Annotated in this window: 47 protein-coding genes and 1 tRNA gene (2 of these 48 cut by a window edge); 32 read left to right on the top strand and 16 right to left on the bottom strand. The window is 68.9% G+C overall.

The window, feature by feature from the left end; genetic code table 11:
* From rpiB to LK533_RS12440, 5 genes are all read left to right on the top strand, one after another.
* Positions 1-442, top strand: partial view of a ribose 5-phosphate isomerase B gene (rpiB, locus tag LK533_RS12460; RefSeq protein ID WP_229363324.1) — the 3' portion only. 5 nt of this gene lie to the left of the window's left edge; only the last 442 of its 447 coding nucleotides appear in the window; the start codon falls outside the window, past its left edge; it ends in the stop codon at positions 440-442.
* A gap of 252 nt (positions 443-694) precedes the next feature.
* Positions 695-2,002 (top strand): serine hydroxymethyltransferase, encoded by a 1,308-nt coding sequence (glyA, locus tag LK533_RS12455; RefSeq protein WP_229363323.1) that lies wholly within the window; start codon positions 695-697, stop codon positions 2,000-2,002.
* A 2-nt stretch (positions 2,003-2,004) separates the two neighbouring features.
* Positions 2,005-2,172: a hypothetical protein gene (locus LK533_RS12450; RefSeq protein ID WP_229363321.1), complete on the top strand. Its 168-nt coding sequence runs from the start codon at positions 2,005-2,007 to the stop codon at positions 2,170-2,172.
* Positions 2,173-2,634, top strand: a complete 462-nt coding sequence (gene nrdR / locus LK533_RS12445; RefSeq protein ID WP_229363320.1) for a transcriptional regulator NrdR — start codon at positions 2,173-2,175, stop codon at positions 2,632-2,634.
* Positions 2,635-2,728: 94 nt separating this feature from the next.
* On the top strand, positions 2,729-3,808 hold the full coding sequence (locus LK533_RS12440; RefSeq protein WP_229363319.1) for a TrmH family RNA methyltransferase: 1,080 nt from the start codon (positions 2,729-2,731) through the stop codon (positions 3,806-3,808).
* A 31-nt stretch (positions 3,809-3,839) separates the two neighbouring features.
* Here the strand turns inward: LK533_RS12440 and LK533_RS12435 are convergent, their stop codons facing one another.
* A complete protein-coding gene (locus LK533_RS12435) occupies positions 3,840-4,139 on the bottom strand; it encodes a chorismate mutase (RefSeq protein WP_229363318.1) in 300 nt (99 codons plus the stop codon).
* Positions 4,140-4,357: 218 nt separating this feature from the next.
* Between LK533_RS12435 and rpsD the strand changes: the two genes are divergently transcribed.
* Complete coding sequence (rpsD, locus tag LK533_RS12430) at positions 4,358-4,972, top strand: 30S ribosomal protein S4 (RefSeq protein WP_229363317.1); 615 nt, start codon at positions 4,358-4,360, stop codon at positions 4,970-4,972.
* 75 nt (positions 4,973-5,047) lie between these two features.
* On the opposite strand, the gene LK533_RS12425 is transcribed toward rpsD, so the two are convergent.
* Positions 5,048-7,051, bottom strand: coding sequence for an alpha/beta hydrolase family protein (locus tag LK533_RS12425; protein ID WP_229363316.1), 2,004 nt, complete (start codon positions 7,049-7,051; stop codon positions 5,048-5,050).
* A 154-nt stretch (positions 7,052-7,205) separates the two neighbouring features.
* Between LK533_RS12425 and LK533_RS12420 the strand changes: the two genes are divergently transcribed.
* Positions 7,206-8,180 carry an agmatine deiminase family protein gene (locus LK533_RS12420; RefSeq protein WP_229363315.1) on the top strand — a complete coding sequence of 325 codons (975 nt, stop codon included), beginning with the start codon at positions 7,206-7,208 and terminating at the stop codon, positions 8,178-8,180.
* Positions 8,181-8,260: 80 nt separating this feature from the next.
* The gene (gene aguB, locus LK533_RS12415) at positions 8,261-9,109 is read left to right on the top strand and encodes an N-carbamoylputrescine amidase (RefSeq protein ID WP_229363313.1); all 849 of its coding nucleotides are present in this window, start codon (positions 8,261-8,263) and stop codon (positions 9,107-9,109) included.
* A 4-nt stretch (positions 9,110-9,113) separates the two neighbouring features.
* On the opposite strand, the gene LK533_RS12410 is transcribed toward aguB, so the two are convergent.
* On the bottom strand, positions 9,114-9,773 hold the full coding sequence (locus tag LK533_RS12410; protein WP_229363311.1) for a uracil-DNA glycosylase: 660 nt from the start codon (positions 9,771-9,773) through the stop codon (positions 9,114-9,116).
* 23 nt (positions 9,774-9,796) lie between these two features.
* On the opposite strand from LK533_RS12410, the gene folK reads away from it, so the two are divergent.
* The 4 genes from folK to msrA all read left to right on the top strand — a co-directional run bounded on the left by folK (position 9,797) and on the right by msrA (position 11,928).
* Complete coding sequence (folK, locus tag LK533_RS12405; RefSeq protein WP_229363310.1) at positions 9,797-10,291, top strand: 2-amino-4-hydroxy-6-hydroxymethyldihydropteridine diphosphokinase; 495 nt, start codon at positions 9,797-9,799, stop codon at positions 10,289-10,291.
* An 84-nt stretch (positions 10,292-10,375) separates the two neighbouring features.
* Positions 10,376-10,451, top strand: a tRNA-Lys gene (locus LK533_RS12400).
* A gap of 65 nt (positions 10,452-10,516) precedes the next feature.
* Positions 10,517-11,239 (top strand): phosphatase PAP2 family protein, encoded by a 723-nt coding sequence (locus tag LK533_RS12395; protein ID WP_229363308.1) that lies wholly within the window; start codon positions 10,517-10,519, stop codon positions 11,237-11,239.
* Between the two features lie 140 nt (positions 11,240-11,379).
* Complete coding sequence (gene msrA / locus LK533_RS12390; protein ID WP_229363306.1) at positions 11,380-11,928, top strand: peptide-methionine (S)-S-oxide reductase MsrA; 549 nt, start codon at positions 11,380-11,382, stop codon at positions 11,926-11,928.
* A 165-nt stretch (positions 11,929-12,093) separates the two neighbouring features.
* On the opposite strand, the gene LK533_RS12385 is transcribed toward msrA, so the two are convergent.
* The 4 genes from LK533_RS12385 to LK533_RS12370 form a co-directional block, all read right to left on the bottom strand.
* Positions 12,094-13,044, bottom strand: coding sequence for an L-threonylcarbamoyladenylate synthase (locus tag LK533_RS12385; protein ID WP_420705856.1), 951 nt, complete (start codon positions 13,042-13,044; stop codon positions 12,094-12,096).
* Between the two features lie 54 nt (positions 13,045-13,098).
* Positions 13,099-13,323 carry a hypothetical protein gene (locus LK533_RS12380; RefSeq protein ID WP_229363304.1) on the bottom strand — a complete coding sequence of 75 codons (225 nt, stop codon included), beginning with the start codon at positions 13,321-13,323 and terminating at the stop codon, positions 13,099-13,101.
* A gap of 63 nt (positions 13,324-13,386) precedes the next feature.
* Positions 13,387-13,737 carry a GntR family transcriptional regulator gene (locus LK533_RS12375; protein WP_229363301.1) on the bottom strand — a complete coding sequence of 117 codons (351 nt, stop codon included), beginning with the start codon at positions 13,735-13,737 and terminating at the stop codon, positions 13,387-13,389.
* Between the two features lie 63 nt (positions 13,738-13,800).
* Positions 13,801-14,382 carry a nitroreductase family protein gene (locus LK533_RS12370; protein WP_229363299.1) on the bottom strand — a complete coding sequence of 194 codons (582 nt, stop codon included), beginning with the start codon at positions 14,380-14,382 and terminating at the stop codon, positions 13,801-13,803.
* A 110-nt stretch (positions 14,383-14,492) separates the two neighbouring features.
* On the opposite strand from LK533_RS12370, the gene LK533_RS12365 reads away from it, so the two are divergent.
* From LK533_RS12365 to LK533_RS12345, 5 genes are all read left to right on the top strand, one after another.
* Positions 14,493-16,139 (top strand): peptide MFS transporter, encoded by a 1,647-nt coding sequence (locus LK533_RS12365; RefSeq protein WP_229363298.1) that lies wholly within the window; start codon positions 14,493-14,495, stop codon positions 16,137-16,139.
* 113 nt (positions 16,140-16,252) lie between these two features.
* Entirely contained in the window at positions 16,253-17,773 is a 1,521-nt protein-coding gene (locus LK533_RS12360; protein WP_229363297.1) for an efflux transporter outer membrane subunit, read from the top strand.
* A complete protein-coding gene (locus LK533_RS12355) occupies positions 17,773-19,164 on the top strand; it encodes an efflux RND transporter periplasmic adaptor subunit (RefSeq protein WP_229363296.1) in 1,392 nt (463 codons plus the stop codon). The genes LK533_RS12360 and LK533_RS12355 overlap by 1 nt, the downstream gene beginning before the upstream one ends.
* Complete coding sequence (locus LK533_RS12350; RefSeq protein WP_229363295.1) at positions 19,154-19,879, top strand: ABC transporter ATP-binding protein; 726 nt, start codon at positions 19,154-19,156, stop codon at positions 19,877-19,879. Before LK533_RS12355 ends, LK533_RS12350 begins: the two co-directional genes overlap by 11 nt.
* Positions 19,879-21,087: an ABC transporter permease gene (locus tag LK533_RS12345; RefSeq protein WP_229363294.1), complete on the top strand. Its 1,209-nt coding sequence runs from the start codon at positions 19,879-19,881 to the stop codon at positions 21,085-21,087. Before LK533_RS12350 ends, LK533_RS12345 begins: the two co-directional genes overlap by 1 nt.
* Here LK533_RS12345 and LK533_RS12340 read toward each other — a convergent pair.
* From LK533_RS12340 to glpX, 8 genes are all read right to left on the bottom strand, one after another.
* Positions 21,056-21,682 carry a nucleotidyltransferase family protein gene (locus tag LK533_RS12340; protein WP_229363293.1) on the bottom strand — a complete coding sequence of 209 codons (627 nt, stop codon included), beginning with the start codon at positions 21,680-21,682 and terminating at the stop codon, positions 21,056-21,058. The genes LK533_RS12345 and LK533_RS12340 overlap by 32 nt on opposite strands.
* Entirely contained in the window at positions 21,669-22,592 is a 924-nt protein-coding gene (locus tag LK533_RS12335) for an XdhC family protein (protein ID WP_229363291.1), read from the bottom strand. Before LK533_RS12335 ends, LK533_RS12340 begins: the two co-directional genes overlap by 14 nt.
* Before the next feature lie 45 nt (positions 22,593-22,637).
* The gene (locus tag LK533_RS12330) at positions 22,638-24,860 is read right to left on the bottom strand and encodes a xanthine dehydrogenase family protein molybdopterin-binding subunit (RefSeq protein WP_229363290.1); all 2,223 of its coding nucleotides are present in this window, start codon (positions 24,858-24,860) and stop codon (positions 22,638-22,640) included.
* On the bottom strand, positions 24,857-25,834 hold the full coding sequence (locus LK533_RS12325; protein ID WP_229363289.1) for an FAD binding domain-containing protein: 978 nt from the start codon (positions 25,832-25,834) through the stop codon (positions 24,857-24,859). Before LK533_RS12325 ends, LK533_RS12330 begins: the two co-directional genes overlap by 4 nt.
* A complete protein-coding gene (locus tag LK533_RS12320) occupies positions 25,831-26,346 on the bottom strand; it encodes a 2Fe-2S iron-sulfur cluster-binding protein (protein ID WP_229363288.1) in 516 nt (171 codons plus the stop codon). Before LK533_RS12320 ends, LK533_RS12325 begins: the two co-directional genes overlap by 4 nt.
* A 73-nt stretch (positions 26,347-26,419) precedes the next feature.
* Positions 26,420-28,288 carry a CocE/NonD family hydrolase gene (locus LK533_RS12315; RefSeq protein WP_229363287.1) on the bottom strand — a complete coding sequence of 623 codons (1,869 nt, stop codon included), beginning with the start codon at positions 28,286-28,288 and terminating at the stop codon, positions 26,420-26,422.
* 46 nt (positions 28,289-28,334) lie between these two features.
* Positions 28,335-29,078 carry a CPBP family intramembrane glutamic endopeptidase gene (locus tag LK533_RS12310; protein ID WP_229363286.1) on the bottom strand — a complete coding sequence of 248 codons (744 nt, stop codon included), beginning with the start codon at positions 29,076-29,078 and terminating at the stop codon, positions 28,335-28,337.
* On the bottom strand, positions 29,075-30,040 hold the full coding sequence (glpX, locus tag LK533_RS12305) for a class II fructose-bisphosphatase (protein ID WP_229363285.1): 966 nt from the start codon (positions 30,038-30,040) through the stop codon (positions 29,075-29,077). The genes LK533_RS12310 and glpX overlap by 4 nt, the downstream gene beginning before the upstream one ends.
* Between glpX and LK533_RS12300 the strand changes: the two genes are divergently transcribed.
* From LK533_RS12300 to glgA, 14 genes are all read left to right on the top strand, one after another.
* Positions 30,039-30,530, top strand: a complete 492-nt coding sequence (locus tag LK533_RS12300) for a hypothetical protein (RefSeq protein WP_229363284.1) — start codon at positions 30,039-30,041, stop codon at positions 30,528-30,530. The two genes, glpX and LK533_RS12300, sit on opposite strands and share 2 nt — an antisense overlap.
* A 57-nt stretch (positions 30,531-30,587) precedes the next feature.
* Positions 30,588-30,899, top strand: coding sequence for a DUF6496 domain-containing protein (locus LK533_RS12295; protein ID WP_229363282.1), 312 nt, complete (start codon positions 30,588-30,590; stop codon positions 30,897-30,899).
* 73 nt (positions 30,900-30,972) lie between these two features.
* The gene (locus LK533_RS12290) at positions 30,973-31,830 is read left to right on the top strand and encodes an SDR family oxidoreductase (RefSeq protein ID WP_229363280.1); all 858 of its coding nucleotides are present in this window, start codon (positions 30,973-30,975) and stop codon (positions 31,828-31,830) included.
* Between the two features lie 66 nt (positions 31,831-31,896).
* Positions 31,897-32,214 (top strand): DUF2934 domain-containing protein, encoded by a 318-nt coding sequence (locus LK533_RS12285; protein WP_229363279.1) that lies wholly within the window; start codon positions 31,897-31,899, stop codon positions 32,212-32,214.
* Positions 32,215-32,362: 148 nt separating this feature from the next.
* Positions 32,363-35,464, top strand: a complete 3,102-nt coding sequence (locus tag LK533_RS12280; protein ID WP_229363278.1) for an alpha-1,4-glucan--maltose-1-phosphate maltosyltransferase — start codon at positions 32,363-32,365, stop codon at positions 35,462-35,464.
* Complete coding sequence (gene treS / locus LK533_RS12275) at positions 35,461-38,691, top strand: maltose alpha-D-glucosyltransferase (RefSeq protein WP_229363277.1); 3,231 nt, start codon at positions 35,461-35,463, stop codon at positions 38,689-38,691. Before LK533_RS12280 ends, treS begins: the two co-directional genes overlap by 4 nt.
* Entirely contained in the window at positions 38,688-40,874 is a 2,187-nt protein-coding gene (gene glgB / locus LK533_RS12270; protein ID WP_229363275.1) for a 1,4-alpha-glucan branching protein GlgB, read from the top strand. The genes treS and glgB overlap by 4 nt, the downstream gene beginning before the upstream one ends.
* On the top strand, positions 40,871-43,015 hold the full coding sequence (gene glgX, locus LK533_RS12265; RefSeq protein ID WP_229363272.1) for a glycogen debranching protein GlgX: 2,145 nt from the start codon (positions 40,871-40,873) through the stop codon (positions 43,013-43,015). Before glgB ends, glgX begins: the two co-directional genes overlap by 4 nt.
* On the top strand, positions 43,012-44,724 hold the full coding sequence (gene treZ, locus LK533_RS12260) for a malto-oligosyltrehalose trehalohydrolase (protein WP_229363270.1): 1,713 nt from the start codon (positions 43,012-43,014) through the stop codon (positions 44,722-44,724). Before glgX ends, treZ begins: the two co-directional genes overlap by 4 nt.
* Positions 44,721-46,727: a 4-alpha-glucanotransferase gene (malQ, locus tag LK533_RS12255; protein ID WP_229363269.1), complete on the top strand. Its 2,007-nt coding sequence runs from the start codon at positions 44,721-44,723 to the stop codon at positions 46,725-46,727. Before treZ ends, malQ begins: the two co-directional genes overlap by 4 nt.
* On the top strand, positions 46,724-49,183 hold the full coding sequence (gene treY, locus LK533_RS12250) for a malto-oligosyltrehalose synthase (protein ID WP_229363268.1): 2,460 nt from the start codon (positions 46,724-46,726) through the stop codon (positions 49,181-49,183). Before malQ ends, treY begins: the two co-directional genes overlap by 4 nt.
* A 58-nt stretch (positions 49,184-49,241) precedes the next feature.
* Positions 49,242-51,641 carry a glycogen/starch/alpha-glucan phosphorylase gene (locus LK533_RS12245; protein WP_229363267.1) on the top strand — a complete coding sequence of 800 codons (2,400 nt, stop codon included), beginning with the start codon at positions 49,242-49,244 and terminating at the stop codon, positions 51,639-51,641.
* Between the two features lie 77 nt (positions 51,642-51,718).
* Complete coding sequence (glgC, locus tag LK533_RS12240) at positions 51,719-52,975, top strand: glucose-1-phosphate adenylyltransferase (RefSeq protein ID WP_229363419.1); 1,257 nt, start codon at positions 51,719-51,721, stop codon at positions 52,973-52,975.
* Complete coding sequence (gene glgA / locus LK533_RS12235; protein ID WP_229363266.1) at positions 52,972-54,408, top strand: glycogen synthase GlgA; 1,437 nt, start codon at positions 52,972-52,974, stop codon at positions 54,406-54,408. The genes glgC and glgA overlap by 4 nt, the downstream gene beginning before the upstream one ends.
* A gap of 25 nt (positions 54,409-54,433) precedes the next feature.
* Here glgA and LK533_RS12230 read toward each other — a convergent pair whose 3' ends face one another.
* Positions 54,434-54,877, bottom strand: a complete 444-nt coding sequence (locus LK533_RS12230; RefSeq protein ID WP_229363418.1) for an Lrp/AsnC ligand binding domain-containing protein — start codon at positions 54,875-54,877, stop codon at positions 54,434-54,436.
* A 146-nt stretch (positions 54,878-55,023) separates the two neighbouring features.
* On the opposite strand from LK533_RS12230, the gene putA reads away from it, so the two are divergent.
* Positions 55,024-57,671: the 5' portion of a bifunctional proline dehydrogenase/L-glutamate gamma-semialdehyde dehydrogenase PutA gene (gene putA / locus LK533_RS12225; protein ID WP_229363265.1), read on the top strand. The gene runs 454 nt beyond the window's last position; only the first 2,648 of its 3,102 coding nucleotides appear in the window; the start codon lies at positions 55,024-55,026; its stop codon lies beyond the right edge, outside the window.

Here is a 57,671-nt window from a genome sequence, read left to right as displayed (position 1 = left end):
CCATCGCATCGCCCTTGCTTCCGATCACGCCGCCGTGTCGCTGAAGGCAGCGCTCGTCGCCTGGCTGCGCGAAGCCGGGCACGAGGTGGTCGACCTGGGGCCGGAGGGCGAGGCGAGCGTCGACTATCCCGACTATGGCTATGCGCTCGCGCGGGCAGTGAGCACGGGCGAGGCAGAGTTCGGGGTCGCACTGTGCGGATCGGGCATCGGCATCTCGATCGCGGTCAACCGCCACGCCCGCTGCCGCTGCGCGCTGGTCAACGAGCCGCTGTCGGCACGGCTCGCCCGCGAGCACAATGACGCCAATGTCCTGGCGATGGGCGCACGGCTGGTCGGCATCGAAATGGCCAAGGCCTGCATCGAGGCGTTCCTCGCCACGCCCTTTGGTGGCGAGCGCCACCAGCGGCGGGTGGACAAGCTGAGCCAGCCGACGCTGGACTGAGGCCTTCCGGGCACCTCCCCACGCCGCTCCTCAACCCCGTTTGTCTCGAGTAGGGATCGAGCTTGTCGAGAGCCCGTATCGAGAGAGCCGCCCACCTCTCGGCACGCCGTCTCGACAAGCTCGACGGCTTCTCGAGGCAAACGGACATGCACGGACGAAGCAACATACGGCCCCAACAACGGGTAGCGTTCGCGCGCACGGCGTCCTAAAGGCTCGCGCGACCGGCCAGCCCGAGCCCCAGGAGGCGCATTCATGAGCAGCAATCCGCAGACCCATCAGGTCCAGCCCGACGGTTTCTTCACCCGCACCCTGGCCGATGCAGACCCGGCCATCTTCGCCGGCGTCGCGCATGAGCTCGAGCGCGAGCAGACCCAGATCGAACTGATCGCCAGCGAGAACATCGTCTCCAAGGCGGTGCTCGAGGCGCAGGGCTCGGTGTTCACGAACAAGTACGCCGAGGGCTATCCGGGCAAGCGCTATTACCAGGGCTGCGCCCCGTCCGACGAGGTCGAGACGCTGGCGATCGATCGCGCCAAGCAGATCTTCGGCTGCGGCTTTGCCAATGTGCAGCCGCATTCGGGCGCGCAGGCCAATGGCGCGGTGATGCTGGCGCTGACCAAGCCCGGCGACACCATCCTGGGCATGAGCCTGGATGCCGGCGGCCACCTGACCCACGGCGCCAAGGCGGCGATGTCGGGCAAGTGGTTCAACGCCGTGCAATATGGCGTGCGCCGCGAAGACCATCTGATCGACTATGACCAGGTCGAGCAGCTGGCCAAGGAGCACAAGCCGACGCTGATCATCGCCGGTGGCTCCGCCTATCCGCGTCACATCGACTTCGCCCGCTTCCGCGCGATCGCGGACGAGGTCGGCGCCAAGTTCATGGTCGACATGGCGCATTTCGCCGGCATCGTTGCCGCAGGACTCCACCCGACCCCGTTCGGCCATGCCCATGTCGTCACCACCACCACCCACAAGACGCTGCGCGGGCCGCGTGGCGGCATGGTGCTGACCAACGACGAGGCCATTGCCAAGAAGATCAACTCGGCGGTGTTCCCGGGTCTTCAGGGCGGGCCGCTGATGCACGTGATCGCCGCCAAGGCGGTCGCCTTTGGCGAGGCGCTGCAGCCGGAGTTCAAGAGCTACATCGCTGCGGTGGTGGAGAACGCCAAGGTGCTCGCCGCGACCCTCAAGGAGCGCGGCAGCGACATCGTGTCGGGCGGCACCGACACGCATCTGGCACTGATCGACCTCTCCCCGCTGGGCGTCACCGGCCGCGACGCGGACGAGGCGCTGGAGCGTTCGGGCATCACCTGCAACAAGAACGGTATCCCCTTCGACCCGCTGCCCCCGGTCAAGACCAGCGGCATTCGCGTCGGTTCGCCGGCGGGTACCACCCGCGGCTTCGGCACGGCCGAGTTCCGCGAGGTCGGCAACATGGTCGCCGACGTGCTCGACGGCCTCGCCGCCAAGGGTGAAGCCGGCGATGCGCAGGTCGAGGCCGGGGTCCGCGAGCGGGTTCGTGCGTTGTGCGCACGGTTCCCGATCTACGGAGGCTGATCATGACCGACTATCCGAACGACATGCCCAAGAAGTCGCTGGGCAAGAGCATGGCGAAGTGGGCCGCATTGGGCGCCGTGGTCGCCATTCCGCTGCCTTTCGTCGGCTCGGTCCTCGGTGCCGCTGCGGGTGCGGGCTATGCCTATTACAAGGGCAAGAAGCAGGCCTGAATGCGCTGCCCCTTCTGCGGACATGATGCGAGCCAGGTAAAGGACAGCCGCCCCACCGACGATGGGGCGGCGATCCGCCGCCGCCGCCAGTGCGAGGCCTGCGCCGCGCGCTTCACCACGTTCGAGCGCATCCAGCTGCGCGAGCTGTGGGTGCTGAAGAGCGAGAGCCGCCGCGAGCCGTTCGATCGCGAAAAGCTGCTCCGCTCGGTCGCGATCGCGACCCGCAAGCGCCCGGTCGAACAGGCCCAGATCGAGCGTCTGGTGTCGGGCATCCAGCGCCAGCTGGAGACCACCGGCGACACGGAAATCCCCGCCCAGCGCATCGGCGAGATGATCATGGAGGCGCTCAAGGGCCTCGATTCAGTCGCGTACATCCGGTTCGCGAGCGTCTACAAGGACTTCCGCGAGGCGCGCGACTTTGAGGAATTTGCGGGGAACGTGGCCGAGGTGGGGCGGGAGTAACACTCCTCAACCGCTGGCCCGCCACTTATACCTCCGTTCGTCCTGAGTAGCGGCTGAGCCTGTCGAAGCCGCGTATCGAAGGACGGAGACGCCGATGTCCTTCCAAGCCTACCTCCTGCGCTGCGCCGACGGCAGCTATTATGCTGGCCATACCGATGACCTAGACCGCCGGATGGCCCAGCATCAGTCCGGCACCCTTCGCGGCTACACTGCCGAACGCCGACCCGTGACGCTGGTCTGGAGTGAAACCTTCGACAGCCGGGAAGAAGCCGTCGCCGCGGAAATCCGGTTGAAAGGCTGGTCGCGAGCGAAGAAGGAGGCGTTGATCGCGGGCGATTGGGACCGCGTGCAGGCGTCGGCGCGCAAGTCCTTCGATACGGGGCTTCGACAAGCTCAGCCCCTACTCAGGACGAACGGAACCATGAACGAAGCACCTGACCCTTCCTCCTTACCAACACTGTCCCCACCCCCCGTCATCGTGCTGGTGCGTCCACAACTGGGCGAGAACATCGGCAAGGCCGCGCGCGCGATGCTCAATTTCGGGCTGGTGGAGATGCGCCTCGTCTCCCCGCGCGACGGCTGGCCCAACCCGCAGGCGGGCCCCGCGGCCAGCGGCGCCGACGTCGTGCTGGAAAAGGCCCAGGTGTTCGAAACCGTTGCGGACGCGGTCGCCGACTGCACCCACGTCTTTGCGACCACGGTGCGCAAGCGGGGCGTCACCAAGCCCGTCGTCACGCCGGAGGAAGCCGCCCGCGCCATCCGCAGCGATGCCGGCCGCGCCGCGATCCTGTTCGGGCCGGAGCGCTCCGGGCTGGAGACCGACGACGTGGCACTGGCGCGCACCATCGTGACCGTCCCGATCAACCCGGAGTTCGGTTCACTCAACTTGGCGCAAGCGGTGATCCTGGTTGCGTACGAATGGTCCAAGGGCGCCGACCTCGCGAGCCCGCCGGAAACCGAACTCGATCCGCCAGCGCCGCAGGAGGAACTGGAGGGCATGATCACCCAGTTGGACGGCATGCTGGAGGAGGGCGGCTATTTCTTCCCGCCGGATCGCGTGCCGACTACGCGACGGATGCTGCGCACGCTGCTCACCAAGCCGGGTTGGAACGCGCAGGAAGTGCGCACGGTGCGGGGGATCCTCTCGACGCTGGCGCGACCGCGTCAGCGGTAGGCGCTCCCATCCGTCGTCACGCTGGAGGGCGTTACCGCCGGTCGAACGCCGCCAGCTCGTACGCGATCGACGCTTCGACCAGTTGCTCCCACAGTTCGCCGACGACGTCCTCCGGCACGCCGAGCCGCGCCGCCTCGGCGCGCGCGTTGGCGATGACCTGGGCCTTGCGCGCCTCGTCGCGGACGTGGCCGCGCTCCGGCTTGATGCGGGCGGCGGCGTCCATATAGGCGAAGCGGCGGGCGAGCAGCGCCAGCAACTCGCGGTCGAGCTGGTCTACGCCGGCGCGGACTTCGCGCATGGTGGTGCAGTCGGGACCGGAAAGGATCGTCATGCAGCGCGCCTAGGCGAGCGGCCCCCGATCTGTCCATACGGCCTGTCCAGCTTGACTCCGGCACTCGCTTGGCGCTAGGCGCGCGCCTTCGCAATCGGCTCCGCACCCCGGTGAAGCGGCAGCCCTGCCGGTCGTTCTTCGATCCCAGCAGCGCGAAAGACCGGGAATCGCGATCGCTTCCGAGCGATCACCGTTGTTGCAGTTGCAAGGAATACCAAATGTCGAAGCGCCATAGCGCCAAGTACAAGCTCGACCGTCGTCTCGGCGAGAACATCTGGGGCCGTCCGAAGAGCCCGGTCAACAAGCGCGAGTACGGCCCCGGCCAGCACGGTCAGCGCCGCAAGGGCAAGATGTCGGACTTCGGCATCCAGCTGCGCGCCAAGCAGAAGCTCAAGGGCTACTACGGCGACGTCACCGAGAAGCAGTTCAAGCGCACCTATGAAGAAGCGTCGCGCATGAAGGGCGACACCGGTCAGAACCTGATCGGCCTGCTCGAGCAGCGCCTGGACATGATCGTCTATCGCGCGAAGTTCACGCCGACGATCTGGGCCGCCCGCCAGCTGGTGAGCCATGGCCACATCCGCGTGAACGGCGTGAAGTGCAACATCGCGTCGCGTCGCGTCCGTCCGGGCGACGAAATCACGCTGGGCAGCAAGGCGCAGGAAATGGCGCTGGTGCTTGAGGCGCAGAGCCTCGCCGAGCGCGACATCCCCGACTATGTCGCGCCCGACGGTGCGGCCAAGGTCACCTTCACCCGCGTGCCGAGCCTCGACGAGGTGCCGTATCCGGTGAAGATGGAACCGAACCTGGTCGTCGAGTTCTACTCGCGCTGATCGGATCCGGACCGCGGCACCCGCCGCGGCCCACCGGCGACACGAAGAGGGCGGCCCCTGCGGGCCGCCCTTTTTCTATGGCGCGATCTTCAGGCTGGTGCGCAGGAAGGCGTCGGTCTGCGCGAGCATGCGCGTACGCGCATCGCTGTCGTCGAGGTAATGGTCGAGGCCCTTGAACTCGACAAAGTCGACCTTGCCGCCGGCATCGCGCAACCGGTCGGCCATGAGCCGCGATTCGGCGACGCCGACGTTGCGATCCAGGTCGCCGTGGAACAGCAGCACGGGCGCCTGGATGCGTGCCGCGTTCTGCGCGGGGGATCCCTCGCGGACATGCGCTCCATGGCCGATGAACTGATCCACCAGCAGGAAGTTGGTGAATTGGCGCGACTCCTCGCGCAGCCGGTCGAGGTCCGTCACCGGCGCTATCGCGACAATCGCCTTGAACAGCGCCGGGTCGAGAACCGCCGATTGGAGCGCGGCATAGCCGCCATAGGACCACCCCAGCACGGCAAGCTTGTCCGGTTTGGCAACGCCCTGCTGCACCAGCCAGCGACCACCATCGTTGACGTCGCCGACTGCGGTCCGCCACGACTGGAAGCCGTTCTTCTGGAACCAGGCGTCGCCATAGCCGGCCGATCCGCGGAAGTTCGGCTGGAGCACCGCAAAGCCGCGCGCGGCAAGAAATTGCGACAGCCAGTCGAAACCCCATTCGTCGCGCGCACCCGGCCCGCCGTGGGGAAGCACGATCGCACCCACGGTCTTGGCGGCACCGCCGGCGGGCATCGTCAGATAGGCCGGGATCTGCGTCCCGTCGGCAGCCGGATAGGTGATCGCCTTGACCGGTGCGAGCGTGGCAGCGGCCAGTTGCGGGCGCGCCGGCAGGATCTGCTCCAGCGCCCGGCTTTGCTTGTCATAGACATAGTACATGCCGGGATCGACATCGCCGCTTGCCAAGAGCAGCAACTGCTTCTCGTCGGCGCTTGCATCCAGGAAGGTCACCAGCGGCTGCCCCGGCAGCGCCCGTTGCAACGCGCCCTGCAGCGCCTTGATCTCCGGATCGAAGAACACCGCCTGGCGGCGATCGGTGGCGAAGCTTGCGCCCACCACCCGCGATTGGCGCCCGATCTGGATCAATCCGTCGACGTCCACGTCCGGGCGCGCCAGCACCAGCTCCCGCTTGCCGCTGCCGTCCAGCGCCAGCCGGTACAAGGCGCTGCGGCCATCGTACAGATCAAAGCCGTAGGCGACGTTCAGGTCCGGATCGACCGCATAGGGGTTGAAGCCGGCGCGGCTGCTGACGTTGAACGTGCCGAGCGGCTGCCAACCGCGGCTTTCCGGCAGCCGGTAGGAATAGTTGACCTGATCGCCGTTGTAGCCGGACGCTCGCGCCGACTGGATGCCCATGATGCGCACGGTACCGTGCCCGTCGCTCACATAGTCGACGACATTCCCGCGCGGCTGCTCCACCTGCCGGCGCGCAAGCGTGGTGGTGTTCACCTGTTCGACGCCCACGCCCTTCGCGCTGCTCGCCAGCATCGTGCCGGTCGTGCTTTCCGGTACGTGGCTGCGCGTCATCAACACCGTGCCGCCCTTGTCGTCGGCCAGCCGGTCGATCAGGCGTCCGCCGTCATAAAGCGTTCCCAGGGCGCGGGTGGATGTGCGCGCGCTCAGCACCTTCATGTCGCCACCATCGCTGTTGAGCGAGATCAGGCGGGTGAACCCGAGCAGGTCGGGTCCGGGCACGACCGAATAGATGCCGCACACGATCCGCTCGTTGGTGGACCAGAAGCAGTGCGTCAGCCGCTCCGGTTCCCCGCTTGACGTCAGGATCTGCTTGGGCTCGCCACCCTTGTCGCGATCTCCGACGAGCAAGCCGACGCCGCGCGCGCCGGCCGGAGCCAGCAAGGCCACCTTGCGACCGTCCGGCGAGATGCTGATCTGCTGCACCTGCTCCCGGGCGCCAAACGCCGCGGCCAGCCGCGTTGCGTCTGCATCCGTTGCCGGCCCCGGCGCCTGCGCCCAGGCCGACATGCCGGCGCACAGCAGCGATGCGCCGGAAACCCAATGCACGAACTTCATTCGGAAATCCCCCTCTTCCCCACATCAGGATGTCGACGCTTCCGCGGCTTGGCAAGCGGCGTGCGCGGCGGCGGACGCCTTGCTGCGCAGCAGCCGCCCCGCGGGCAGGCGGCGCCCCTTCCCCACCCGGGACGGCGCCGCTAAGGACGGCGCCATGACTACGCCGCCTCCTGCCGAATGGGCCCGCCACGATGCCGTCTGGATCGGGTTCCCCAGCCATCCCGAACTCTGGCTCGAGGATCTCGAGCCGGCGCGTGCGGAAGTCGTCGCCTTTGCGCGCGCGGTGCACGCCGATGGCGCGGGCGAGCGGGTGCTGCTGGTCGCCGCTGACGAGGAAGCCGCTGCGGCCGCGCGGGCGCTCGCCGGCGACGTCGCCGACGTGGTGGTGGAGCCGTTCGGCGACATCTGGCTGCGCGACACTGCCGCAATCCTGGACGGCGACGGCAAGGCCCACGACTTCGCGTTCAACGGCTGGGGCGGCAAGTACGACCTGCCAGGCGACAACAGCGTCGGCGCCGGGCTTGCCCGCCAGCGCGGGATCGCGGCCGAAACGCACGACTGGATCATCGAGGGCGGCGCCATCGACGGCGACGGCACCGGCCTGGTCGTCACCACCGAGCAGTGCCTGCTGAACCCGAACCGCAATGGCGAGGGCTTTACGCGTGACAAGGCAGAGGCGCTGCTACGGTCCGACCTCGGCTACACGCGCTTCCTGTGGCTGGGCGACGGGCTGCTCAACGACCATACCGACGGCCATGTCGACAATCTCGCCCGCTTCGTAGGCCCGAACCGGCTGGCGATCCCCGAGCCAGCCGAGGATGATCCCAACGCTGAGGTGTACCGCGACGCCGCCAAGCGCGCGGCAGCAGCCGGCGTCGAACTCGTTCGCATCCCCTCTCCCGGCCGGGTGGAGTCCGAGGACGAGGTGATCCCGGCAAGCTACATGAACTTCTACATCGGCAACGCCGCGGTGGTGGTGCCGGTCTATGGCCAGCCGAGCGACGATGCGGCAGTGGCGGCGCTTTCAGCGATCTTCCCGGATCGTAAGGTGGTGGGCCTGCGCGCCGACCATATCCTGACCGGCGGCGGCAGCTTCCACTGCATCAGCCAGCAGATCCCGAGCCGCTGATCGCATTCGGGTGCGGCGGTCGGTCGCCGCGCCCGTATCCGCCTCTGGCAACGCGGGCCAGTTCGACTACATAGCGCGCCATGACCGAAATCACCGTCGCCGCGCTGCAGCTCGCCTTTTCCAACGACATCGATGCGAACATCGCCAACGTCACTCGCCTGGTGCGAGAGGCGCATGCGAAGGGCGCGCACGTGATCCTGCCGCCCGAGCTGTTCGAGGGCGAGTATTTCTGCCGCGTCGAGGACGAGGGCCTGTTCGCCAACGCCAAGCCGGTCGGCGAGCACAAGGCGGTGCTGGCGATGCAGGCGCTCGCCGCCGAGCTGAAGGTCCACATTCCGACCAGCTTTTTCGAGGCGGACGGCCCGCATCACTATAACTCGCTGGCGATGATCGGCCCTGATGGACAGGTCCAGGGCGTCTATCGCAAGAGCCACATCCCCGACGGCCCGGGTTATGAGGAGAAGTTCTACTTCCGCCCCGGCAACACCGGGTTCAAGGTGTGGGACGGCCCGGCCGCCAAGATCGGCGTCGGCGTCTGCTGGGACCAGTGGTATCCCGAAACCGCCCGCGCGATGATGCTGATGGGCGCGGAACTGCTCTTCTATCCGACCGCGATCGGCAGCGAGCCGCACGACACCAGCCTCGACACCGCCCGGCTGTGGCGCCGCGCGATGGTCGGCCATGCAGTGTCGAACGTGGTGCCGGTGATCGCCGCCAACCGCATCGGCACCGAACACGGCCAGCACTTCTACGGTACCAGCTTCATCTGCGACGAGCGCGGCGACATCCTGGCCGAGCTCGATCGCGAGGAAGAGGGGGTGATCGTGGCGACGCTCGACATCGATCGGGTGAAGCGCCACCGCGCCGCGTTCGGCTTCTTCCGCGATCGCCGGCCGGAACTCTACGGCCGGCTGACGCAGGACGTTTGACGCCTCATGCGCCGTCGCGCAGCGCCAGTGCCCGCTCGAACACCGCCTCGAACATTGCGGTCGTGAGCCGGCCGGTGTTCTGGTTGTAGCGCGAGCAGTGATAGCTATCGAGGAGGATGCGTCCGTCGGGCATGCGGTGTTCGGCGAGATGCCCGAACTTGGCCTTGGGCAGCTTGCCCCCCAGCGCCTTGACCGCCGACTGGTGTGCGATCTGGCCGAGCGCCACGAACACGCGCACGCGCGGCAGCGCCGCGATCGGCGCCTCCAGGAACGGGCGGCAGGTGCGGATCTCCTCGGGCGTGGGCTTGTTCTCAGGCGGCAGGCAGCGCACCGCGTTGACCAGCATCACGCCCCGAAGCGCCAGCCCGTCGTCGGGCCGCGCGTCGAACACCCCCTCGGACAGGCCGTATTTGGCGAGCGTGTCGTAAAGCAGCGTCCCTGCGTAATCGCCGGTAAAGGGCCGGCCGGTGCGATTGGCGCCGTGCTTGCCGGGGGCGAGGCCCACGACTGCCAGCCATGCATCGGGATCGCCGAACGCCGGCACCGGCGCGTTCCACCAGTCGGGATATTCGTGGCGCAGGGCATCGCGAAAGCCGACAAGGCGTGGGCAGAGCGGGCAATCATGGGGCGGTTCGGTAGCGCGAAGCGGGCTTTCAGCAGGCATGACGCTGCGGTAGGCGCGCTGGCATGGCAAGGGCAAGCTATGCGATCGCGATCGGCTCCAATCGTCCCGGACGGCACGGCCGACCCGAGCAGGAGGTCGCCGCGGCGCTCGTCGCGCTGGGCGGCGTCGTGGCCGCAGCACCGGTGATGCGCAGCGCGCCGCTGGGCCCTTCGCTGCGCCGCTATGCCAACACGGTCGCGCTGGTCGAAAGCGCCCTCTCTCCGCCCGAGATGCTCGCCCGCTGCAAGGCGATCGAACGCGGTTTCGGCCGTCGTCCCGGACGCCGATGGGGGGCACGCGTGCTCGACCTGGATCTGGTGCTCTGGTCCGAAGGCGCCTGGGCCAGCCCCGGCCTGATCATACCCCACCCGGCGTTCCGCGCGCGCGACTTCGTGCTCGAGCCACTTAGCCAACTGGTGCCGGACTGGCGCGATCCGGTGAGCGGGCGTACGATCCGGCAATTGGCGTACGGCCTGCGGCGGCCGCATGTAGTTGACCGGACCGCTTCGGCTTCGTAGGGCGCGCGGCAGGCATTGTCGCGGCGGTGGCATCATCGTGCGGCGCCCAGTGCGGCATCGGAAAGATCGCCGGTGCAAGGGTATGGGCTCGTAGCTCAGTCGGTAGAGCAACGGACTTTTAATCTGTAGGTCCCGGGTTCGAATCCCGGCGAGCCCACCATCCCCGGCCTTAAGCGCAGCCGCCGCGCGGTTGCCTCGGCCACGATCCGCTGCGACATGCAGGCCATGGCACCCCCTCTCCTGCCCCTTGATCCGGAAGCGCATGCGTCGCGCCGGCGGCCGTGGCCGCTGATCGCGGGCGTGCTCGTCGCGATCGCGCTGCTTGCGCTGTTGTTCCTCGCCTCGGCGATCGCGCGCGGCGACGTGCTCGCGTTCGACCGGACCCTGATCCTGGCGATGCGCGTGCCCGGCCATCCCGCAGTGCCGATCGGGCCGCCCAAGCTGCCGTCGATCGCGCGCGACATCACGGCGCTTGGCAGCGGAACGGTGCTCACGCTGGTGGTGGTGGTCACGACCGCACTGCTGCTGCTGCATCGTATGTGGCGGACGGCGGCCCTGGCCGTTGTGGCGACGCTAAGCGGCAGCACGGCGGTGTCGCTCCTCAAGCAGCTGTTTGCGCGCGCACGCCCCGACCTGGTCGAGCATCTGATGCGCGAAACCTCCAACAGCTTCCCGTCGGGGCACAGCGCCAACAGTGCGATCGTCTATCTGACGGTCGCGACCCTGCTGTTCCCGTTGATCCCGCTGCGGCGCGTACGGCTGTTCGTCACTGCTGCTACCATGGCGATCGTCGGCATGATCGGCGTCAGCCGGGTCTATCTGGGCGTGCACTGGCCAAGCGACGTGCTCGCCGGCTGGATCTTTGGCGCGTTGTGGGCGCTGGGCTGGTGGCAGGCCGAACTGATGCTGTTCCGCAGCGCTCGTCAGCGCGCCGCGGCGGGCGGCTGACCGAACGGTCCGCACCAGGGCATCCGCCGGCAGCGATTGTGTCGCGCGGGGGCGTTCCTATCTTGAGGCGAACGCGGGTTTGCGATCGGAAGCGCTGCTGCTGGTCACCCCGTGCGCCATGTTTGTTCAGGAGATATTTGATGGCTAGCGAAGTCGCGACCCTTGCGGGCGGCTGTTTCTGGTGCACCGAGGCGGTGTTCCGCGACGTGATCGGCGTGGAGTCGGTCGAAAGCGGCTATATCGGCGGCACCGTGCCCAACCCGACGTACAAGCAGGTTTGCGGCGGCGACACCGGCCATGCCGAGGCGATCCGCATCACCTATGACGCCGACCAGATCAGCTACGACCAGATGCTCGACATCTTTTTCGCGACGCATGATCCGACGCAGCTCAACCGCCAGGGCAACGACGTGGGCACGCAATATCGTTCGGCGATCTTCCCGCACGACGCCGACCAGGAGGCGCGCGCACGTGCCGGCATCGAGCGTGCGGGCGAGAGCGGCGGCAAGATCGTCACCACGATCGAGCCGCTGGGCGAATGGTACCCGGCCGAGGGGTATCACCAGGAATATTGGGAGGGCGAAGGCCAGCGGAACCCCTATTGCCTGGCAGTGATCCCGCCGAAGCTGCAGAAGCTGCGCAAGAGCTTCGCGGCGCGATCCAAGGCAGCGGCGCCGACTGCGGCTTGAGCGAGCGGGCGCGGACGACGCCTCAGGCCAATCCCAGCCGTTCGTCCTGAGTAGCCATTGAGCGAAGTCGAAATGGCGTATCGAAGGATCGCCGCAGGTGCTTCGATACGGGTCTTCGACTTCGCTCAGCCCCTACTCAGCACGAACGGTGCCGTGAGAACTCCCCTACACCGCCGCTCGCGCGAGCCGGTCGTTGATCGCCGCGCCCAGGCCGTGGCGGGGTACGGGCGCCACTGCGATCCGGGGCTTCGACGCGGCATCCGCGCGGTGGAGGCAGTCGAATAGCCGCGCCGCTGCCTCCGTGAGGTCGCCGGTCGCCGACAGCGTGTCGTCGCCGCCCGTCGCGCCGAACCCGATCATCCATTCGTCGGGCTCTGCTTCGATCACGTCAAGGCGCACCGGCTTGCCCGGCGCATAGTGGCTGGCGAGCTGCCCCGGCGCTTCGATCCCCTCTCCCGCACCGCCCGGCATCGCGCCGAGGATCGCGGCCACCTGCTCGGCCGCGATGGGGCCAGGCCGCAACAGCCGCACCGTGCCGTCGGTGCAGGCGAGGATCGTCGACTCCAGCCCGCGCTCCGTCGCGCCGTCGTCGATCACGAGCGGGATGCGCGCGCCAAGGCTCGCCACCACATGCGCCGCGCGGGTCGGGCTGATGCCGCCGCTTGCATTGGCCGACGGTGCGGCGAGCGGCTTGCCCGTCGCGGCGAGCAGCGCGTGCATCGCGCGATGCGCGGGCACGCGGAGCGCCACGCTCGACAAGCCGGCGGTGACCAGCGACGCGATCCCCGCTCCCTCGCGCAGCGGCAGCACCAGCGTCAGCGGCCCCGGCCAGAACGCCTCCGCCAAGCGCCGAGCATGTGCGTCGAACCTCGCCAGCGCCTCGGCCGCGGCCTGGTCGGGCAGGTGGACGATCAGCGGGTTGAAGCTTGGCCGCCCCTTGGCAGCGTAGATACCGGCCACTGCGCCGGCATCGGTCGCGTCGGCCGCCAGCCCATAGACGGTCTCGGTGGGTACGGCCACGCACTGTCCGTCCAGGATGGCGCGCGTGGCTTCGGCAATCGCCTCCGGACCGAAAGGCAGGCAGCGCGGCGCTGGCAAAGAAGCGGCAGAGGACACGATGCTGCCGCTATCGCCCGAAATCGGCGCCCACAAGAGCCGATCGCGCCGTCCTCAGGCGGCGAGCAGCGGCGAACGTGGCGACGCCCGGGTCACGCCATTGCCCAGGCTGTGGATGCCGCTGATCGGAAGCGCCGTGTGGCAAAAGGCGCATTCCGCCGACATCCGCCCGACGAACCAGTGGCTCTGGCCGCAACCAGGGCAGTGGTTGGTCTCGGAAAGCCGGTAAGCGACACGATACCCGGTCGCGCCGGGCACGAAACTGCTGACCTGCGGCATGATACTTCCCCTATTTCAACGGGGAAGAACGTCGGTGAACCGTGTCGGGTTCCCGACAAAGCGTCAGGCGTGCTCGAGCAGGTCGCGGAGATCGAGGCCCAGCAACGCGATCTGCGCGCGTACGCGCGGCCAGGTGCCGGCCAGGAACCGGTCCCGTTCGGCCAGCCGCAGCCGCTCGGCAGCACCGGCCAGCACGAACATGCCGACGCCGCGGCGCACCTCGACATAGCCGTCGTCCTGAAACGTCTGATAGGCCTTGGCGACGGTGAGCGGATTGGCACCCTGTTCGGCCGCAAACGCCCGCACCGACGGCAATTGATCGCCGGCTCGATATTCGCCGCGCAGGATCGCCGCAGCCACGATCGCGCGCAGTTTCAGGTACACGGGGCTGTCGTCGTTCTCAGTCGCTGCCATGCTGCCTTAATACAGCAACCGGGCGGTGGGTCCACCCCGGGGGTGATTGGGCGGGCCTGCCCCCTATCCCTGCCAGCGCGTCACCACCGCAGAGAGATCGGGCCGCGGCCGCTCTTCCAGCGGCTTGCCCGGCGTGCCGATGAAGACGAAGCCGACGACCCGCTCCGGATCGGCCCCAAACGCGTCCCGCACGGTGGGGGACATGCTGGGCCAGCCGGTGATCCAGCTCGCGACAAATCCCATCGCATGGGCGGCGTGCAACAGGTTCATGGTCGCCGCCCCGACCGACATCTGCTGCTCCCAAAGCGGGATGTGGCTTTCGGACCGCGGCGCCGACAGCACTACGACCAGGGCGGGCGCCGGCGCGCCGAACGTCGCCATCGCCTCCAGCTCCAGCCGCGCAGCGTCCGGCTTTTCGGCGCGATAGGCGTCCACCAGCATACCGTTGAACGCCGCGCGCCGGCCCTGCGGCACGACCACGAACCGCCACGGCGCAAGCTTGCCATGGTCGGGCGTGCGCGCGGCCAGCGCCAGCATGGCGTCGATCTGGGCGTCGTCAGGGCCGGGCGCGACCATCTCGCGCGGCTTGCCCGAGCGGCGGGTGGCGAGCAGCGAAAGCGGCGTGGTGCGATCGTTGAAGGTCATGGGCCCGGCCTAGCGCCATGCGTCAAGGGCAACAACTGCTTGGCACGCCGCGATTCTCCGCTAGTCTCGCGCGCCATGCACGCCTGGCGCCCGGGATCCGGGGCGCCGCCATGGCTTCAAAGGGGAATCTAGTGGCTGTTATTCCGGCAATCGCCGTTGCCTTTCTGTTGGTGTTGCTGGTCGGCGGCGCGTCCATCGCGCTGAGCAGCAAGCCCGAGTTCGCGGGCCATCCCAAGGGCCTCTACGTCCTGTTCTTCGCCGAGATGTGGGAGCGCTTCTCCTACTACGGGATGCGCGCGCTCCTGGTGTTCTACCTCACCAAGCACTGGCTGTTCAGCGACGGCGAGGCGAACCTGATCTACGGCGCCTACAACAGCCTGGTCTACGTCACGCCGGTGCTCGGCGGCTATCTCGCGGACCGCTATCTGGGCCAGCGCAAGGCGGTGCTGTTCGGCGCCATCCTGCTCACCATCGGCCACATGATGATGGGCTTCGAGGGCGACGGCGGCGGCAACAGCGGCGGCGCGATCAACGTCTTCTGGCTGGCGCTGGCCTTCATCATCGTCGGCACCGGCTTCCTCAAGGCGAACATCTCGGTGATCGTCGGCCAGCTTTACCCGCGCACCGACGCGCGCCGCGACGGCGCCTACACCATCTTCTACATCGGCATTAACACCGGCGCGACGCTGGGCACGATCCTCGCCGGCTGGCTCGGCGAGACCTATGGCTGGAGCTACGGCTTCGGCGCGGCGGGCGTCGGCATGCTGCTGGGCCTGATCGTGTTCGTCGGCTTCAAGCCGCTGCTGCTGGGCAAGGGCGAGAGCCCGAACCCGGCGGCGCTGGCGCGCAAGGTCGGCGGCGTGCGCTTTGAGCATCTGCTCTACGGCCTCGGCATCGCCTCGATCGCGGTCGCCTGGGCGCTGATCCAGTACCGCGACGTGATCGAGGTGCTGCTGGCGGTGAGTGGCGTCGCGCTGCTCGGCTATGTGCTGTTCGAATCGTTCCGCGTCGATCGCGAGGCGCGCCACCGGCTGTGGGTGATCCTGTTCCTGATCGCGCTCAACCCGGTGTTCTGGGGTCTGTTCGAGCAGGCGGGCGGTTCGCTCAACCTCTACACCGACCGCTTCGTCGACCGACAGGGCGTGCCGGCATCGATCTTCCAGTCGATCAACCCGCTCTACATCGTGCTGCTGGGCCCGATCTTCGCCTGGCTGTGGGTGTGGCTGGGCAAGCGGGGCCTGGAGCCGTCGACCCCGGCCAAGTTCGGCCTGGCGCTGCTGCAGGTCGGCTTCGCCTTCCTCGTGTTCGTGTGGGGCGCCAACTCGGTGGGTCCGGCGGTCGCGACACCGGTGTTGTTCGTGTTCCTGGTGTACCTGTTCCAGACCTCCGGCGAGCTCTGCCTGTCGCCGGTCGGCCTGTCGGCGATGAACCGGCTGTCGCCCAAGACGCTGGCCAGCCTGATCATGGGCGCGTGGTTCTACATGACCGCGGTCGGCCAGTTCGTCGCGGGCAAGATCGGCGAGGCGACCGGCGGCGAAGGTGGCGAGATGACCAAGGAGGGGACGCTCGCGGTCTACAACACCATCGGCTGGTGGACGATTGCCATCGGCGTGGTGGTGCTGGCGCTGGCGCCGTTCGTAAAGCGGCTGATGCACCTCGACACGCTGGGCGACGATGTCGACCATGCGCTGGCGGGCGAGGCGGAGATCGGCGAGCCCAAGGCGGCCGGCTTCAATACCAGCAACGAGACGCGCTGATCCGGACCGGGGCGCCGCACGGCGCCCCGGGTTCGCCAGTCAGAACGCGGCCGTTACAGCTTGCGACAAGAAAAGGGTGGACGCAGCCGCGATCCGCGGCTCAAGTCGCCACCATGTCGATCCGGCGTCTTTCGCTCCTCCTCGCCGCCCCTGCCGTTCTTTCCGCCTGTGCGGCCGGGCCGGACTATCGCCCCGCGGCCCCTGCGGAACTGGGCGTGCCCGACCGCTACTCGGTTGCCGCCGACCAGGACCGGCGCGAGGACCTCGGCCGCTGGTGGGAGCGGTTCAACGATCCCCTTCTCGAACAGCTGGTGGCGGAGACCGCGGCCACCAACCTCGACGTCGCGCAGGCGGTGATCCGCATCCGCCAGGCGCGCGAATCGCTGATCCAGTCGCGCGCCAGCCTGTTGCCGACCCTCTCCGGATCGGCGGGCTATTCGCGCAACTTCAACCTGCGTGGCGGCAGTGCGGCGGTGACGCTTCCGGACGGCACGGTCACCAACATCAGCCGCGGTGCGGGCGACAGCTTCTCGCTGGGCGCGGACGCGAGCTACCAGGCCGACATCTTCGGCGGTGTGGGCCGCACGATCGAGGCGACCCGCGCGAGCGAGGAAGCCAGCCGCTTCGACTATGCCAGCGTGCTGATCGCCCAGCAGGCGGAGATCGCCCGCAACTATGTCTCGGCGCGGCTTGCCCAGGCGCAGCTCGCCAACGCGCGCAGTTCGCTGGCGCTCCAGGACGACAATCTGGAAATCGCCGGCTTCCGCGTTCAGGCGGGGCTGGTCTCCTCTCTCGACCAGGAGACGGCACGGGCGCAGCGCGCGCAGACCGCCGCCACCATCCCGACGATCGAGGCGAGCTATAATTCCGCCGTGTCGCGCCTGGCGGTGCTGACCGGCCGCGCGCCGGGGGCGCTCAAGGAGTCGATGGCGGCCACCCGCCCCATCCCCATCGCCGCGACCCCGGTCGGCGTCGGCATTCCCGCGGACACGCTGCGCCAGCGCCCAGACGTGCTGGCGGCCGAGCGCAGCCTGGCGGCGGCGACCGCGCAGATCGGCGTCGCCCGCGCGCAGCTCTACCCGGCGCTGGCGATCAGCGGCAGCATCGACACCAACGCGACCAGCTTCAGCAACCTTGCCGATGTGATCAGCGGCGGGCTGTTCGCCGGCCTCACTCAGGCGATCTTCAACGGCGGCCGGCTGCGCTCGCAGGTCCGATCGCAGGAAGCCGCGGCCGAAGGGGCACTGCTTACCTATCGCTCGACGGTGCTTACCGCGCTGGAGGATGTGGAGAATGCGGTGGTCGCGCTCGATGCGGCCCAGCGCCGTGCCCGCGAGTTCGCGGTGGCGCTGGATGCGTCGCGCAACAGCGCGATCCTGTCGCGCAGCCAGTATCGCGCCGGGCTGACCGACTTCACCACGCTCAACCAGGCCGAAGCCTCGCTGCTGTCTGCCGGCAACGGCCTGGCCCAGGCGCAGGCCGACCAGGCGAGCGCGCTGGTGCAGCTCTTCACGGCACTGGGCGGCGGCTGGGACGCGGCCGGAATCCCCAGCGGCGACACCCGCGCCGCGCCCCGCATCACCGGCAGCTTCCCCGCCGTCGCCCCGACCGACCAGACCCCGCAGGACCGCTGATGGCCGAACCCACCTCCACCGAACTCAACGACTTCCTGGGCGCAAAGCCCGTGCCCCGCTGGCGCAAGCGGCTGAAGTGGGTGGTCGTCGCCGTCGTCCTGCTGCTGCTGATCTTCGCGCTGTCGCGCTGCTTCCGCGGTGCAGATGGCGTGTCCTATGCAACCGAGGCGGTGAACCGCGGTGCACTGACCGTGACGGTGTCGGCGACCGGCAAGCTCGCGCCGACCAACCAGGTCGAGGTCGGCTCCGAACTGTCGGGCCTCGTCACCAAGGTGGTGGCGGACGTCAACGATCGTGTGACCGCTGGCCAGCCGCTCGCGCTGATCGACCCGGAGCGGCTCGACGATGCGATCCAGCAGAGCCAGGCGACGGTCAACGCGCGCCTCGCCGATGTCGCGACCGCCAGGGCGACCCAGCAGGAGGCGCGCGCGCAGCTTTCGCGGCTGGAAGAAGTGAGCCGCCTTTCGGGCGGTCGCGTGCCGGCCAAGACCGAGCTGGAGACGGCGCGCGCCGCCGCGTCGCGCGCGGTCGCTGCCGTCCGCGCGGCCGAGGCGAACGTCGTGTCCGCCCGCGCCCAGCTCAATTCCGACCAGACCCAGCGTACCCGCGCGATCATCCGCTCGCCCGTGAACGGCGTGGTGCTCGCGCGCCAGATCGAGCCGGGGCAGACGGTGGCGTCGTCGTTCAACACCCCGACGCTGTTCGTGATCGCCGAGGACCTGTCGTCGATGAAGCTGGAGGTCGCGATCGACGAAGCGGATGTGGGCCAGGTGAAGGAAGGCCAACGCGCCGACTTCACCGTGGACGCATTCCCCGGCGCCACCTTCCCGGCGCGCATCACCCGCGTTGACCTGGGATCGAACCTGACGACCAGCTCAAGCTCGTCCACGAGCACGACCACCACCAGCACGACCGGCCAGGTAGTCTCCTATGCGGCAACGCTGAGCGTCGAGAACCCGGAGCTGAAGCTGCGTCCCGGCATGACCGCGACTGCCGAGATCGTCACGGTGGAGCGTCCGCAGGTGCTGCTGGTGCCCAACGCGGCGCTGCGCTTCACGCCCGCCGCGGCGGACGCCGGCGCCTCCGGCGGCAGCGGACGCGGCGGCATCACCGGTGCGCTGCTGCCGGGACCGCGTCGGCGTGATGGCGGCGGTGCGGAAAAAAGCGCGACGCCGAGCCGCAGCGGCCAGCAGACGGTCTATATCCTGGGCGGCGACGGCAAGCCGCAGCCGGTGCAGATCGCGACCGGCAACACCAACGGCCAGGTCACCGAAGTCATCGGCGGCGGACTGAAGCCGGGCATGAAGGTCATCACCGGCCAGCTGGCCGCGGGTCAGACCGCGCCGGCAGGCGGTGGGCAGGCGGGCGGCGGAGGCCAGCGTGGCAAGTGACGCCGCCGATCCGCTCATCCGCCTGCGCGGAGTCACCAAGGTCTATGGCGAGGGCGCGACCCAGTTCCAGGCGCTGAAGGGCGTCGACCTCGACATCGCGGCGGGCGACTTCGTGGCGGTCATGGGTCCTTCGGGGTCGGGCAAATCGACGACCATGAACATCCTCGGCTGCCTCGACGTGCCATCGGCCGGGACCTTTCTGTTCCGTGGTCATCATGTCGAGACGCTGGGCCGCGACGAGCGGGCGCTGCTGCGGCGGCGCTACCTGGGCTTCGTGTTCCAAGGATTCAACCTGCTCGCCCGCACCAGCGCGCTGGAGAATGTCGAGCTGCCGCTGCTCTATCGCGGCGATGCCAAGGCCGAGCGGCGGGAGGCGGCAATGGCGGCGCTCGCGAAGGTCGGGCTCGACCAATGGTGGGACCACACCCCCGCAGAACTCTCGGGCGGCCAGCAGCAGCGCGTCGCCATCGCGCGGGCGATCGTCACTCAGCCCGACGTGCTGCTTGCCGACGAGCCGACCGGCAACCTGGATTCGGAGCGGTCGGTGGAGATCATGAAGCTGCTCACCGAACTCAACGCGCAGAGCGGCATCACCGTGCTGATGGTCACCCACGAACCCGACATGGCCGCGTTCGCGCGCACCGTCGTCCACTTCAAGGATGGATTGGTGGAACGCATCGACGAGAACCACCATCAGGGCGAGGTGGTCGACTGATGCTCGGCACCACCATCCTGCTCGCGGTCCGTTCGATCCTGCGGCACAAGCTGCGCTCGTTCCTGACGACGCTGGGCATCATCATCGGGGTCGCCGCGGTGGTCACCATGGTAACGCTGGGCAAGGCGACGACGTCGGCCGTGCAGTCGCAAATCGCGGCGCTCGGCACCAACATCCTGCAAATCCGTCCCGGCCAGGGCTTCGGCCGTGGCGGTGGCGGGCCGCGCCCGTCGGACTTCGAGGAAGCCGATGTCGAGGCGATCCGCGAACAGGTGGCGGGCGTTACCGCAGTCGCGCCCCAGGCCCAGTCGACCGCAACCGCGATCTACAATGGCGCCAACTGGTCGACGACGATCAACGGCACCACGAGCGACTATTTCCAGGTGCAGCCCTGGCCGCTCACCTCCGGCCGCACCTTCCTTCCGGCCGAGGAACAGGCGGGCAAGGCCGTCTGCATCATCGGCAACACGGTGCGGCAGAACCTGTTCCGCGGCGGCGAGGCGATCGGCCGGCGCTTCCGCATCGGCAACGTCTCGTGCGACGTGATCGGGACGCTGTCGACCCGTGGCCAGGCGGGCTTCGGCGGCGACCAGGACGATGTCGTCATCATGCCGATGAAGACTGTACAGCGCCGCTTCACCGGCAGCCGCGACATCCGGCTGATGCTGGTGGGCGTCGATGCAGCCTATGAAAGCAGCACGGTGCAGGCATCGATCAGCAAACTGCTGCGCGAACGCCGCAACATCTCCGGCGGCAAGGAAGACGACTTCAACATCTTCGACACTGCGCAGATTTCCGCGACGCTGACGGGTACGACGACCCTGCTGACCGGGATCGTCACTGCGGTTGCCGCAATCAGCCTGATCGTCGGCGGGATCGGCATCATGAACATCATGCTGGTGTCGGTGACCGAACGCACGCGCGAGATCGGCATCCGCCTGGCGATCGGCGCCGTCGCGCGCGAGGTGCTGATGCAGTTCCTGGTCGAGGCGATCGCGCTGTCGTGTCTGGGCGGCGTAGTGGGGCTGGTGATCGCGCAGCTGGCGGTGCTCGGGCTCGCGCCAGTGATGCAGGTGCCCTATCTGTTCGAGCCGCAGATCAACCTGATCGCCTTTGCGATCGCAGCGCTGATCGGCGTGGTGTTCGGCTATTTCCCGGCGCGGCGGGCAGCAGCGCTCAACCCGATCGACGCGCTGCGGCACGAATAGCCGCAGCGCCTGAGGGCAGGCCGTAACGCGCGCGCAACGCCGCCAAGTCCTCAGGCGTATCGATGTCGATCAATTCGTCCGCCTGGGTGACGACATGGCGCCCCGCCTGCACCAGCGCACGCGCGCCTGAGTCGCCGGCGCAGCGCAGCAGCTCGGGCAGGCGGTTCGCACCGAACAGCGCCGGGGGCGTCGGGTGGACGCCGTTGCTCGACGCCATCACCGCATCCGGCCCCTCGGCCAGGTCGAACAGCCGGTAGATCTGCGTCGCGGTCACCCGCGGCATGTCCGCCAGCGCAACCAGCACGGCCGATGCGCCGCGTGCCTGGGCTGCCGCCACGCCGAGCCGCAGCGAACCGGCCTGCCCTTCCTCGGGCGCAGCATTCTCGATCACGGTGTAGCCGCGCGCCGCAAAGTCGAGCGCTGTCTGGCTAACCACCGCGATGCGGGTCTGGAAAGGCACCGCCTCCAGCGCGGTCACGACGTGATAGGCGAGCGGCTGGTCGAGGAAGCGTTCGGCCAGCTTGTCCGTTTCGCCAAACCGCCGGGAGCGCCCGGCGGCAAGCAGCACCAGCGCCGTATCCTCAGCGCGGAGCATGAAAGGCCTGGACCATCGCCGCCGCGATCGACAGCGCAATCTCCGCCGGGCCGATCGCACCGATCGACAGGCCGACCGGTCCGTCGATCCGCGCCAGCGCGTCGGGCGCGACCCCGGCGGTGGCAAGCCGCTCCAGCCGCGCGGCGTGGCTGCGCTTCGATCCCAGCGCGCCGACATAGGCCGCCGGACTCGCCAGCGCCGCGAGCAGAGCGGGGTCGTCGATCTTGATGTCGTGGCTGAGCGTCACGACCGCAGTGGCGGGGTCCGGCCGCAGTGCCGCAATCGCCTCGTCCGGCCAGCGATCGTCCAGCGTCACGCCGGGAAAGCGCTCCTGGGTGAGGAAGCGCGCGCGCGGGTCGATCACCACGGTCGTGATGCCAAGCGTCGCGGCAAGCGCTGCGAGCGACTGGGCGATCTGCACCGCGCCGACGATCAGCAGCCGGCGGGGCGGGTCATAGCGGTTGCGGAACACTTCCGCCGCGCCGCCTTCCCGCAGGGTGCTGTGCCCGGTTTCCAGATCGGTCTCGACGGTGAGCGCCCGGCCTGCCGCCCGCGCTTCGGCGATGCGGTCGAACAGCTCGGGGTCGAAGCCGGTGGCGGACACCGGCTGCACCATCACCTCGATCTCGCCGCCGCACGGCAGGCCCACTTCCCACGCCGCCGCATCGGCGATGCCGTAGCGCTTGCGCTGGAAGGCGCTGCCGGCAAGCACCTCGGCGGCGGTCGCCAGAATGTCGCTTTCGACGCAGCCGCCGGACACCGAACCCTCGAATCGGCCATCGGCGTGGACGAGCATGTGGCTGCCGCGCGGGCGCGGCGCCGACCCCCAGGTGGAGACCACGGTGGCCAGGGCAAGCGGTTCGCCTGCCCAGGCGCGCGCGGCGGCAAGGACGCTGTCGTTATCGGCCATGCGCGACCGCTCGCAGACCCGCGCGGGGGACGCAACCTCCCGTCGTCATACCGCCGGCAGCCCGGCAAGCAGCTTGTCGAGGGTCAGCGGATAGTCGCGTACCCGAACGCCGGTCGCATTGTAGACGGCGTTGGCGATGGCCGCGCCCGCGCCCGAGATGCCGAGCTCGCCCAGCCCTTTCGAATGAAGCGGGTTCGCGTGCTCGTCGCGCTCGGGCAGGAAATGCACCTCGAGGTGCGGCACGTCGGCATGCACCGGCACATGATATTCGGCGAGGTCGTGGTTGACGACACGGCCGGAGCGCGGGTCGTGGACCAGTTCCTCGGTCAGCGCCGCACCGATGCCGAACACGATGCCGCCGATGCACTGCGACCGCGCAGTCTTTTCATTGAGGATGCGTCCCGCGGTAAAGGTGGAGACGAAGCGCTTCACCCGTACCTCGCCCGTCACGGCATTCACCCGCACTTCGCAGAAATGGGCGCCATAGGATGCCTGGCGGCGCTCCTTCTCCTGCTTGCCCGGCTTGATCGTGCCTTCGGCCGAAATCCCGGCGCCGACCAGCTCGGCAATGGGCCTGCTGTGGTTGTGCGCGATGGCAACGCCGTCCTTGAGGGTGAGTTCGTCCTCGGCACAGTCCATCGCCTTGGCGAGCTTTGCGCGCAGCGCCTCGCACGCGAGATAGACCGAGGAGCCGCTGCTGCTGGCGCCCCAGGAGCCGCCCGATCCTGCGCCCGGCGGCAGATCGGTGTCGCCCAGCCGCACATCGATGCTGTCGGTTGGAAGCCCCAGCAGCTCGCCGGCGATCTGTGCCAGCACGGTATAGGTGCCGGTGCCGATGTCGGTCATGTCGGTCTCAACCGTGGCCCGGCCGTCGGGCCCGATCGACACCCGCGCCTGCGACTCCTGCAGCTGGTTGGAGCGTGCGGACGCCGCCATGCCATGACCGATCAGCCACTCGCCCTCGCGCCGCCGGCCCGGCGTGGGATTGCGGTCGGCCCAGCCGAACGCGGCGGCGCCCTCGTCCAGGCAGCGCGACAGCTGGCGGGTGGAAAAGGGCACATCCTTGAGCGGATCGCGCTCCGGATCGTTCAGCTTGCGCAGCGCCACCGGATCCATGCCCAGCGTCTCGGCAAGCTCGTCCATCGCCCCTTCCAGCGCCAGCATGCCCGCAGCCTCGCCCGGCGCGCGCATCGATCCCGACAGCAGCCAGTTCATCGGCACCAGGTCGTGGGTGATGCGGCGGTTCTCGCCCGCATAGAGGAAGTGGGTCGAGACGCCGGCGGGCTCGAAATACTCCTCGCCGTCGATGTTGCTGCACAACGTCTCGTGCGCGACCGCGGTGATCCGCCCGTCGCGTCCGGCACCCAGGCGGATGCGCTGATGCGTGTTGGAGCGGCGCACCGTGGCGTCGAACACCTGCTGGCGGCTCATCACGGTCTTCACCGGCCGCCCAACCTTGCGCGCGGCAATGGCGGCCGCCACCGCTTCGGCCGAAATCCCGAGCTTGGAGCCGAAGCCCCCGCCGACATAGGCGGAGAGGATGCGGACCTTGGCTGGTTTCAGCCCCAGCGCCTGGGCAAGCTGCTGCTTGTCGCTGGCCGGCATCTGGTACGAGCCATAGATGGTGAGCGCATCGCCGTCCCACACGGCGGTGGAGGCATGCGGTTCCATGGCGGCGCTGTTCTGGCTGGGCGTGGTCCAGACCGCGTCGACCACGACCTCAGCCGTGGCGATCGCCGTATCCACGTCGCCGGTCGCGACATGGGGCTCGGTCGATCCGCCCTTGGGCTTGTGCGCCTGGTCCAGCCGCCCATCGAAGTCGAACAGCCCTTCCTTTTCCTCACAGCTGACGCGCACGCGCGCCGCGGCGTCGCGCGCCTGTTCGAAGGTTTCGGCGACGACGATCGCCACGGCTTGGCCGAAATAATGGATCTCCTCGACGCCCTGCGTCGGTGCCTTTTTGGAGCCGCCCTGCTGCGGGTTGCGGATAAAGGTGTCGAGGTCGACCACCACGTCGATCACGCCCGGCATCGCCAGCGCTTCGGCGGTGTCGATGGCAGTGATCCGCCCGCGCCCGACCTTTGCCTGCACCAGATAGCCATAGGCGAGGTCCGGCAACGCATATTCGGCCGAATAGGTCGCCTTGCCCGCGACCTTGAGCGGACCGTCGACGCGGTTGAGCGGACGCCCGATCAGCCCCTGCGCGCCGGTGTCGAGCAGGCTGACGGGAACGGGCTTGTCCATCTTGAGCACAGGGCTGTCGCTCATTGGGTGAGCTCCTTGAGGGTCGCGATCAGCACGCGGCGCGCGAGCGGGATCTTGAAGTCGTTATGGCCATGGCCCTGGGCATCACGCACCAGCGCGTCCGCGGCCTGCTCGAACAGCGCATCCGACGGCGCCTGGCCGACCAGCAGCTGCTCGACCGCCGGGTCGCGCCACGGCATGTGCGCGAGCCCGCCGAACGCGAGCCGGGCAGCCGTGATGCGCCCGTCCTCGACCGCAATCGCCGCGGCCATCGACACCAGCGCAAAGGCGTAGGAGGCGCGGTCGCGCACCTTGCGATAGAGCTGCCGGCCGGCGGGGGGTGCGGGCAGCTCGACATGGGTGATGAGCTCGCCGGGGCGCAGCACATTCTCCAGATGCGGCGTGTCGCCCGGCAGGCGGTAGAAGTCGCCGATCGGCAGGCGGCGGCGGTCGCCGTCGGGCAACTGAGTCACGATCGTCGCGTCGAGCAGCTGCATCGCCACCGCCATGTCGGACGGGTGCGTCGCGATGCAGTGTTCGGATGCGCCGAGCACTGCATGGATGCGGTTGAACCCGCGCAGCGCCGCGCAGCCGCTGCCGGGCGTGCGCTTGTTGCACGGGTCGCCGGTCTCGTAGAAATAATAGCAGCGGGTCCGCTGGAGCAGGTTGCCGCCGGTCGACGCCTTGTTGCGCAGCTGGGCCGAGGCGCCGGCCAGCAGCGCGCGCGACAGTGCCTCGTAGCGCTGCCGTACCAGCGGATGCGCGGCGAGATCGGCGTTGGGGACCAGGGCGCCGATGCGCAGACCGCCCCCCTCGGTTTCCTCCACCTCGTTCAGGTCAAGGCGGCTGATGTCGACGACCTGCTCGGGCGTCTCCACCTGCAGCTTCATCAGGTCGAGCAGGTTGGTGCCGCCGGCGATGAACTTGGTCGCCTCGGCAGCACCGGCGCGGGCGGCCTCTTCGGGCGTGGTCGCCCGTTCGTAGCGGAAGTGCTTCATTCCGCCGCCTCCGCCAGCTTCTGGCTCTCGGCCGCCTCGCGGATCGCGGCGATGATGTTGGGATAGGCGGAGCAGCGGCAGAGATTGCCGCTCATGCGCTCCTGGATCTCCGCGTCGCTGAACTCGACCGTGTCGAGGTCGGCGGTGACATGGCTCGGCCAGCCCTTGGCCACTTCGTCGAGCATGCCGGTCGCCGAACAGATCTGGCCCGGCGTGCAATAGCCGCACTGATAGCCGTCGTGCTTGACGAAAGCGGCCTGCAGGGGCGCGAGCGCGTCGGGCGTGCCCAGCCCCTCGATCGTCGTGATCTCGTCGTCCTGGTGCATCACCGCCAGGCTCAGGCAGCTGTTGATGCGGCGGCCGTTGACCAGCATCGTGCAGGCGCCGCACTGGCCGTGGTCGCAGCCCTTCTTGCTGCCGGTCAGCCCCAGATGCTCGCGCGCAAGGTCGAGCAGCGAGGTGCGCACGTCGACCTCCGCTTCATAGGTCTGACCGTTGATCCGGAATTGCATGGCGCCTTCTCCCTCGAACGCCTGCAACGCCGGGGTGCGCCGCTATTTCCTCCTGCGAAACACTCGCAAGCGTTTAGGGCATGATCGGCAGCGTCACCTTGCTGCCGGTGCACACCCGCTGCGTCGCCTTCACGAAGTCCGCAGGCGTCGCCTTGTAGATGTTGGGCACGAACTTCTGCGGGTTGCGGTCGATCACCGGGAACCAGCTCGACTGGACCTGCACCATGATGCGGTGGCCGGCCTTGAACACATGGTCATGGTCGCGCAGCGGCACGTTCCAGGCGCGCACCTGGTCGGGAACGAGCGGCTTTGCCGTCTCATAGCTGTCGAGCCAGCGGCCACGGCGCACCTCCATGGCGATCGGCAGGCGATAGCCGTTGAGCGACCGGGCGTAATTGCCCATCTGCGCCGGCGAAGGCACGGGCTCGGCATCGTCGGGATAGACGTCGATCAGCTTGACCACCATGTCGCTGTCGGTGCCCGAGCTGGAGGCCATCAGCGTGGCGGCGACTTCGCCGGTCACCGTCAGGTCGCGTTCGAGCGGCGCGCTGGTCCAGCTGAGCACATCCGGCCGGTTTTCGACAAAGCGCTGGTCCGCCGCTTCCCACCACCGCCATTCGAGCGAGGGATAGGTAGGAGAGATCGGCCGCTGGCGGAACGGCACCGGATTGGCCGGATCGGACACGAAGTCGCGGCACTGGCCCGCGCTGCCCGCATCGGCGAACGACAGGGTTCCGTCCGCGCGCAGGTAGAGCGCCTTCGGCGTGGCGCCGGGGGCCGGCCATTTGGCATAGCTTTTCCATGTCCAGCTGCCCGACTGGAACATCCTTGCCTCCAACGTCGGCTTGGCGCCCTTGCCGTGCAGCCAGTAGCGGAAGAACGGCGCCTCGATGTCGCGGCGGAAATCGGTGCCGCTGGTGCCGGGGATCGGGAAATGCCCCATGTCGCTGGCGGCCTGGCGCCAGCTGCCATGTGCCCAGGGGCCGGCGACGATCATGTTGTTGTTGGCCGGATCATCGGCCTCCATCTTTTCATAGATCTTCCAGCTGCCGAGCGGATCCTCCTGGTCCCAGAAGCCGGCGACATGGAGCGTCGGCACGCTCGACCGCCCAAGCCGGTCGGTCCAGTGCTGGTCCTTCCAGAAGCGGTCGTAATCCGGATGCTCGATCATCTGGGTGAGCCGCGGCACGGTGCCCTTGAAGTAGAGCTTGTCGAGGTTCTCGATCGGCCCGAGCTTCAGGAACCATTCGTAGGTGTCATAGGCGCCATAGTCGAAGCTCTCGCCGCCCTTGTTGTTCTGGAGCGGGTAGAGCCAGTCGGTCGCATAGGAGAGCCGCATCGCGCCGTAGCGATGCAGGTCGTCGTTGATCCACCAGTCGTTCCACGCCGCCTGCGGGCTGACCGCCTTCAACGCCGGGTGCGGGCGGGCGAGCGCGACGGCGGCGGCATAGCCGGGGTAGGAGACGCCCATCATGCCAACCCGGCCGTTGTTGGCGGGCACGTTCTTCACCAGCCAGTCGATCGTGTCGTAGGCGTCGGTCGCCTCGTCCACGCCCTTTGAGCCCTTCGGTTGAAGTGCCATCGACATGGTGAACTGGCCTTCGCTTTCGAAACGGCCGCGCATGTTCTGGTTGACGAGGATGTAGCCGTCCGGCTCCATGAATTCGAGGCTGCGCTCGGGTCCGACGGCGCTTTCAGGCGGCACGCCATAGGGCGAGCGCTGGAGCAGGATCGGCAGCGGCCCCTGCTTGTCGAGCGGACGCCGGATCACCGTCTGAAGCCGGGTGCCGTCGCGCATCGGCACCATCACCTCCTCGTAGCTGTAGCGCGCCTGCGGGGCGGCCGGTGCTCCCTGCGGCACACGGGCCGTCGCCAGCGATGCCGCGCCAGCGCTCGCCAGCAGCAGCGCCAATCCCGTAAGCGCCCGTCCCAACATCCGCATCCTCCCACCCGATCCAGCCGTAGCATCCATGCAGCACCCCCGATGGTCAATGCCGCCACGCGCCGGCAACGGCGGGACGCAGCACCAGGCTGTTGAGGTTAAGCAGCGCATGCGCGAGCATCGCCAGCCACAGGGCGCCGCCATAAAGGTAGAGCGCCGCGAACAGTGCGCCGATCAGCGTCGTCGCGAGCACGCCGGCGAGCCGCTGATAGCCGTGCGCCACCCCGAACAGCAGCGTCGCAACCGCGAAGCCCACAGCCGCGCTCCCCGTCACTTGCGCGGCCAGCAGCGGCAGCACCAGGCGGAAGAAGAGTTCCTCGACCACCCCCGCAGTGATTGCGAGCGCCGCAGCCCAGCCCAGTTCCGCGCGGGTGCGCGGCAGCAGCGCACCGACCCGGCCGATATGCAGATCGCCCCTGCCCCGCCGGCGCCGCCATGCAGCGATGGCGAGGCCCAGCACCGCGCCGCCGCCGAACCCGGCGACCACCGCCGCAGCCAGCAGGCCGATGCTCCTGGGTGCCGCACCCGGTCCCGCGAGCCAGGTGCCGACCGCGGCGGCCAGCGCTGCAAACTCTGCCGGCATTCGCCACAGGAGGTCGAGCCGCGCGAGCAGCGCCAGCGCCGCCAGCGGCAACGCCCCGAACCACAACCATGCGCGCACAATCCAGCGGCGCTGCCGCGCAATGCGCGGCCTGGCGGGGGGCGCCCCGCGCCAGCGCCGCAGCAGCGCCTCCCCCTTCAGGAACCAGGCATAGCCCGCGAGCGTCAGCGCGAGCAGCGCCGCGGTCATGCGTCGATGCGGTGCTCGCCCTTGACCCAGCGCACGGTGCCGGAGCTGGCGCGCATCACCACGCTTTCGGTGGTCATCTTGCCGCGCATCCGCTTGACGCCGGCCAGCAGCGAGCCGTCGGTGACCCCGGTCGCGGCAAAGATGCAGTCGCCGCGCGCCAGCTCGGTCAGGTCATACTGCTTGTCGAGTTCGGTCACGCCCCACTTGGCAGCGCGCGCCCGCTCGTCGTCGTTGCGGAACAGCAGCCGGCCCTTGAACTGGCCGCCGACGCAGCGCAGCGCAGCGCACGCGAGCACGCCTTCGGGGGCGCCGCCGATGCCCATGTAGACGTCGATGGTGGTGTCGGGATTGCTGGTCGCGATCACGCCGGCCACGTCGCCGTCGCCGATCAGCACCACGCCGCAGCCGATGGCGCGCAGCTCGGTGATCAGCGCCTCGTGCCGCGGACGGTCGAGCACGCAGGCAATGATCTCGCTGGGCTTCACGCCCTTGGCCGCGGCGATCGCCTCGATGTTCTGGGTCGGCGTCTTGTCGAGGTCGATCACGCCCGCCGGATAGCCCGGGCCGACCGCGATCTTGTCCATATAGACGTCGGGCGCGTTGAGGAGCCCGCCCTGCTCCGCGATCGCCAGCACCGCCAGGCTGTTCGGCCCGGCCTTGGCGCAGATGGTCGTGCCTTCCAGCGGATCGAGCGCGATGTCGATCGCGGGCCCCTGGCCGGTGCCGACCTTTTCGCCGATGAACAGCATCGGCGCCTCGTCGCGCTCGCCTTCGCCAATCACGACCGTGCCGTCCATGTCGAGGCCGTTGAGCGCCTCGCGCATCGCCTCCACGGCGGCGGCATCAGCGGCCTTTTCGTCGCCCCGGCCCACCAGGGTCGAGGCGGAGATCGCGGCGGCTTCGGTCACGCGGACCATCTCCAGCACGAGGACACGATCGAGAACGTGGCTGGCGGTCTGCATGGCTGTGCTCGTGCTCCGTATGATGATGCCGGTGGCGATAGGTGAGGCGCACCCGCTTGTCGAGGAAGCCGCTGGTGTTTTGCACCGGATGCGGCACTATCCGTCGGTCCAGACTCGCGCCGAGGGGGTGCCGATGCCGTTCGAACTGCTGCTGGTGGTGATGGCGCAACAGGCGAACGTGGACGCCGCCCTTGCGCGATATCGGGAGGCGACACGCGCCGAATATCGCTGCGAGCCTACGGCTGATACCAACGAGGTGGTGGTCTGTGCGTTGCGCGACGCCGATCACTATCGCGTGCCGATCCTGGAGCCGACGCCCGGCGATCCCAAGATCGTGGATGCGATCGCCGAACGAGAACGGCTGGTAAAGGTGATCCCGATCACCTGCGGACTTTCGACCTCGTTCGAAGGATGCGGCATGTTCGGCGCGACCGCCACCGTCAGCAGCCGCGGCGTCGGCGTGTCGCGGCCGCGACCGATTGCGCCCTGATCCTTCCGAACGCCCCTGTTTCATCAACCCGTGCGTTGTCCGTGCGAGGAGAAGGCAATGGCGAAGCAGAGCAAGGCACAGCAGGAAACGGTCGAGCGCGTCCTGCACGAGTTCAAGGAAGGCGAGCTTCAGTCCGGTTCCGGCGACAAGGTGAAGGACCGCAAGCAGGCGGTCGCGATCGCGCTGAGCGAGGCGGGCGCGTCCAACCAGCAAAGCCCGTCCGAGAACAAGCGCCGGCTTGCGAAAACGAAGCGGCAGGAGCGCGACGACGCCCCCACCAAAGCCGAATTATACGAGCGGGCCAAGAAGCAGGACATCGCCGGCCGGTCAAAGATGAGCAAGGCGCAGTTGGAAAAAGCGGTAGGCTGATCGGCCTTTTTCCCGGGCCGGGCCCACGGAACTCGCCCCAGCGTCGGCCGTTCGCGTGGCGAAGGAGTTCCCCATGACCGATCGCCCCACCCCGCCGCAGCCCGAGCAGCAGCAGACGCCTCCCGGCACCACTGCCGAGATGAGCCCGCGCCCCGACCATGGCGAGCAGAGCTATCGCGGCTCCGGCCGGCTGGAGGGGCGTCGCGCGATCGTCACCGGCGGCGACAGCGGCATCGGCCGGGCCGTTGCCATCGCCTATGCGCGCGAGGGCGCGGACGTGCTGATCTCCTACCTCAATGAGGACGCCGACGCGCAGGAGACCGCGCGGCTGGTAGAGGAGGCCGGGCGCAAGGCGGTGCTGGTGCCGGGCGACATCGGGGACCCGGCGCATTGCCGCGCGATCATCGACCAGGCAGTCGAGGCGTTCGGCGGCATCGACATCCTGGTCAACAACGCCGCCCACCAGATGACGTTCGAGGCGATCACCGACATTCCGGACGAGGAGTGGGACAGGACGTTCCGCACCAACATCCACGCGATGTTCTACCTGACCAAGGCGGCGGTGCCGCACATGCAGCCGGGCTCGGCGATCATCAACACCACCTCGGTCAACGCCGACAATCCCAAGCCGACCTTGCTCGCCTATGCGACCACCAAGGGTGCGATCCAGAACTTCACCGGCGGACTGTCGCAGCTTCTGGCGGAGCAGGGCATCCGCGCGAACTGCGTGGCGCCGGGACCGATCTGGACCCCGCTGATCCCCAGCACCATGCCGCCCGAGCAGGTGAAGGAATTCGGCAAGCAGACGCCGATGGGTCGCGCCGGCCAGCCCGCCGAGCTCGCGCCCGTCTATGTCATGCTCGCCAGCAACGAGGCGAGCTATGTCTCGGGCGCGACGGTGGCGGTGACGGGCGGTACGCCGATCCTGTAAAGCCCTTTCGCAGGCGCAACGATTGCGGCAACAATCCCGGCCCAGTGCCGGACAGGGAGACTGAAGTTGAACGATCGAGAGCAGCGTATCCGTGACCGGGCTCATGCGATGTGGATCGAAGAGGGCGAGCCCGAGGGCCAGCATGAGCGCCACTGGGACGCGGCCTGCCGCGAGATCGACGCCCAGGCCGCTGCCTCGACCGACGCGGAGGTGACGCCTGCGCCCAAGAAGGCGCGCGCGCCGCGCGCTGCCGCGACCAAGGCTGCCAGCCCGGTCGAGGCTGCAGCCACTGCCGAGGAAGCCGCCCCCAAGCCCAAGCGCAGCACCGGCGCCAAGACCGCTGCCAAGCCCGCCAAGCGCAAGCCGGGCAGCGCCAAGGCCTGACTGTTCCGCGCCCTGCCGACCGCACCGAGCGGCCGGGGGGCAGCCTGTTCGCAGGATTGCTCAGCTTCGGCCGCAAAAGGGTGCGGCCGGGGCGGAACGATGCGCGTCTGCCGATGTTCAGCCTAGGTTCCCGTGATGGAGGTCACTTTTGCCGCAGTTCGTCTCCCGCCTCCTCTCGATCTCCTCCTACCCCGCCCCTGAACGCCTGCTGGCCGATGCGGCCGCCGCCGGTTTCGACGGCGTGCTGTGGCGCTCCGACGCAGTCCTGCTGGGCGACGCGGACCTCGTTCCGCCCGCGCTGCCGGACGCTTGTGCGCAAGCGGGGCTCGCGCTGCTGGTCGCGTTGACGCTGGACCGCGCGCCGATCGATCACCCCCTGCTTGCCAGCCATCCGGAAGCCTTTGCAATTCGTCGCGCCGGCAGTGGCAGCGATGGCCCGGTGGACCCGCGCGTGCCCGCGCGCGCTACCGGTGAGGCGCGCGCGCGGCTGCGCACGCCCGAGGCCGCCGCGCTGCTGCTCCCCCTGCTGGTCGACCGCCTGTCGGCCTTGATCGAAGCGGGTGTCGACGGCTTCCGCCTGGTCGGCGTCGATCGCATTCCGACCGAGACGCTGGCGCGCCTGATCGCGGCCGTGCGTGAACGCCATCCGGACGCGCGCTTCATCGGCGGTGCGCCCGAATTGTCGCGGCCGCAGGTGCGCGCGCTCGCCCCCGCCGGCCTCGACGCGGTCACCTCCTCGTTCGGCTGGTGGGACCTGCGCGCGCCGTGGCTGATCGAGGAATATGAGGAACTACGCGGCCAGGCACCGCTGCTCGCGGAAATTCCTGCCGAGGCGGGCAGCGATGCCGATGCGCCGGCGGCGATGGCGCGGACGCTGGCGATGGCGGCGGCGACCGGCAACGGCGTGATCGTTCCCGCCGAACTGGTCGCAGGCGGCGAGGACGCCGAGCACGCCGTGCGCCACGCTCTTGCGATTGCCGAGGCTGCGCAGCGGTTCGGGGGCGAGATGCGCCCGCTCACCGGTCCGCAGGCGTCGGTGGGCGTACTGCTGCGTGCCGATTCCGGCGACGTACGCGATGCCAATGCGGTGCTGTTGGTGACGGTCAACCGCACCGACACGCCCCAGCCCCTTCCCTGCCCTGCGACGCTGCGCGAATTCATGGGTACCGCGCTCGAGGGCTTCGAGCCGGTCGGTCCGGATCAGGGCGGCGCCCCGCTCGCCCCGGGCGAAGTGCGCCTGCACACCGCCCGCCGGGCGACGCCGATCCGGGCCGCGATTTCCGCCAACTCCGTCGAAGTCGGCACCGGCGCGCCGCGGCTGGTGGTCGAGGAACTGCACCCGCGTGTCGACGGCGGCGCCTTCCCGGTGAAGCGGGTGGTCGGCGAGGAGGTGCCCGTCGAGGCCACCGTGTTCACCGACGGGCATGAGCAGCTTGCGGTCGAGCTTCACTGGCGCGCCGTGGACGAAGCGAACTGGAACGTGGCGCGCATGACGCAGCGGCCCAACGACCTGTGGACGGGCAGCTTCACGCTCGAACGGCTCGGCCGCTACGAGTATGCCGTCGAGGGTTGGCTCGATCGGTTCGGCGGCTTCCGCCGCGATTTCACCAAGAAGCTCGATGCCGGCGTGGCGCAGCCGGTCGACCATGCCGAGGGCCGCGCGCTGGTCGCCGAGGCGGTGGCGCGCTCGCAGGGAGACGCCCGCACGACGCTGTCCGACTGGCATGCCCGGCTGGAAGCGGCGGCCGAGGGCGCGGACAGCGCATCGCTGTTGCTCTCGCCCGAGCTTGCCGGGCTGATGGATGCTGCCGACGATCGCCCGCACCGGCTGCGTTCGGAGCCGCAGATCGTCGATGCCGAGCGGCTGACGGCACGCTTCTCCAGCTGGTACGAGCTGTTCCCGCGCTCGCAGGTGGAGGACGCCAGCCGCCACGGCACCTTCGACGACGTGATCGCGCGGCTGCCCGCAGTGCGCGACATGGGATTCGACACGCTGTATTTCCCGCCGATCCACCCGATCGGGCGTACGCATCGCAAGGGCCCGAACAACACGCTGACCGCAGGTCCGGACGATCCCGGCAGCCCCTATGCGATCGGCAGCGCCGAGGGCGGACACGACGCGATCCACCCGCAGCTGGGCAGCCCCGACGACTTCGCGCGGTTGGTGGAAGCGGCACGCGCCCATGGGCTCGAAATCGCGCTCGACTTCGCGATCCAGGCCTCGCCCGACCATCCCTGGCTCACCGAGCATCCCGGCTGGTTCGCGTGGCGGCCCGACGGCTCGATGAAATATGCGGAGAACCCGCCCAAGAAGTACCAGGATATCGTCAACGTCGACTTCTACGGCCCCGACGCGGTCCCCGGGCTGTGGACGGCGTTGCGCGACGTGATCCTCCTGTGGGTCGAGCGCGGCGTGAAGACCTTTCGCGTCGACAACCCGCACACCAAGCCGCTGCCCTTCTGGGAATGGATGATCGGTGAGGTGCGCGCCCAGCATCCGGACGTCATCTTCCTGGCGGAGGCGTTCACGCGCCCGTCGATGATGTACCGGCTCGGCAAGATCGGCTTTTCGCAGAGCTACACCTATTTCACCTGGCGCGACGACAAGCAGGGGCTGGTCGACTACATCACCGAGCTGACGACGACCGCGCCCAAGGAATTTTACCGGCCGCACTTCTTCGTCAACACGCCGGACATCAATCCCGTGTTCCTCCAGACCTCGGGCCGGCCCGGCTTCCGCATCCGCGCGGTGCTGGCGGCGACGCTGTCAGGCCTGTTCGGCGTCTATTCGGGGTTCGAGCTGTGCGAGGCGGCGCCGGTGCCCGGCAAGGAAGAATATCTCGATTCCGAGAAGTACATCGTCAAGCCGCGCGACTGGCAGGCGCCGGGCAACATCATCGACGACATCACGCTGCTGAACCGCCTGCGCCGGGCGTATCCCGCGCTGCAGACGCACCTCAACACCCGCTTCCTGCCGGCGTACAACGACCGGGTCATCTTCTACGCCAAGCCCGCGCCCGATAGCAGCGAGATGCTGCTGGTGATGGTCAGCCTCGACCCGCACCACGCCCAGGAAACCGGCTTCGAACTGCCGCTGTGGGAGTTCGGCATCCCGGACGACGGCAGCATCGCGGTCGAGGACCTCGCCGCCGGCCATCGCTTCCGCTGGCACGGCAAGACCCAGACCATCCGCCTCGACCCCGAGCAACCCTATCGCATCTGGCGCATCGCGCCCGGAGACTTCGCATGACCGTCAGCCACGACCAGGATCCGCTGTGGTACAAGGACGCGGTCATCTACCAGCTGCACGTGAAGTCGTTCTTCGACGCCAACAACGATGGCATCGGCGACTTCAAGGGGCTGATGTCGAAGCTCGACTATCTGGCGGACCTGGGCGTCAACACGCTGTGGCTGCTGCCCTTCTACCCGTCGCCGCGGCGCGACGACGGTTATGACATCGCCGAGTATCGCGACGTCAGCCCCGATTACGGCACCATGGACGACGCGCGCGACTTCATCGCCGCGGCGCACGACCGCGGCATGCGCGTCATCACCGAGCTCGTCATCAACCACACCTCCGACCAGCACCCCTGGTTCCAGGCCGCGCGCAAGGCGCCCCCGGGCAGCCCCGAGCGCGACTTCTACGTGTGGTCGGACAACGACAAGCTCTACTCCGGCACGCGGATCATCTTCCTCGATACCGAGAAATCCAACTGGACCTGGGACGAGGAGGCGCAGGCCTATTTCTGGCACCGTTTCTACAGCCACCAGCCCGACCTGAACTTCGACAACCCGCGCGTGCTGGAAGAAGTGCTGTCGGTCATGCACTTCTGGCTCGACCTGGGCGTCGACGGGCTGCGGCTCGACGCGATCCCCTATCTGATCGAGCGCGACGGCACCTCGAACGAGAATTTGCCCGAGACCCACGACGTCCTGAAGAAGATCCGCGCCGACCTCGACGCGCACTATCCGGACCGCATGCTGCTGGCCGAGGCAAACATGTGGCCGGAGGATACGCAGCAGTATTTCGGCGAGGATGGCGACGAATGCCACATGGCGTTCCACTTCCCGCTGATGCCGCGCATGTACATGGCGGTGGCGCAGGAGGATCGCTTCCCGATCACCGACATCATGCGCCAGACGCCGGAAATCCCGGAGAACTGCCAATGGGCGATCTTCCTGCGCAACCATGACGAGCTGACGCTCGAAATGGTGACGGACGCCGAGCGCGATTACCTGTGGAACACCTATGCCGCCGACCGGCGCGCGCGCATCAACCTGGGCATCCGCCGCCGCCTCGCGCCGCTGATGGAGCGCGACCGGCGCCGCGTCGAGCTGATGAACGCGCTGCTGCTGACCATGCCGGGCACGCCTGTGCTCTATTACGGCGACGAGATCGGCATGGGCGACAACATCCATCTGGGCGACCGCGACGGCGTGCGTACGCCGATGCAATGGTCGCCGGATCGCAACGGCGGCTTCTCCCGCGCCGACCCGCCCGCGCTCGCGCTGCCGGCGATCATGGACCCGCTCTACGGCTATCAGGCGGTGAATGTGGAGGCGCAGGAGCGCGACCGCCACTCGCTGCTGAACTGGCTTAAGCGGATGCTGGCGGTGCGCCGTGAGTATCAGGCGTTCGGCCGTGGTACCCAGCGCTTCCTGCGCCCCGCCAACCGCAAGATCCTGGCCTATCTGCGCGAGCATGAGGGCGACGCCATCCTGTGCGTGGCCAACCTCGGCCGCACGGCGCAGGCGGTGGAGCTGGACCTGCACGAGTTCGAGGGCCGCACCCCCGTCGAGCTGCTCGGCAGCACGCCCTTCCCCAAGGTCGGCCAACTGCCCTATCTGCTGACGCTCCCACCCTATGGCTTCCTGTGGTTCCGCCTCGCCTCCGACGAGAGCGGGCCGAGCTGGGCAAGTGGTGCTCCGGCAAGCGAGATCGAACGCTACACCTTCGTGCTGCGGCCGGAGCTGGCCGACATTGCGCTGGGTGCCAACCGCGGCGTGCTCGAGAAGGACCTGCTGCCGACCTATCTGACCCAGCGCCGCTGGTTCGGAGCGAAGGACGAGACGATCGCATCGGTCCATCTGGTCCGTTCCACGCCCATGCCGGCGGCCGAGGACCTGCTGCTGGGCGAGATCGAGGTCGAGACCGACAGCGGCACGGCCACCTACATGCTGCCGCTGGGCATCGCCTGGGAAGGCGAGACCACCGGGCCGTTCGCGTCCAACCTGGCGCTGGCGCGGGTGCGCCGCGGCCGCACGGTGGGCCTGCTGACCGACGGGTTCGCGCTCGAAAGCTTCGGGCGCTCGGTGGTGCAGGGCCTGCAGCAAGGCACGGTGGTGTCGCTTGCCGAAGGGGGCGAGCTGCGCTTCACCGCCTTCGAAGGCTTCGACCTGGAGCCGGATGCCGCACCCGAATGGCTGGCGGCCGAACAGTCGAACAGCACCCTGGTGCTCGGCCAGCGCGCCGTCCTGAAGCTGTTGCGCAAGGTCGCACCCGGCATCCACCCGGACGTGGAGATGGTGCGCTATCTCTCCGGCCACGGCTTTGCCAACGTGCCGCCGATGCTCGGCACCGTGACCCGTGTCGAAGGCGACCAGGAGACGCTGGTGATGCTGGCGCAGGCGTTCGTCTATAATCAGGGCGACGGCTGGCAGTGGACGCTGGGCGTGCTCGAACGCCTCGCCACCGACGAGGACGCGAGCTTCAGCAACTATCGCAACTTCGCGACCAACTTCGGCCGGCGCCTTGCCGAAATGCACGCGGTGCTGGCGCAGGACAGCGACGATACCGCCTTTGCACCCGAGCCGATGAGCGCGGCGGAAGCCGATCGGCTGGGTGGCCGGGTGGCGGGGCAGCTCGACCGCGCGCTGCTGATGCTGGAGGGCGTGTCGCTCGGCAGCGAGGAAGGCGATGCGGCGCTCGCCCGTCTCGCGGAGCAGCGTGCCGCGCTGATGGAACGCGTGGGCACCGTCGCCCGCAGTGCGGAAGGACGCGCCCGCACGCGCATCCACGGCGACCTGCACCTGGGCCAGGTGCTGGTGACCGGCAGCGACGTGATGCTGATCGACTTCGAGGGTGAGCCTGCCAAGCCGCTCGCCGAGCGTCGTGCCAAGGATCTGGCGCTGCGCGATGTCGCCGGCGTGCTGCGCTCGTTCGACTATGCGGCGGCGGTGGCGGAGCGCAACCTGCCGTTCAGCGCCGAACGTGAGGAGGCACGCGCCACGCGGCGCTATGCACGCTTCGGCAGCTCCGCGATCGAGGCGTTCCTGGCCGGCTATGGCGAGGCGGCGGCGGAGAGCGGCGTGCTTGCCCACTCCGGAGCCGGCGACCCGCTGCTCGACCTCTTCCTGCTCGAAAAGGCGGCCTATGAGGTCGCGTATGAGGCGGCCAACCGGCCCGACTGGATCGCCGTGCCGGCGCTGGGCCTCGCCCGCGCCGCGGCCCGCCTGCTCAACGAGGATTTCGCATGACCGATGTTGGCGCACTCGCAGGCGCGTTGCGCGCTGGAACGCTGGACGACCCTTTTGCGCTGCTGGGAGTCCATGATGAGGGCGGCCGCCGGGTCGTCCGCAGCTTCCAGCCGGGTGCGGAGGCGGTCGGGCTGATCGCGCGCGACGACGGCCGCCCGCTCGGCGAACTCAGCTGCGACGACGGCCTGTGGACGGGCACGCTGGGCGAGGACGTGCCCTATGCCCTCGCCATCCGCTGGCCGGGCGGCTGGGTACAGGAGATCGAGGACACCTATGGCTTCGGCCCGGTGCTGGGCGACCTCGACCTCCACCTGTTCAACGAGGGCCGCCACTGGGATCTGGCACGCGTGTTCGGAGCGCAGCCGCGCACCGTCGAGGGCGTGGAGGGCGTCAGCTTCGTGGTATGGGCGCCGAACGCCCGCCGCGTGTCGGTGATCGGCGACTTCAACGGCTGGGATGGCCGTCGCAACCCGATGCGCCGCCATCATGGTGCCGGCGTGTGGGAGCTGTTCGTGCCCGGCATCGGCGCAGGCACGCACTATAAGTACGAGATCCTCGGCGCCGACGGGCGCGTGGTGCAAAAGGCCGATCCGCTCGCCCGCCAGACGGAGGCGCCGCCGGCCACCGGCTCGATCGTCGCGCCGGCACCGGAGTATCGCTGGCACGATGCCGACTGGATGGACGAGCGAGGGCGCCGGCAGGCTCCGAACGCGCCGCTGTCGATCTACGAAGTGCATGCCGGCTCCTGGCTGCGGCCCGACGGCGACGCGCTTGGCACGCTCGACTGGCAGGGGCTGACCGAGCGGCTGATCCCCTATGTCGCGGACATGGGCTTCACCCATGTCGAGCTGCTGCCGATCATGGAACATCCGTTCGGCGGCTCCTGGGGCTATCAGCCGCTGTCGCAGTTCGCGCCCTCCGCGCGCTTCGGCACGCCGGAGGACTTCGCCGGCTTCGTGGACGCCTGCCACCGCGCCGGCATCGGCGTGATCCTCGACTGGGTGCCCGCGCACTTCCCGACCGACGCGCACGGCCTCGCCCAGTTCGACGGCACCCACCTCTACGAGCATGCCGATCCGCGCGAGGGGTTCCACCAGGACTGGAACACGCTGATCTACAACCTCGGCCGGCGCGAAGTGGCGGGATTCCTGCTCGCCTCGGCGGTGTGGTGGCTGGAGACGTTCCACATCGACGGGCTGCGCGTCGATGCCGTCGCCTCGATGCTCTACCGCGACTACAGCCGCAATGCCGGCGAGTGGGTCCCCAACATCCATGGCGGCCGCGAGAACCTGGAGTCGGTCGACTTCCTCAAGCGGATGAACGCGTTGGTGGCGGAGCGCTGCCCCGGCGCGATCACGCTTGCCGAGGAGTCCACCGCCTGGCCCGGCGTCACCGCCCCTGTCCATCAGGGCGGCCTGGGCTTCACCTACAAATGGAACATGGGCTGGATGCACGACACGCTCCAATATGTGGAGCGCGATCCCATGTACCGGCGCTGGCACCATGGCGAGCTGACCTTCGGCCTGGTGTACGCCTTTTCCGAAAAGTTCGTGCTGCCGCTCAGCCATGACGAGGTGGTGCACGGCAAGGGGTCGCTGCTGGGCAAGATGCCGGGAGACCGCTGGCGCCAGCTGGCAACCTTACGCGCCTATTTCGGCTTCATGTGGACGCACCCGGGCAAGAAGCTGTTGTTCATGGGCGGGGAGCTCGCCCAGGATACCGAGTGGAACCATGACGCGCAGGTGCGCTGGGATCTGCTCGACCGGCCCGAGCATGCCGGCATCCAGCGCCTGGTGCGCGACCTCAACGCGCTCTACGCGAACGAGCCGGCGCTGCATGCCCGCGATGCCGATCCTTCCGGCTTCGACTGGATCGTCGGCGACGATGCGGGCAACAGCGTCTTCGTCTATGCCCGCCACGGCAACGACCGCGACGCCCCGTGCGTGGTGCTGCTCAACATGACGCCGGAGCCGCGCCATGGCTATCAGGTCGGCCTGCCGCGTGCCGGCCAGTGGCGCGAAGTGCTGAACAGCGATGCCGCAATCTACGGCGGCGGGAACATCGGCAATGGTGGAATGGTTACCGCTTCATCGACGGCCCTGCACGGCCAGCCGGCCAGTGCCTCCGTCGTCTTGCCACCGCTCGCCGCGGTGGTGCTTCGATATGAAGGGGGTCCTCGTTGAACAGCCTGCCTGACCGGCTCGAAGCCGGCTCGCCCTATCCGCTCGGCGCGACCTTCGACGGTCTCGGCGTCAATTTTGCCGTCTTCTCCGCCAATGCAGAGAAGATCGAGCTCTGCATCTTCGAGCCGACCGGCCGGCGCGAGATCAAGCGGTACGAGCTGACCGAATGGACCGACGAGGTCTGGCACGGTTATCTGCCCGACGCGCGCCCCGGCCTCCTCTATGGCTATCGCGCCTATGGCCGCTATGCGCCCGAGGAAGGGCATCGCTTCAACCCGAACAAGCTGCTGCTCGATCCCTATGCCAAGCAGCTGCATGGCGAAGTCCGCTGGACCGACGCGCTGCACGGCTATCAGGTACGTTCGCGGCGCGAGGACCTGAGCTTCGACCGGCGCGACAGCGCGCCTGCCATGCCCAAGGGCGTGGTGGTCGACACCCATTTCGACTGGTCGGGCGACATCCGCCCGAACACGCCCTGGTCCGACACGGTCATCTATGAGGCGCATGCCAAGGGCCTGACAAAGCTGTTCGAGGAAGTCTCCCCGCCCGAGCGCGGCACCTTTGCAGCGCTCAGCCACCCGCGCGTGATCGACCACCTCAAGCGGCTGGGCGTCACCGCGGTCGAGCTGATGCCGATCCACGCCTTTGTGCAGGACCGGTTCCTGCAGGAAAAGGGCCTGCGCAACTATTGGGGGTACAACACCCTCAGCTATTTCGCGCCCGAGCAGCAGTTCTTTGCCGGCAACAGCCACAACGAGCTGCGCCTGGCGGTGCGCCGCCTGCATGCCGCCGGGCTCGAGGTGATCCTGGACGTCGTCTACAACCACACCTGCGAGGGATCGGAGCGCGGCCCGACGCTGTCGTGGCGCGGGCTCGACAACGCGACCTATTATCGCCACGTCCAGGACAATCCCCGCTACACGATCAACGACACCGGCACGGGCAACACGCTCAACCTGGAAAAGGCGCGCGTCATCCAGATGGTGGCGGATTCGCTGCGCTACTGGGCGACCTCGTTCGGCGTCGACGGCTTCCGCTTCGACCTGGGGCTGACGCTCGGCCGCGAGGAACATGGCTTCAACCCGGGCGCGGCCTTCTTCGACGTGATCCGCCAGGATCCGATCCTGGGCCGCCTGAAGCTGTCGACCGAGCCGTGGGACATCGGCCCCGGCGGCTATCAGCTCGGCAACTTCCCGCCCAGCTTTGCCGAGTGGAACGACAAGTACCGCGACGGCGTGCGCAAATACTGGCGCGGCGATCCCTCGATGCGCGGCGAGCTGGCCGCGCGCATGTCGGGATCCAGCGATCTGTTCGACCGCCGTGCCCGCCGCCCCTGGGCGAGCGTCAACGCGCTGGCAGTGCACGACGGCTTCACGCTCGCCGACACGGTTGCCTATGAACAGCGCCACAATGAGGCCAATGGCGAGGACAATCGCGACGGCCACAGCGAGAACTACTCGCGCAACTGGGGTGCGGAGGGTCCGACCGACGATCCGGCGATCAACGACGCGCGCCAGCGGGTCATGCGCTCGATGCTCACCACCCTGTTCACCTCGCTCGGAACCCCGCTCTTGCTGGCAGGCGACGAGTTCGGGCGCAGCCAGGGCGGCAACAACAACGCCTATTGCCAGGACAATGAGATCGGCTGGGTGGATTGGAGCAAGCGCGACACGCCCGAGGGCAAGGCGCTGCTCGCCTTCACCTCGCGGCTGATTGCGCTGCGCCACGAGCATGAGCTGCTGCGGGCCCCGAGCTTCCTGTACGCGGACAAGCTGCCCGGCACCGAGATCAACGATCTGGAATGGTGGGACGAACAGGGCCGTCAGCTCAGCGACGAGGATTGGAACAACCCCGAAGGCCGCGCCCTGGTGATGCGCCGTGCGCGCCAGATGGAGGACGGCCGGATCGAGGCGATGACGCTGCTGCTGAACGCATCGGGCGACGCCATCACCTTCCACCTGCCCCCGCCCGACGTGCCGCGCACCGTGCTGGTCGACAGCGCGCGGCCCGAAGAGGCGGCGTTCGAGACCGGCAACGACTATGAGGTGGGTCCGCAGAGCGCCGCGCTCATCCGCTGGGTTGCCGACATTGCCGAGCCGGAGCCGGAAGCCGACACCTCGCCGGAGGAGCAGCCGGCGTGAGCCGCTGGGGCGCCACGCCGGTCGCCGCAGACCGGACTCGCTTCCGCCTCTGGGCGCCGGACCGCACAGAGCTGACGCTGGAGATCGACGGCGGGGACGCCGTGGTCATGACGCGCGCGGACGACGGCTGGTTCTCGGCCGAGGCGCCGGTGGGTGCAGGCGCGCGCTACCGCTTCCGCCTGGAAGCGGATCTGGCGGTGCCCGATCCGGCGTCGCGCGCGCAGGATGGCGGGGTCAACGGCTGGAGCGTCGTGGTCGATCCCGACGCCTATCGCTGGACCGGCAACGACTGGCGCGGCCGTCCGTGGGAAGAGGCGGTGATCGAGGAAGTGCATGTCGGCGTGCTCGGCGGTTTCGCCGGTGTCGCCGAACGGCTGCCGATGCTCGCCGAACTGGGCGTCACCGCGATCGAACTGATGCCGGTCAACGCGTTCGGCGGCACTCGCAACTGGGGCTATGACGGGGTGCTCCCCTATGCCCCGGCCGAAGCCTATGGCAGCCCCGACGACCTCAAGGCGCTGGTCGACCGCGCCCATGCGCTGGGGCTGATGGTGTTCCTGGACGTGGTCTACAACCACTTCGGGCCGGACGGGAATTACCTCGGCGCCTATGCCAAGGACTTCTTCCACAGCGACGTCGACACCCCCTGGGGCGGCGCGGTCGCAGTAGATGCCGAGCCGGTGCACCGCTTCTTTGTCGACAATGCGCGCATGTGGCTGGAGGAATATCGCATTGACGGGCTGCGCTTCGACGCGGTGCACGCAATCGGCAATCCGGGATTCCTGGATGCGATGGCGACCGAATTGCGCGACGCGATCGGGCCGGACCGGCACGTCCATCTGGTGCTGGAGAATGAGGAAAACGATGCCGCGCGCCTCGGCTCCGGTCGCTACGATGCGCAGTGGAACGACGATTTCCACAACGTGCTGCACGTCCTGCTGACCGGCGAGAGCAGCGCCTATTATCAGGATTTCGCCGACAAGCCGGCCGAGCGGCTGGCGCGCTGCCTGGCCGAGGGTTTCATCTACCAGGGCGAAGGCTCTCCCAACCACGACGGCAAGCCGCGCGGCAGCAAGAGCGGGCACCTGCCGACCACCGCCTTTGTGTCCTTCCTCCAGAACCACGACCAGGTCGGAAACCGCGCGATGGGCGAGCGGCTGACGCTGCTGGCGGATCCGGACAAGCTCCGCGCCGCCACCGCGCTGCTGCTGCTCGGGCCGCAGATCCCGTTGCTGTTCATGGGCGACAGCGAGGGCAGCCGTGCGCCGTTCCTGTTCTTCACCGACTTCCACGACGAACTCGCGGACGCCGTGCGCGAAGGCCGGCGCAAGGAGTTCGCGAAGTTCGCCGCCTTTGCCGATCCGGAGGCGCGCGAGCGCATCCCTGATCCCAACGCGCGGTCGACCTTTGACCAGTCGCGCCCCGAACCGGGGCCGGACGCCGCCGAGTGGCGCGCGCTCTACGCCGAGCTGCTTGCCCTGCGCCACGCGCAGATCGTGCCGCGGCTGAAGGGCACGACCGGCCTGGGGGCGGAGGCGATCGGCGAGGCCGCCGTGGTCGCGCGCTGGAAGATGGGGGATGGCAAGACGCTGACGATCGCGCTCAACCTGGGCGACGAGGCGGTCACCTTCCCGGCCGAGAGCTCGCCGCTGTTCGCGCGCGGCGAACCCGGCGCACGCGCCAGCGTCGCCGTTTGGCTCGGGGCATGAGCCCGCTCCACAGCCTTGCCACCGAAGCCGGGCTGCTGATCGACTGGGAAGATGCGGCCGGCGACCCGCAACGGGTCGCCGATGACGCGCTGGTCGCGGTGCTCGCCGCGCTCGGCCTGCCTGCCGACAGTACCGACGCGATCGCCGAAAGTCGCCAGCGGCTGGTCGAGGATCAGGCCGCCTCGTGCAGCTTCGTGTCGGCCGATGTGGGCGCGCCCGTGGTGCTCCCGGCCGGCTGCCTGCGAGAGGGTCCGGCAGAGTTGCATCTGGAAGGCGGTGCCTCGCGCGCAGTGACGGTGACGAAGGGTCGAGCCGGCCTGAGCGTGCCCGCGATCGACACCCCGGGATACCACCAGCTGGCGCAGGGCGAGCGCACCATTCGCCTCGCCATCGCGCCGCGCCGCTGCTTCGGGGTTGCCGACGCGGCCGGCGGCAAGCGGCTGTGGGGAACCGCCGTGCAGATCGCCGGTCTGCGCGACGCCAGCTCGCGTGCGTTTGGTGACTTCGGCGCGCTGGCCGACACCGCGCGCGCCTTTGCCGCCGGCGGTGCGGACGCGCTGGCGATCAGCCCGGTCCACGCGCTCTTTCCGGCCGATGCCAGCCGCTACAGCCCCTATGCCCCATCGAGCCGGCTGTTCCTCAACATCCTCTATGCCGATCCGGCGCTTGCCGGCGCTGCCGTGGAAGAACCCGCGTCGGCCGAGTTGATCGACTGGAGCGCCGCGATCCCCGCACGGCTGCGCCAGTTGCGCGCCGCCTTCGACGCGCGCGACGATGCGGTCCGCGCCCAGGTTGCGGACTATGCCCGCGCAGGCGGCGACGAACTGCTGCGTCATGCGCGCTTCGACGCAATCCACGCGCACTTCTTCCGCGAGAGCGGCGCCACGGGTTGGCAGGGCTGGCCGAGCGAGTTCCACGAGCCCGCCAGCGAGGCGGTCTCGCGCTTTGCCGCCGAGCATGCCGAGGACGTCGGCTTCTACCTCTTCTGCCAGTGGCTGGCGAAGCGCAGCCTGGACGCCGCACAGCGCGCCGCGACCGACGGCGGCATGGCGCTGGGGCTGATCGCCGACCTGGCCGTGGGCATGGACGGCGGCGGCAGCCATGCGTGGAGCCGCCGCGACGACCTGCTCACCGGGCTTTCCCTCGGCGCGCCGCCCGACCTGCTCGGCCCCGAGGGACAGAGTTGGGGCATCACCGGCTTTTCCCCGCGCGCGCTGCAGCGCACCGCGTTCGAGCCGTACATCGCGACGCTGCGGGCGGCGCTCGACCATGCCGGCGGCATCCGCATCGACCATGCGCTCGGCCTGCGCCGGCTGTGGGTGGTGCCAGAGGGCGCGTCGCCGCGCGATGGTGCCTATCTCACCATGCCGCTCGACGACATGCTGCGCGTGCTAGCGATCGAGTCGCACCGCGCCCGCGCCGTGGTGATCGGCGAGGACCTGGGCACGGTGCCCGAGGGGTTCCGGCCCAAGATGGACGAGCGCGGCATGCTCGGCATGCGCGTGCTGCCCTTCGAGCGCGACGAGGACGGCTTCATCCCCGCCGAGCGCTGGTCGCCGGAAGCCGCGGCGATGACCGGCACCCATGATCTGGCCACAGTCGCCGGCTGGTGGAGCGAGCGCGACATCGATTGGAACTGGCAGCTCGGCCGCACCCGCGCGGACGCGGTCGAAGCCGAGGAGCGCGCCACCCGCGCCGAGGAACGCGACCTGCTGTGGCAGGCGTTCGAGGATGCCGGCGTCGCGGACGCCGACGCACCGCCGGCGCAGGACCCTGCCGCGGCAGTGGATGCCGCCCTCGCCTTTGTCGCCGGCACGCCATGCGAACTCGCGATCCTCCCGATTGAGGACCTGATCGGCGCCGTCGAGCAGCCGAACCTGCCCGGCACCATCGACGAACACCCGAACTGGCGCCGCCGCATGCCGGCGCCCACCCCCGAGCTGCTCGACCGGCCCGAAGTCGCCCGGCGCGTCGCCCGCATCAACGCCATGAGGACCGGATGATCCCCCGCGCCACCTATCGCTTCCAGTTCCACCGCGACTTCACCTTCGCCGATGCCGAGGCACTGGTTCCCTATCTCGAGCGGCTGGGGGTGAGCCATGTCTATGCCTCGCCGATCACCACCGCGCGCAGCGGCTCGACCCACGGCTATGACGTGGTCGACCCCACCCGGATCAACCCGGAGCTGGGCGGCGAGGAGGCGTTCCGCAGCCTGGTGATGGCGCTGCGCACGCGCGACATGGGTGTCATCATCGACATCGTCCCCAACCACATGGGCGTGGCGGGCGGCGAGAACGCCTGGTGGATGGACGTGCTCGCCCATGGCCAGCAGAGCGCCTATGCCCGCTTCTTCGACATCGACTGGCGCGAGCCGGTGCTGCTGCCGGTGCTCGGCACGCCCTTGTCGGAGGCGCTGGAACAGGACGCGCTCGCGGTCGAGTTGGAGGACGGCCGCCGCTTCGTCACGGCCTATGGCGAGCACCGCTTCCCCCTGCGCGACGAGGATCAGGCGGGCGGTGCCACCACCGACGCAGCCGAGATCCGGGCGCTGCTGGAGCGCCAGCACTACCGCCTCGCCTCGTGGCGCACGTCGAACGACGACCTCAACTGGCGCCGCTTCTTCACGGTGAGCGAGCTCGCCGGGCTGCGCATCGAAGATCCCGCGGTGTTCGAGGCCGTCCACGCGCTTCCCTTGCGTCTCTATGCCGAGGGGCTGATCGACGGTGTCCGCGTCGACCATGTCGACGGGCTGACCGACCCCGCCGGCTATTGCCGCACCCTGCGTGCACGCCTCGACGCCTGCCCCCGCCCCGCCGACGCGCCGCCCGGCCCCGCCTATCTGGTGATCGAGAAGATCCTGGGCGCGGGTGAGCCGCTGTCCGCCGACTGGGGTGTCGACGGCACCAGCGGATACGATTTCATGGAGGAGGTCGCCGCCCTGCTCCACGCGCCCGAAGGCGAGGCGCCGCTCGACCGGCTGTGGGAGGAGATCAGCGGCCGCCCTGCCAATTTCGAGGCCGAGGAGCTGGAAGCCCGGCGTCACATGCTGGCCTGGGCGTTCGAGGGCCAGCTGAGCCGCTGCGTCGCAGCGTTCGTCGCGCTCGCCGCCTCGGCACCCCCGACTGAAGGGCTGACCGGCGGCATGCTGCGCCGCGCGATCGAGCGGCTGCTGTGGGTATTTCCGGTTTATCGCACCTATGGCACCGGCGATGCCGCGCCGGAGAGCGACGCCGAAATCCGCGAGATCGCCCGCACCCGGGTCGCGCGCCATGTGCCGCCGGGCGAGGAAGCCGTGGTCGACCGCGTGTTCGAATGGCTCGCCGGCAACGGCCCCGGCGATGCGACGCTCGCGGCAGAGGCGGTGCGCCGCTTCCAGCAGCTCTCCGCCCCGATCGCGGCCAAGGCGGTCGAGGACACCGCCTTCTACCGCTATGGCCGGCTGCTCTCACGCAACGACGTCGGCTTCGACGCCACGCGCTTTTCGGCCAGCATCGCCGAGTTCCACGCCGACGCCGTCGGCCGCGCCGAGCGCTTCCCCGCCGGCATGCTCGCCACCGCCACCCACGACCACAAGCGCGGAGAGGATGTGCGCGCGCGTCTCGCTGTGCTGAGCGAACTGCCCGGCGCCTGGCGCGAGGCGGTGCTGCGCTGGCACGCGATGGCCGCGCCCCATGCCGAAGGCGTGGAGCCGGGCGACGTCTATATGCTGTTCCAAACGCTGTTCGGCGCCTGGCCCGAGGGGCTGGCGATCGACGATGCGGACGGGCTCACCGCCTTTGCCGAGCGCGTGATCGCCTGGCAGCAAAAGGCGCTGCGGGAAGCCAAGCTGCGCTCGTCCTGGGAGGCGCCCAACGAAGCCTATGAGGGCGCAGCCGAGGCGCTGGTGCGGGCGTTGCTCGATCCTGCGCGTTCGGCCGACTTCCTGGCCGATCTTCGTGACTTCCTCGCCAAGGCGGCAGCGCCGGCCCTGGCCAATTCGCTGGCGCAGGTGGCGCTGCGCTACACGGTGCCGGGCGTGCCCGACTGCTACCAGGGCACCGAGCTTGCCGACCTGAGCCTGGTCGACCCCGACAATCGCCGCCCGGTCGACTATGCCCTGCGCGCGCAGCTGCTCGCCGACCCGACCCGCCAGGGTGCGGAGAAGCTGGCGCTGATCGTCCGCCTGCTGGGCCTGCGCCGCCAGCATCCGGGCCTGTTCGGCACCGGCGACTATCGAGCGCTGGAAGTCCGCGGAGCGCGCGCCGGCCATGTTCTCGCCTTCACCCGCACGGCAGGCGAGGAGACGCTGCTGGCCGTGGTGGCGCTTCGCACGGCCGCGGCGACGGCGGGCACCGGATCGCCAGCACCCGCAGCCGAGTGGTGGGGCGACACGTCCATTGACGGCCTGCCGGGGACGGCGGAAACCCGCGTGGCGGCCCTGCTGTGCGACCAACCGATCGCGATCCTTATCATTCCGTAATGACAGGGCGGGATCGCGCGGTACAAGCTCCTTCCCTGCCCCCTGTTACGGCGCATTCATGACCCATTCCCCGCTTGCCGCGCAGATCGTCGACACCCTGAAGCATCGCATCGGCAAGGACGAGCGGGCGGCGCACCCGCACGACTGGCTCGCCGCGACGATCCTGACGCTGCGCAACGACATCATCGACCGGTGGATGGAGTCGACCCGCGCCGCGCATGCCGCGGGTGCCAAGCGGGTCTATTATCTCAGCCTCGAGTTCCTGATCGGTCGGCTGCTGCGCGATGCGCTCGCCAATCTGGGCCGCGATGCCGAGGTGCGCGACGCGCTCGACGAGCTGGGCGTGGCGCTTGCCGATATCGAGGCGATCGAGCCCGACGCGGCGCTCGGCAACGGCGGTCTGGGCCGTCTTGCCGCCTGTTTCATGGAGAGCCTGGCGAGCCTGGACGTGCCCGCCTATGGCTATGGCATCCGCTATGTGAACGGCATGTTCCGCCAGCGGATCGACGGCGGCTGGCAGGTCGAGCTGCCCGAAACCTGGCTGGCGCACGGCAATCCCTGGGAGTTCGAACGCCGCGAAAGCGCCTATCTGGTCGGCTTCGGCGGCGAGGTCGTGAGCCAGGACAACGGCCGCGTCCACTGGAAGCCTGCCGAGGGGCTGGAGGCACTGGCCGTCGATACACCGGTGGTCGGCTGGCGCGGGCGGCGCGTCAACACGCTGCGCCTGTGGACGGCGCGCGCGTTCGATCCCATTCGGCTCGACCGGTTCAACGCGGGCGACCATCAGGGTGCGCTCGCCGGCCAGGTCGCGGCCGAGACGCTGGTGCGCGTGCTCTACCCGGCGGACTCGACCCCAGCCGGCCAGGAGCTGCGGCTGCGGCAGGAGTATTTCTTCTCCTCCGCCTCCATCCAGGACATCGTGCGCCGGCACATGCAATATTTCGGCGACATCACGACCCTGCCGGAAAAGGCGGCGATCCAGCTCAACGACACCCACCCGGCGGTGGCGGTGGCCGAGCTGATGCGCCTGCTGCTCGACCATCACGACCTGCCGTTCGAAGAGGCGTGGGACATCGCCCGCGCGACTTTTGGCTACACCAACCACACGCTGCTGCCCGAGGCGCTGGAAAGCTGGCCGCTGCCGCTGTTCGAACGGCTGCTGCCGCGCCACATGCAGCTGGTCTATGCGATCAACGCGCGGCTGCTGAAGGACGCGCGCGAGACGCCCGGCATCGACGATCGCGCGATCACCCAGATCAGCCTGATCGACGAGGGCGGCGAGCGGCGGGTGCGCATGGCGAACCTGGCCTTTGCCGGCGCGCACAGCGTCAACGGCGTAGCGGCGCTGCATACCGAGCTGATGAAGAAGACGGTCTTCGCCGACCTGCACCGGCTGTATCCGGAGCGGATCAACAACAAGACCAACGGCATCACCCCGCGCCGCTGGCTGCACGAGTGCAATCCGGGGCTGACCGCGCTGATCGCCGATGCGATCGGTCCGGCGTTCAAGGACGATGCCGCGAAGCTTTCGGTGCTCGCGCCCCTCGCCGACGATGCGGGTTTTCGCGAGCGCTTCGCGGCGGTGAAGCGCCAGAACAAGGTCGCGCTTGCGGACCATATCCGCGAGGAAATGGGCCTGGCGATTGACCCCGACGCCATGTTCGACGTGCAGGTGAAGCGCATCCACGAATATAAGCGCCAGCTGCTCAACCTGATCGAGACGGTGGCGCTGTACGACCAGATCCGCAGCCATCCGGAGCGCGACTGGGTCCCGCGCGTCAAGCTGTTCGCAGGCAAGGCGGCGCCGAGCTACTGGAACGCCAAGCTCATCATCAAGCTGACCAACGACATCGCCCGGCGCATCAACGGCGATCCCGCAGTCGGCGGCCTGCTGAAGGTCGCGTTCCTGCCCAACTACAATGTCTCGCTTGCCGAACGCATCATGCCGGCAGCCGACCTGTCGGAGCAGATCTCGACCGCGGGCATGGAAGCGTCGGGCACCGGCAACATGAAGCTGGCGCTGAACGGCGCGCTCACCATCGGCACGCTCGACGGCGCCAATATCGAGATCAAGGAGCGGGTGGGCGACGAGAACATCGTCATCTTCGGCCTGACCGCGGAACAGGTCGCCGAGCGCAGCCGCAACTACCACCCGCGCGAGATGATCGAGGGCTGCCCGCAGCTGGCCCAGGCGCTGTCGGCGATCGCCTCCGGCGTCTTCTCGCCCGACGATCCCGGCCGCTACGCAGGGCTGGTCGGCGAACTCTACGACCACGACCGCTTCTTCCTGGCCGCCGACTTCGAAAGCTACGCCGCGGCCCAGCGGCAGGTGGACGACCGCTGGCGCGATCCGGCCGGCTGGGGGGCGGCCGCGATCCGCAACGTGGCCGGCATGGGCTGGTTCTCGTCCGACCGGACCATCCGCGAATATGCCCGCGAGATCTGGCACGTGGCTTGACACGACCCCAAGAACCCGGACGCGGTGTTAAGCGTTCAGCAACCATAACCAAGAATGCGAACGGGAGAGAGACGATGATCGAGAGGCGCGGGCAGCCGCTGGCACGCGAGGCCATGGCCTATGTGCTGGCGGGCGGGCGCGGCAGCCGGTTGGCGGAGCTGACCGACGTGCGCGCCAAGCCCGCGGTCTATTTCGGCGGCAAGTCGCGCATCATCGACTTTGCCCTGTCCAACGCGATCAACTCGGGCATCCGCCGCATCGGCGTCGCCACCCAGTACAAGGCGCATTCGCTGATCCGCCACCTGCAGGGCGGCTGGAACTTCCTGCGGCGCGAGCGCAACGAAGGCTTCGACATCCTCCCCGCCTCGCAGCGCATCAGCGAGTTCCAGTGGTACGAAGGTACCGCAGACGCCGTCTTCCAGAACATCGACATCATCGAAAGCTACGCGCCCAAGTACATGGTCATCCTGGCGGGCGACCATATCTACAAGATGGACTATGAGCTGATGCTCCAGCAGCATTGCCAGTCCGGCGCGGACGTGACGGTCGCGTGCATGGAAGTGCCGCGGATGGAGGCGACCGGCTTCGGCGTCATGGCGGTCGACGAGCAGGACCGCATCACCGCCTTTGTCGAAAAGCCCGCCGATCCGCCAGCCATGCCGGGCCGGCCCGATGTCGCGCTGGCATCGATGGGCATCTATGTGTTCAACACCGCGCTGCTGTTCGACGAGCTTCGCCGCGACGCGGCGGACCCCAATTCGGCACGCGATTTCGGCAAAGACATCATCCCCTATCTGGTGAAGCACGGCCGTGCGGTGGCGCACCGCTTCTCCGATTCCTGCGTCCGCGCGCCCGAGGAGCGCGAGGCGTATTGGCGCGACGTCGGCACCGTCGACGCCTATTGGGAAGCCAATATCGACCTGACCGACGTGGTCCCCAAGCTCGACCTCTACGACCATAGCTGGCCCTTGTGGACCTATTCGGAAGTCACCCCGCCGGCCAAGTTCGTCCATGACGAGGAGGGACGCCGTGGCGAGGCGATCAGCTCGCTGATCTCGGGCGACTGCATCATCTCGGGCACGTCGATCCGCAACAGCCTGATCTTCACCGGCGTGCGCACGCATAGCTTCGCGACGCTCGACCAGGCGGTCGTGCTGCCGCGCTGCAAGATCGCCCGCAATGCGCGGCTGACGAAGGTGGTGGTCGACGCCGGGGTGCACATTCCCGACGGGCTGGTGGTGGGCGAGGATCCGGAGCTCGATGCCCGCCGCTTTCGCCGTACCGAAAATGGCGTGTGCCTGATCACCCAGCCGATGATCGACCGGCTGGCATGATACACGCGCTGTCGGTCGCGTCCGAGGCCTATCCGCTGGTCAAGACCGGCGGGCTCGCCGATGTGGTCGGCGCGCTTCCGGATGCGCTGGCGCCGCATGGCGTGGCCACGACCACGCTGCTGCCGGGCTATCCCAAGGTACTGGCGCATGTCGGCGACGCCGACGTGGTCCAGCACTGGCCGTCACTGCTGGGGATCGAGGCGCGGCTGCTTGCCGGGACACTGGGCGACCACCCGCTGCTGGTGCTGGATGCGCCCGCGCTGTTTGCGCGCGAGGGTGGACCCTATGGTGATGCGCAGGGTCGCGACTGGGACGACAATTGGCGCCGCTTCGCCGCGTTCTCCAAGGCGGCCGCAGAGGTGGCTGCCGGCTCGGTCGGCGAGCGGCGGTTCGACCTGCTCCACGCTCATGACTGGCAGGCGGGCCTCGCCCCGGCCTATCTGCGCTTTGCCGGCGGGGCGCAGGGCGTGAGGAGCGTGGCGACGATCCACAACATGGCTTTCCAGGGCAGCTTCGATGCGGGGGTGTTTCCAGCGCTTGAGCTGCCGCCACACGCCTGGGGCATCGAGGGCGTCGAATATTATGGCGCAGTCGGCCTGCTGAAGGCCGGGCTGTGGGCGGCCGACGCGATCACCACCGTCAGCCCGACCTATGCGCAGGAAATCCGCCGCCCGGAGTTCGGCATGGGGCTGGAGGGACTGATCGCGTCGCGAGGTAGCCAGGTCACCGGCATCCTCAACGGCATCGACCCTGCCGTGTGGAACCCGGCGACCGATCCGCTGCTCGCCGCGCGCTACAGCGCCAACAGCCTGGATGCCCGCCGCGCAAACACGCGAGCGGTGGAAGCGCGGTTCGGCCTGACCGGCGATGGCCCGATCTTCACCGTCGTCAGCCGGCTGACCTGGCAGAAGGGCATGGACGTGCTCGCCGGCCTGCTCGACGAGCTGGTGGCGATGGGCGGCCGCCTGGCGATGCTGGGCTCGGGCGATGCCGGGCTGGAGCAGGCGTTCCGCGACGCGGCTGCGCGCCACCCCGGCCGGATCGGCGTGGAGATCGGCTATGACGAGCCCTTGTCGCACCTGCTGCAGGGTGGCGCCGACGCGATCCTGATTCCGTCGCGGTTCGAGCCGTGCGGCCTAACCCAGCTCTATGGCCTGGCCTATGGCTGCGTGCCGGTGGTGGCGCGCACCGGGGGACTGGCGGACACGGTGATCGACGCCAATTTGGCGGCGCTGGATGCCGGCGTGGCAACGGGGGTACAGTTCGACGGCGTAAACCCGGATGCCTTGCGCAACGCGATCGCGCGGGCGGTGGCGCTGTACCGGGATGCGGCGCGGTGGCGGCAGATGCAGCGCCGCGGCATGGCGGCGGACTTTTCCTGGGGGAACAGCGGCGCGCGCTATGCGGCCCTGTATCGGGAGTTGCTGGGGTAAACCGCTCCTGCGGACGCACCCTCCCCTACAACGGCAGCCGCGTGGTCGCCTTTACCTCCTCCAGCACTGCATAGGTCCGCGTTTCGCGGATGCCGGGCATCGCCACCAGCGTGTCGCCCAGGAAGGCGCGATAGGCGGCCATGTCGGCCACTCGCACCTTGAGCAGATAGTCGAAGCCGCCGGCGACCATGTGGCATTCCAGCACCTCCGGCACGCGGCGGACATGCTCGGCAAAGGCTGCGAACGCGTCGTCGGTGGTGCGGTCGAGCAGCACCTCGACGAAGATCATTAGCGCGCGGTCCAGCTGCCGCGGGTCAAGCAGCGCGGTGTAGCCGGTGATGACGCCCGTCGCGCGCAGCCGCTTGACCCGGTCGAAACAGGCGGCCGGCGACAGGGCGCAGCGCTCGGCCAGCGCCTGGTTGGTGATGCGCCCGTCCTCCTGCAGCACGCGCAGCAGCTTGCGGTCCATTGCGTCCACTGAAGATCCTTCGCCCGAAACCCCATTAGGGCCAGAGGCTTCGGCGCCTGGCCCCGAAATGCAAAGCACAATCGCCGGGGATTCGCATAGCTGGCAGTGCAACCTGGAAGAAATTCCCCCGTTTTTCGGAGTGCCGCATGCTTCGTTCGTTCGACTGGAACCACCTCGACGCCCTTCAGTACCAGGATGAGGAGGAAACGGTTGCCGAGCTGCTGCGCGCGGTGCCGCTGTCGCTGGAGGAGCGCCGGGTGATCGGCGACGACGCGGTCGCGCTGGTGAAGGCGGCGCGCGCCTCGACCCGCAAGCAGGGCGTGGTCGAGAGCTTCCTGCAGGAATTCTCGCTCGGCACCAAGGAAGGGCTGGCGCTGATGTGCCTGGCCGAGGCGCTGCTGCGGACCCCGGATGCGGAGACGCGCGACCGGCTGATCGCCGAAAAGATCGGATCCGCCGACTGGGCGAGCCACCTGGGCGGCTCCGACAGCCTGTTCGTCAACGCCTCCACCTGGGGGCTGATGCTGACCGGCAAGCTGATCGACGTGGACGAGGAAGCGCGCACCGACTTGTCGGGCTGGGCCAAGCGCCTGGCTGCCCGCGTGGGCGAGCCGGTGATCCGCCAGGCGGTGGGCGCTGCGGTCAAGATGATGGGCGAGCAGTTCGTACTCGGCCGCACGATCGAAGGTGCGCTCAGCCGGGCAAAGCGCGAGGGCTATCTCTGCTCGTTCGACATGCTGGGCGAAGGTGCCCGCACGGCAGAGGACGCCGAACGCTACGAGCGCATCTATGCTGATGCGATCGAGGCGGTCGGCCGCGCCCGCGGCGCCGGACTGTCGCCCGAGGACGGGCATGGCGTCTCGGTCAAGCTGTCGGCGCTGTGCCCACGCTATGAGGCGGTACAGGGAGCGCGCGTCTGGGAGGAGTTGTACCCGCGCGTGGTGCGGCTGGCGGCGATCGCCGCCCGCCACGACCTCAATCTCGCGATCGACGCCGAAGAGTCGGAGCGGCTGGTGCTGTCGCTGAAGCTCGTCGAGCGGCTGGTGCGCGAACCGGCGCTGGGCGATTGGACTGGCCTTGGCGTCGTCGTGCAGGCGTATCAGAAGCGCGGCCGGGCGGTGATCGCCGGGCTGGAGGCGCTGGCGCAGGCAAGCGGGCGGCGCATCATGGTGCGGCTGGTCAAGGGCGCCTATTGGGATAGCGAGGTCAAGCGTTCCCAGGTGGGCGGCCGGCCAGACTATCCGGTGTTCACCACCAAGCCGGCGACCGACCTTTCCTATCTCGTTTGCGCCGAGCAGCTGATCCGCGCCGCGCCCAGCCTCTATCCACAGTTCGCGACCCACAATGCCCATACGCTGGCGGCAGTCCGGCGCATGGCCGATCGGGCGGGCGTGCGGATCGAGCACCAGCGGCTGCACGGCATGGGCGAGGCGCTGTACCGTTCGGCGGGCGACCGCTTCACGCTGCGCGCCTATGCGCCGGTGGGCGGGCATGAGGAACTGCTGCCCTATCTGGTTCGCCGGCTGCTGGAGAACGGCGCCAACACCAGCTTCGTTCACGCGCTGCTCGACGAACGGGTACCGGCGGAGACGGTGGTGGGCGATCCGATCGCCGCGGTGCAGGCGCAGCCGGGCCGCCACCCGCGGCTGCCGGTGCCGGGCGACCTGTACGGCGCCACCCGCCGCAACCCGCTGGGCCGCGATTATAGCCGTGACAGCGAACGCGCGAACGCGCGCCACGCCGCCGAGCTGGGCGCTGCCGACACGATCTCGGCGGGGCCGATCGTCGGCGGCCGCCTGCTCGCAGGCAAGGGGCCGCAGCCAGTGACCAGCCCGGTCGACCGCAGCCGATTGATCGGCGCGGTGAGCGAAACCGCGCAAGGCGACATCGATCTCGCCGCGCGCACCGCGCGCGCGGCCCAGCCGGCATGGGACCGGCTGGGCGGCGCCGGCCGCGCCACGGTGCTGCGCGCGATGGGCGACGCGCTGGAAGCCGAGATGGATCGCTTTGTGGCGCTGCTGTCGCGCGAGGCGGGCAAGACGCTCAACGACGGCGTCGCCGAGGTGCGCGAGGCGGTCGATTTCTGCCGCTATTATGCGCATCTCGCCGAAAAGCAGTTCTCCGGGCTCCAGCCGCTCACCGGGCCGGTCGGCGAAACCAACCACCTGGAACTGCGCGGGCGCGGCACCTTTGTGTGCATCAGCCCGTGGAACTTCCCGCTGGCGATCTTCACCGGCCAGATCGCCGCTGCGCTGGCGGCGGGCAATGCGGTGCTCGCCAAGCCTGCCGAACAGACGCCCCTGGTGGCGGCGGAAGCGGTGCGGCTGTTCCACCGTGCCGGGCTCGACCCGAACCTGCTCGCGCTGCTGCCGGGCGACGGCGCGACCGTGGGCGCGGCGTTGGTCGGCCACCCGCTGGTGCACGGCGTCGCCTTCACGGGCGGCACCGACACCGCCTGGGCGATCAACCGCCAGCTGGCGAACCGGCCCGGCGCGATCCTGCCCTTCATTGCAGAGACCGGAGGTCTGAACGCGATGTTCGTCGACACGACCGCGCTCAAGGAACAGGTGGTGGACGACGTCGTCGTCTCCGCGCTTGGTTCGGCGGGTCAGCGCTGCTCGGCGCTGCGGCTGTTGTTCGTGCCCGAGGAATCGGCGGACGAGCTGATCGCGACGCTGGTCGGCGCGGTCGACACGCTGGTGGTCGGTGACCCTGCCGATGCCGCGACCGACGTCGGCCCGGTGATCGACGCCGATGCCCAGGCGATGCTCGAGGAACACGCCGCCCGCCTGGC

The sequence above is a fragment of the Sphingomonas sp. PL-96 genome (assembly GCF_020707215.1).
In the GTDB taxonomy this organism is placed as follows: domain Bacteria; phylum Pseudomonadota; class Alphaproteobacteria; order Sphingomonadales; family Sphingomonadaceae; genus Sphingomonas.
The sequence above is the reverse complement of the archived record's forward strand: the minus strand, read 5'-3'. Positions and strand labels throughout refer to the sequence as shown.

Bases quoted from the DNA above. Each gene is read 5' to 3' on its own strand.
- glyA (WP_229363323.1), top strand. From the start codon at position 695: ATGAGCAGCAATCCGCAGACCCATCAGGTCCAGCCCGACGGTTTCTTC.
- LK533_RS12450 (WP_229363321.1), top strand. From the start codon at position 2,005: ATGACCGACTATCCGAACGACATGCCCAAGAAGTCGCTGGGCAAGAGC.
- nrdR (WP_229363320.1), top strand. From the start codon at position 2,173: ATGCGCTGCCCCTTCTGCGGACATGATGCGAGCCAGGTAAAGGACAGC.
- LK533_RS12440 (WP_229363319.1), top strand. From the start codon at position 2,729: ATGTCCTTCCAAGCCTACCTCCTGCGCTGCGCCGACGGCAGCTATTAT.
- LK533_RS12435 (WP_229363318.1), bottom strand. From the start codon at position 4,139: ATGACGATCCTTTCCGGTCCCGACTGCACCACCATGCGCGAAGTCCGC.
- rpsD (WP_229363317.1), top strand. From the start codon at position 4,358: ATGTCGAAGCGCCATAGCGCCAAGTACAAGCTCGACCGTCGTCTCGGC.
- LK533_RS12425 (WP_229363316.1), bottom strand. From the start codon at position 7,051: ATGAAGTTCGTGCATTGGGTTTCCGGCGCATCGCTGCTGTGCGCCGGC.
- LK533_RS12420 (WP_229363315.1), top strand. From the start codon at position 7,206: ATGACTACGCCGCCTCCTGCCGAATGGGCCCGCCACGATGCCGTCTGG.
- aguB (WP_229363313.1), top strand. From the start codon at position 8,261: ATGACCGAAATCACCGTCGCCGCGCTGCAGCTCGCCTTTTCCAACGAC.
- LK533_RS12410 (WP_229363311.1), bottom strand. From the start codon at position 9,773: ATGCCTGCTGAAAGCCCGCTTCGCGCTACCGAACCGCCCCATGATTGC.
- folK (WP_229363310.1), top strand. From the start codon at position 9,797: ATGGCAAGGGCAAGCTATGCGATCGCGATCGGCTCCAATCGTCCCGGA.
- LK533_RS12395 (WP_229363308.1), top strand. From the start codon at position 10,517: ATGGCACCCCCTCTCCTGCCCCTTGATCCGGAAGCGCATGCGTCGCGC.
- msrA (WP_229363306.1), top strand. From the start codon at position 11,380: ATGGCTAGCGAAGTCGCGACCCTTGCGGGCGGCTGTTTCTGGTGCACC.
- LK533_RS12380 (WP_229363304.1), bottom strand. From the start codon at position 13,323: ATGCCGCAGGTCAGCAGTTTCGTGCCCGGCGCGACCGGGTATCGTGTC.
- LK533_RS12375 (WP_229363301.1), bottom strand. From the start codon at position 13,737: ATGGCAGCGACTGAGAACGACGACAGCCCCGTGTACCTGAAACTGCGC.
- LK533_RS12370 (WP_229363299.1), bottom strand. From the start codon at position 14,382: ATGACCTTCAACGATCGCACCACGCCGCTTTCGCTGCTCGCCACCCGC.
- LK533_RS12365 (WP_229363298.1), top strand. From the start codon at position 14,493: ATGGCTTCAAAGGGGAATCTAGTGGCTGTTATTCCGGCAATCGCCGTT.
- LK533_RS12360 (WP_229363297.1), top strand. From the start codon at position 16,253: ATGTCGATCCGGCGTCTTTCGCTCCTCCTCGCCGCCCCTGCCGTTCTT.
- LK533_RS12355 (WP_229363296.1), top strand. From the start codon at position 17,773: ATGGCCGAACCCACCTCCACCGAACTCAACGACTTCCTGGGCGCAAAG.
- LK533_RS12345 (WP_229363294.1), top strand. From the start codon at position 19,879: ATGCTCGGCACCACCATCCTGCTCGCGGTCCGTTCGATCCTGCGGCAC.
- LK533_RS12340 (WP_229363293.1), bottom strand. From the start codon at position 21,682: ATGCTCCGCGCTGAGGATACGGCGCTGGTGCTGCTTGCCGCCGGGCGC.
- LK533_RS12335 (WP_229363291.1), bottom strand. From the start codon at position 22,592: ATGGCCGATAACGACAGCGTCCTTGCCGCCGCGCGCGCCTGGGCAGGC.
- LK533_RS12330 (WP_229363290.1), bottom strand. From the start codon at position 24,860: ATGAGCGACAGCCCTGTGCTCAAGATGGACAAGCCCGTTCCCGTCAGC.
- LK533_RS12325 (WP_229363289.1), bottom strand. From the start codon at position 25,834: ATGAAGCACTTCCGCTACGAACGGGCGACCACGCCCGAAGAGGCCGCC.
- LK533_RS12320 (WP_229363288.1), bottom strand. From the start codon at position 26,346: ATGCAATTCCGGATCAACGGTCAGACCTATGAAGCGGAGGTCGACGTG.
- LK533_RS12315 (WP_229363287.1), bottom strand. From the start codon at position 28,288: ATGCGGATGTTGGGACGGGCGCTTACGGGATTGGCGCTGCTGCTGGCG.
- LK533_RS12310 (WP_229363286.1), bottom strand. From the start codon at position 29,078: ATGACCGCGGCGCTGCTCGCGCTGACGCTCGCGGGCTATGCCTGGTTC.
- LK533_RS12300 (WP_229363284.1), top strand. From the start codon at position 30,039: ATGGCTGTGCTCGTGCTCCGTATGATGATGCCGGTGGCGATAGGTGAG.
- glpX (WP_229363285.1), bottom strand. From the start codon at position 30,040: ATGCAGACCGCCAGCCACGTTCTCGATCGTGTCCTCGTGCTGGAGATG.
- LK533_RS12295 (WP_229363282.1), top strand. From the start codon at position 30,588: ATGGCGAAGCAGAGCAAGGCACAGCAGGAAACGGTCGAGCGCGTCCTG.
- LK533_RS12290 (WP_229363280.1), top strand. From the start codon at position 30,973: ATGACCGATCGCCCCACCCCGCCGCAGCCCGAGCAGCAGCAGACGCCT.
- treS (WP_229363277.1), top strand. From the start codon at position 35,461: ATGACCGTCAGCCACGACCAGGATCCGCTGTGGTACAAGGACGCGGTC.
- glgB (WP_229363275.1), top strand. From the start codon at position 38,688: ATGACCGATGTTGGCGCACTCGCAGGCGCGTTGCGCGCTGGAACGCTG.
- malQ (WP_229363269.1), top strand. From the start codon at position 44,721: ATGAGCCCGCTCCACAGCCTTGCCACCGAAGCCGGGCTGCTGATCGAC.
- treY (WP_229363268.1), top strand. From the start codon at position 46,724: ATGATCCCCCGCGCCACCTATCGCTTCCAGTTCCACCGCGACTTCACC.
- LK533_RS12245 (WP_229363267.1), top strand. From the start codon at position 49,242: ATGACCCATTCCCCGCTTGCCGCGCAGATCGTCGACACCCTGAAGCAT.
- glgA (WP_229363266.1), top strand. From the start codon at position 52,972: ATGATACACGCGCTGTCGGTCGCGTCCGAGGCCTATCCGCTGGTCAAG.
- LK533_RS12230 (WP_229363418.1), bottom strand. From the start codon at position 54,877: ATGGACCGCAAGCTGCTGCGCGTGCTGCAGGAGGACGGGCGCATCACC.